This is a genomic window from Paraburkholderia sp. EG286B, from assembly GCF_040965655.1.
Lineage (GTDB): Bacteria > Pseudomonadota > Gammaproteobacteria > Burkholderiales > Burkholderiaceae > Paraburkholderia.
On record NZ_JBFRCF010000016.1, the window covers coordinates 113846 to 170113 of the forward strand.

At 64.9% G+C, this 56268-nt stretch carries 51 protein-coding genes and 2 pseudogenes (2 of these 53 only partly in view); 23 read left to right on the top strand and 30 right to left on the bottom strand.

Going from position 1 to position 56268, the window contains the following annotated elements:
* On the bottom strand, window positions 1–1344 hold the 5' portion of the coding sequence (locus AB4Y42_RS30055) for a TonB-dependent siderophore receptor (RefSeq protein ID WP_368696171.1). 873 nt of this gene lie to the left of the window's left edge; 1344 of the gene's 2217 nt are visible here — the first part of the coding sequence; it begins with the start codon at window positions 1342–1344; its stop codon lies off the left edge, out of view.
* A gap of 889 nt (window positions 1345–2233) precedes the next feature.
* Between AB4Y42_RS30055 and AB4Y42_RS30060 the strand changes: the two genes are divergently transcribed.
* Genes AB4Y42_RS30060 through AB4Y42_RS30070 form a run of 3 tightly spaced genes read left to right on the top strand, consistent with a single transcriptional unit; the run spans window position 2234 to window position 5069 of the window.
* Window positions 2234–3139 carry a M23 family metallopeptidase gene (locus AB4Y42_RS30060; RefSeq protein WP_368696172.1) on the top strand — a complete coding sequence of 302 codons (906 nt, stop codon included), beginning with the start codon at window positions 2234–2236 and terminating at the stop codon, window positions 3137–3139.
* Window positions 3140–3141: 2 nt separating this feature from the next.
* Window positions 3142–4500, top strand: a complete 1359-nt coding sequence (locus AB4Y42_RS30065; RefSeq protein ID WP_368696173.1) for a hypothetical protein — start codon at window positions 3142–3144, stop codon at window positions 4498–4500.
* Complete coding sequence (locus tag AB4Y42_RS30070; protein WP_368696174.1) at window positions 4500–5069, top strand: hypothetical protein; 570 nt, start codon at window positions 4500–4502, stop codon at window positions 5067–5069. Before AB4Y42_RS30065 ends, AB4Y42_RS30070 begins: the two co-directional genes overlap by 1 nt.
* Before the next feature lie 346 nt (window positions 5070–5415).
* Here the strand turns inward: AB4Y42_RS30070 and AB4Y42_RS30075 are convergent, their stop codons facing one another.
* On the bottom strand, window positions 5416–6369 hold the full coding sequence (locus AB4Y42_RS30075) for a LysR family transcriptional regulator (protein WP_368696175.1): 954 nt from the start codon (window positions 6367–6369) through the stop codon (window positions 5416–5418).
* A gap of 101 nt (window positions 6370–6470) precedes the next feature.
* On the opposite strand from AB4Y42_RS30075, the gene AB4Y42_RS30080 reads away from it, so the two are divergent.
* Complete coding sequence (locus AB4Y42_RS30080) at window positions 6471–7892, top strand: aldehyde dehydrogenase family protein (RefSeq protein ID WP_368696176.1); 1422 nt, start codon at window positions 6471–6473, stop codon at window positions 7890–7892.
* An 83-nt stretch (window positions 7893–7975) separates the two neighbouring features.
* Here the strand turns inward: AB4Y42_RS30080 and AB4Y42_RS30085 are convergent, their stop codons facing one another.
* A complete protein-coding gene (locus AB4Y42_RS30085) occupies window positions 7976–9709 on the bottom strand; it encodes a methyl-accepting chemotaxis protein (protein ID WP_368696177.1) in 1734 nt (577 codons plus the stop codon).
* Window positions 9710–9860: 151 nt separating this feature from the next.
* The gene (gene bla, locus AB4Y42_RS30090; protein ID WP_368696178.1) at window positions 9861–10766 is read right to left on the bottom strand and encodes a class A beta-lactamase; all 906 of its coding nucleotides are present in this window, start codon (window positions 10764–10766) and stop codon (window positions 9861–9863) included.
* A 97-nt stretch (window positions 10767–10863) separates the two neighbouring features.
* Between bla and AB4Y42_RS30095 the strand changes: the two genes are divergently transcribed.
* Window positions 10864–11742, top strand: coding sequence for a LysR family transcriptional regulator (locus tag AB4Y42_RS30095; RefSeq protein ID WP_368696179.1), 879 nt, complete (start codon window positions 10864–10866; stop codon window positions 11740–11742).
* A 34-nt stretch (window positions 11743–11776) separates the two neighbouring features.
* Here the strand turns inward: AB4Y42_RS30095 and AB4Y42_RS30100 are convergent, their stop codons facing one another.
* Genes AB4Y42_RS30100 through AB4Y42_RS30115 form a run of 4 tightly spaced genes read right to left on the bottom strand, consistent with a single transcriptional unit; the run spans window position 11777 to window position 15361 of the window.
* Window positions 11777–12274: a DUF523 domain-containing protein gene (locus AB4Y42_RS30100; protein ID WP_368696180.1), complete on the bottom strand. Its 498-nt coding sequence runs from the start codon at window positions 12272–12274 to the stop codon at window positions 11777–11779.
* Window positions 12275–12310: 36 nt separating this feature from the next.
* Window positions 12311–13366 (bottom strand): Zn-dependent oxidoreductase, encoded by a 1056-nt coding sequence (locus AB4Y42_RS30105; RefSeq protein WP_368696181.1) that lies wholly within the window; start codon window positions 13364–13366, stop codon window positions 12311–12313.
* 35 nt (window positions 13367–13401) lie between these two features.
* Window positions 13402–14610, bottom strand: a complete 1209-nt coding sequence (manD, locus tag AB4Y42_RS30110; protein WP_133180697.1) for a D-mannonate dehydratase ManD — start codon at window positions 14608–14610, stop codon at window positions 13402–13404.
* Between the two features lie 19 nt (window positions 14611–14629).
* A complete protein-coding gene (locus AB4Y42_RS30115; protein ID WP_368696182.1) occupies window positions 14630–15361 on the bottom strand; it encodes a GntR family transcriptional regulator in 732 nt (243 codons plus the stop codon).
* Window positions 15362–15496: 135 nt separating this feature from the next.
* On the opposite strand from AB4Y42_RS30115, the gene AB4Y42_RS30120 reads away from it, so the two are divergent.
* Window positions 15497–16972, top strand: coding sequence for a mannitol dehydrogenase family protein (locus AB4Y42_RS30120; protein WP_368696183.1), 1476 nt, complete (start codon window positions 15497–15499; stop codon window positions 16970–16972).
* A 42-nt stretch (window positions 16973–17014) separates the two neighbouring features.
* Window positions 17015–18316: an MFS transporter gene (locus AB4Y42_RS30125; protein WP_368687381.1), complete on the top strand. Its 1302-nt coding sequence runs from the start codon at window positions 17015–17017 to the stop codon at window positions 18314–18316.
* 45 nt (window positions 18317–18361) lie between these two features.
* On the opposite strand, the gene AB4Y42_RS30130 is transcribed toward AB4Y42_RS30125, so the two are convergent.
* Entirely contained in the window at window positions 18362–20383 is a 2022-nt protein-coding gene (locus tag AB4Y42_RS30130) for an FAD-dependent oxidoreductase (RefSeq protein ID WP_368696184.1), read from the bottom strand.
* A 199-nt stretch (window positions 20384–20582) separates the two neighbouring features.
* Here AB4Y42_RS30130 and AB4Y42_RS30135 point away from each other — a divergent pair, with 199 nt between their 5' ends.
* The 3 genes from AB4Y42_RS30135 to AB4Y42_RS30145 all read left to right on the top strand — a co-directional run bounded on the left by AB4Y42_RS30135 (window position 20583) and on the right by AB4Y42_RS30145 (window position 22363).
* Window positions 20583–21077 carry a MarR family winged helix-turn-helix transcriptional regulator gene (locus AB4Y42_RS30135; protein WP_368687379.1) on the top strand — a complete coding sequence of 165 codons (495 nt, stop codon included), beginning with the start codon at window positions 20583–20585 and terminating at the stop codon, window positions 21075–21077.
* Window positions 21078–21323: 246 nt separating this feature from the next.
* A complete protein-coding gene (locus tag AB4Y42_RS30140) occupies window positions 21324–21551 on the top strand; it encodes a hypothetical protein (protein ID WP_042263805.1) in 228 nt (75 codons plus the stop codon).
* Between the two features lie 263 nt (window positions 21552–21814).
* A complete protein-coding gene (locus AB4Y42_RS30145) occupies window positions 21815–22363 on the top strand; it encodes a cysteine hydrolase family protein (RefSeq protein ID WP_368696185.1) in 549 nt (182 codons plus the stop codon).
* A 13-nt stretch (window positions 22364–22376) separates the two neighbouring features.
* Here the strand turns inward: AB4Y42_RS30145 and AB4Y42_RS30150 are convergent, their stop codons facing one another.
* The 3 genes from AB4Y42_RS30150 to AB4Y42_RS30160 all read right to left on the bottom strand — a co-directional run bounded on the left by AB4Y42_RS30150 (window position 22377) and on the right by AB4Y42_RS30160 (window position 24819).
* On the bottom strand, window positions 22377–23390 hold the full coding sequence (locus tag AB4Y42_RS30150; protein WP_368696186.1) for a zinc-binding alcohol dehydrogenase family protein: 1014 nt from the start codon (window positions 23388–23390) through the stop codon (window positions 22377–22379).
* Window positions 23391–23409: 19 nt separating this feature from the next.
* On the bottom strand, window positions 23410–23721 hold the full coding sequence (locus tag AB4Y42_RS30155; RefSeq protein WP_368696187.1) for an antibiotic biosynthesis monooxygenase: 312 nt from the start codon (window positions 23719–23721) through the stop codon (window positions 23410–23412).
* A 198-nt stretch (window positions 23722–23919) separates the two neighbouring features.
* Complete coding sequence (locus tag AB4Y42_RS30160) at window positions 23920–24819, bottom strand: LysR family transcriptional regulator (RefSeq protein WP_368687375.1); 900 nt, start codon at window positions 24817–24819, stop codon at window positions 23920–23922.
* Window positions 24820–25090: 271 nt separating this feature from the next.
* Here AB4Y42_RS30160 and AB4Y42_RS30165 point away from each other — a divergent pair, with 271 nt between their 5' ends.
* Window positions 25091–25945 (top strand): urea carboxylase-associated family protein, encoded by an 855-nt coding sequence (locus tag AB4Y42_RS30165; RefSeq protein WP_368687374.1) that lies wholly within the window; start codon window positions 25091–25093, stop codon window positions 25943–25945.
* Window positions 25946–25963: 18 nt separating this feature from the next.
* Here the strand turns inward: AB4Y42_RS30165 and AB4Y42_RS30170 are convergent, their stop codons facing one another.
* Complete coding sequence (locus AB4Y42_RS30170; protein ID WP_368687373.1) at window positions 25964–26401, bottom strand: PRC-barrel domain-containing protein; 438 nt, start codon at window positions 26399–26401, stop codon at window positions 25964–25966.
* Window positions 26402–26680: 279 nt separating this feature from the next.
* Here AB4Y42_RS30170 and AB4Y42_RS30175 point away from each other — a divergent pair.
* Window positions 26681–26857, top strand: a pseudogene (locus AB4Y42_RS30175) (aldolase/citrate lyase family protein); the annotation flags it as partial.
* A 165-nt stretch (window positions 26858–27022) separates the two neighbouring features.
* A pseudogene (locus AB4Y42_RS30180) lies at window positions 27023–27166 on the top strand (zinc-binding dehydrogenase); the annotation flags it as partial.
* 24 nt (window positions 27167–27190) lie between these two features.
* Here AB4Y42_RS30180 and AB4Y42_RS30185 read toward each other — a convergent pair.
* Window positions 27191–27616 (bottom strand): Fur family transcriptional regulator, encoded by a 426-nt coding sequence (locus AB4Y42_RS30185; RefSeq protein ID WP_028206271.1) that lies wholly within the window; start codon window positions 27614–27616, stop codon window positions 27191–27193.
* Between the two features lie 181 nt (window positions 27617–27797).
* Here AB4Y42_RS30185 and AB4Y42_RS30190 point away from each other — a divergent pair, with 181 nt between their 5' ends.
* Both AB4Y42_RS30190 and AB4Y42_RS30195 read left to right on the top strand, forming a co-directional pair.
* A complete protein-coding gene (locus AB4Y42_RS30190; protein ID WP_368696188.1) occupies window positions 27798–29009 on the top strand; it encodes a polysaccharide pyruvyl transferase family protein in 1212 nt (403 codons plus the stop codon).
* Window positions 29010–29546: 537 nt separating this feature from the next.
* Window positions 29547–30629 (top strand): porin, encoded by a 1083-nt coding sequence (locus AB4Y42_RS30195; protein ID WP_368687371.1) that lies wholly within the window; start codon window positions 29547–29549, stop codon window positions 30627–30629.
* 17 nt (window positions 30630–30646) lie between these two features.
* On the opposite strand, the gene AB4Y42_RS30200 is transcribed toward AB4Y42_RS30195, so the two are convergent.
* Window positions 30647–31522: a LysR family transcriptional regulator gene (locus AB4Y42_RS30200; RefSeq protein WP_368696189.1), complete on the bottom strand. Its 876-nt coding sequence runs from the start codon at window positions 31520–31522 to the stop codon at window positions 30647–30649.
* A gap of 368 nt (window positions 31523–31890) precedes the next feature.
* Complete coding sequence (locus AB4Y42_RS30205; protein WP_368696190.1) at window positions 31891–33336, bottom strand: DEAD/DEAH box helicase; 1446 nt, start codon at window positions 33334–33336, stop codon at window positions 31891–31893.
* Between the two features lie 246 nt (window positions 33337–33582).
* On the opposite strand from AB4Y42_RS30205, the gene AB4Y42_RS30210 reads away from it, so the two are divergent.
* The gene (locus AB4Y42_RS30210; protein ID WP_324161960.1) at window positions 33583–33873 is read left to right on the top strand and encodes a hypothetical protein; all 291 of its coding nucleotides are present in this window, start codon (window positions 33583–33585) and stop codon (window positions 33871–33873) included.
* Between the two features lie 152 nt (window positions 33874–34025).
* Here the strand turns inward: AB4Y42_RS30210 and AB4Y42_RS30215 are convergent, their stop codons facing one another.
* Window positions 34026–34181 (bottom strand): hypothetical protein, encoded by a 156-nt coding sequence (locus AB4Y42_RS30215; protein WP_368696191.1) that lies wholly within the window; start codon window positions 34179–34181, stop codon window positions 34026–34028.
* A gap of 318 nt (window positions 34182–34499) precedes the next feature.
* Window positions 34500–35012, bottom strand: a complete 513-nt coding sequence (locus AB4Y42_RS30220; RefSeq protein ID WP_368696192.1) for a hypothetical protein — start codon at window positions 35010–35012, stop codon at window positions 34500–34502.
* A 116-nt stretch (window positions 35013–35128) separates the two neighbouring features.
* On the opposite strand from AB4Y42_RS30220, the gene AB4Y42_RS30225 reads away from it, so the two are divergent.
* Window positions 35129–35251: a hypothetical protein gene (locus tag AB4Y42_RS30225; RefSeq protein ID WP_368696193.1), complete on the top strand. Its 123-nt coding sequence runs from the start codon at window positions 35129–35131 to the stop codon at window positions 35249–35251.
* The gene (locus AB4Y42_RS30230; RefSeq protein WP_368696194.1) at window positions 35248–35523 is read left to right on the top strand and encodes an OsmC family protein; all 276 of its coding nucleotides are present in this window, start codon (window positions 35248–35250) and stop codon (window positions 35521–35523) included. Before AB4Y42_RS30225 ends, AB4Y42_RS30230 begins: the two co-directional genes overlap by 4 nt.
* 47 nt (window positions 35524–35570) lie before the next feature.
* On the opposite strand, the gene AB4Y42_RS30235 is transcribed toward AB4Y42_RS30230, so the two are convergent.
* Entirely contained in the window at window positions 35571–36452 is an 882-nt protein-coding gene (locus AB4Y42_RS30235) for a LysR substrate-binding domain-containing protein (RefSeq protein ID WP_368696216.1), read from the bottom strand.
* Between the two features lie 91 nt (window positions 36453–36543).
* Here AB4Y42_RS30235 and AB4Y42_RS30240 point away from each other — a divergent pair, with 91 nt between their 5' ends.
* Window positions 36544–37311 carry a sulfite exporter TauE/SafE family protein gene (locus AB4Y42_RS30240; RefSeq protein WP_368687366.1) on the top strand — a complete coding sequence of 256 codons (768 nt, stop codon included), beginning with the start codon at window positions 36544–36546 and terminating at the stop codon, window positions 37309–37311.
* Window positions 37312–37617: 306 nt separating this feature from the next.
* Window positions 37618–37920, top strand: a complete 303-nt coding sequence (locus tag AB4Y42_RS30245; protein WP_368696195.1) for a DUF4148 domain-containing protein — start codon at window positions 37618–37620, stop codon at window positions 37918–37920.
* A gap of 144 nt (window positions 37921–38064) precedes the next feature.
* Here the strand turns inward: AB4Y42_RS30245 and AB4Y42_RS30250 are convergent, their stop codons facing one another.
* Together AB4Y42_RS30250 and AB4Y42_RS30255 are read right to left on the bottom strand one after the other, a co-directional pair.
* The gene (locus AB4Y42_RS30250; RefSeq protein WP_368696196.1) at window positions 38065–38640 is read right to left on the bottom strand and encodes a class I SAM-dependent methyltransferase; all 576 of its coding nucleotides are present in this window, start codon (window positions 38638–38640) and stop codon (window positions 38065–38067) included.
* Between the two features lie 84 nt (window positions 38641–38724).
* Window positions 38725–39567 (bottom strand): intradiol ring-cleavage dioxygenase, encoded by an 843-nt coding sequence (locus AB4Y42_RS30255; protein ID WP_368696197.1) that lies wholly within the window; start codon window positions 39565–39567, stop codon window positions 38725–38727.
* Between the two features lie 397 nt (window positions 39568–39964).
* Here AB4Y42_RS30255 and AB4Y42_RS30260 point away from each other — a divergent pair, with 397 nt between their 5' ends.
* Window positions 39965–41113: a branched-chain amino acid ABC transporter substrate-binding protein gene (locus AB4Y42_RS30260; protein ID WP_368687362.1), complete on the top strand. Its 1149-nt coding sequence runs from the start codon at window positions 39965–39967 to the stop codon at window positions 41111–41113.
* Between the two features lie 80 nt (window positions 41114–41193).
* Here the strand turns inward: AB4Y42_RS30260 and AB4Y42_RS30265 are convergent, their stop codons facing one another.
* From AB4Y42_RS30265 to mdlC, 5 genes are all read right to left on the bottom strand, one after another.
* Window positions 41194–42330 (bottom strand): porin, encoded by a 1137-nt coding sequence (locus AB4Y42_RS30265; RefSeq protein ID WP_368696198.1) that lies wholly within the window; start codon window positions 42328–42330, stop codon window positions 41194–41196.
* A gap of 190 nt (window positions 42331–42520) precedes the next feature.
* Window positions 42521–43918: an MFS transporter gene (locus AB4Y42_RS30270; protein WP_368696199.1), complete on the bottom strand. Its 1398-nt coding sequence runs from the start codon at window positions 43916–43918 to the stop codon at window positions 42521–42523.
* Between the two features lie 74 nt (window positions 43919–43992).
* Entirely contained in the window at window positions 43993–44916 is a 924-nt protein-coding gene (locus AB4Y42_RS30275; protein WP_368696200.1) for a ketopantoate reductase family protein, read from the bottom strand.
* A gap of 9 nt (window positions 44917–44925) precedes the next feature.
* Window positions 44926–46377 carry an aldehyde dehydrogenase gene (locus AB4Y42_RS30280; RefSeq protein ID WP_368696201.1) on the bottom strand — a complete coding sequence of 484 codons (1452 nt, stop codon included), beginning with the start codon at window positions 46375–46377 and terminating at the stop codon, window positions 44926–44928.
* Between the two features lie 49 nt (window positions 46378–46426).
* Complete coding sequence (gene mdlC, locus AB4Y42_RS30285) at window positions 46427–48079, bottom strand: benzoylformate decarboxylase (protein WP_368696202.1); 1653 nt, start codon at window positions 48077–48079, stop codon at window positions 46427–46429.
* A 107-nt stretch (window positions 48080–48186) separates the two neighbouring features.
* Between mdlC and AB4Y42_RS30290 the strand changes: the two genes are divergently transcribed.
* The gene (locus AB4Y42_RS30290) at window positions 48187–49095 is read left to right on the top strand and encodes a LysR family transcriptional regulator (protein WP_368696203.1); all 909 of its coding nucleotides are present in this window, start codon (window positions 48187–48189) and stop codon (window positions 49093–49095) included.
* Between the two features lie 9 nt (window positions 49096–49104).
* Here the strand turns inward: AB4Y42_RS30290 and AB4Y42_RS30295 are convergent, their stop codons facing one another.
* From AB4Y42_RS30295 to AB4Y42_RS30310, 4 genes are read right to left on the bottom strand one after another with little or no spacing between them, the layout of a single operon-like run.
* Window positions 49105–51090 carry a heavy metal translocating P-type ATPase gene (locus tag AB4Y42_RS30295; protein WP_368687356.1) on the bottom strand — a complete coding sequence of 662 codons (1986 nt, stop codon included), beginning with the start codon at window positions 51088–51090 and terminating at the stop codon, window positions 49105–49107.
* Window positions 51087–52121, bottom strand: a complete 1035-nt coding sequence (gene hflK, locus AB4Y42_RS30300) for a protease modulator HflK (protein ID WP_368687355.1) — start codon at window positions 52119–52121, stop codon at window positions 51087–51089. Before hflK ends, AB4Y42_RS30295 begins: the two co-directional genes overlap by 4 nt.
* Window positions 52118–53194 (bottom strand): protease modulator HflC, encoded by a 1077-nt coding sequence (hflC, locus tag AB4Y42_RS30305; protein ID WP_368696204.1) that lies wholly within the window; start codon window positions 53192–53194, stop codon window positions 52118–52120. Before hflC ends, hflK begins: the two co-directional genes overlap by 4 nt.
* 36 nt (window positions 53195–53230) lie before the next feature.
* Complete coding sequence (locus tag AB4Y42_RS30310) at window positions 53231–55117, bottom strand: SPFH domain-containing protein (protein WP_368696205.1); 1887 nt, start codon at window positions 55115–55117, stop codon at window positions 53231–53233.
* Between the two features lie 267 nt (window positions 55118–55384).
* Here AB4Y42_RS30310 and AB4Y42_RS30315 point away from each other — a divergent pair, with 267 nt between their 5' ends.
* On the top strand, window positions 55385–56268 hold the 5' portion of the coding sequence (locus AB4Y42_RS30315) for a GGDEF domain-containing protein (RefSeq protein ID WP_368696206.1). 526 nt of this gene lie beyond the right edge of the window; the window shows 884 of its 1410 coding nt (coding positions 1–884); the start codon lies at window positions 55385–55387; its stop codon lies off the right edge, out of view.

Consider the following 56268-nt stretch of genomic DNA (forward strand, 5'->3'; position numbering starts at 1 on the left):
GCTTTGCTTGAGCGTCGTGATGTTGATGGGATCGTAGAGATTTTGCGCGGCCGTATACGTGTACGTCGTGAAGTCCGGCTGAAACAGCCAGTTCTGCACGACACCGGTCGTGACCGTATGCGTGAACGGTCCGGTCTTGAAGTCGCCGTTCACTTCGAGGCGCACGTTCTTGTTCTCGTACATCTGGCCATATTGCTGGCTGCCTTGCAGCGTGCCCGCGCCGGTCGCGACGTTGTACTTCTGGAACACCCAGGCCCAGCGGTCGCGCCGCGTAATCGACTGGCCAAGCGAGAGCATCGCGCTCCAGTGGTCGTTGAACGCATAGTCGGCGCGCGCGAGCTGCGACGTGGCGCTCGCCGTGGTCGGCCTGTTGTTCGGCACGAGCAGCTTCGAGGGGGCGGGCATGGCGGGCAGCGTGATCTTGCCGTTCACGGCAGTAAGCGGCGCAATACCCGCCTGTTCGACGATGCGCGTTTCGATGTGCTCGAGATCGTATTGCAGCTTGAGCTTGTCGTTCACGCGCCAGTCGAGCGCGGCGCTCACGAACTTGCGGTAGCCGCGATCGCCTTCAATGGGTGTTTCGACGTGCTCGTCCATCGCGTTCACACGGATGCCGAACTGGTCGCTCGGGCCAAAGCGGCGCGCAATGTCGGCGGCCGCGCCGATCGAACCGTTCGAGTCGCCGAGCACCGAAATGCTCGTGAAGGGCTCGCTGCCCGCGCGCTTCATCACCATGTTGACGATGCCCGCCGGCGCACCGAAGCCGTAGTACAGCGCGGACGCCCCCTTGAGCACTTCCACGCGCTCCTTGTTCTCCATCGGCATCCAGATGTTGTTGTCGATGGGAAGCAGGCCGTCGAGGTAGAAGCTCGAGCGATTGTCGAGCGGGATGCCGCGCACCGAGAGGTTGTCGTACGCGAGTCCGTTGAGCTGCTGGCGCGTCACGCCCGCGACGTTGCGCAGCGCGTCGTAGAGGCCGGTGTCGCCCTGGGCGTCCATGACCGAGCGCGTGACGACGTTCACCGTGGCCGGCACATCGAGCGCATCCATGCCGCGGTATTGACCCGTCTCGACGGTTTGCGGCGCGTAGCCCTGAGTCTTGCTGCCCGTGATCTTGAGGGGCGCGAGCTGGGTGGCTTCGTCGGCCGATGCGGTTGGGTTTGCCGCTGCGCTCGCCGCGTCGGCGTCTGCCGCGTGCGCCGCGTGGGCGATGCCGGCGATGCCCGCTGCAAGCGTGGAGTGGATGATCGCGTGGGCGCAGATCCTGCGCCATTGTTGCGTGCGCGTGTGCGACATGCGCGTTTGCGACATGCGTGTGTGCGACGTGCGCTTCCCCGAAGCCATGCTTTCCCTTCTTCTTTGCGTTCAACGAGCGCTGTCCGGGCCGCACTGCCATCCGGCCCCGATCAGCGAAAGAGCGAGATGATAATGCGAATTATTCGTATTTCAAAAGATGGGCTCACTGCCTGTCGGGGAAATGCAACAGCGATGTATGACTGGTGTAAGTAAATCTCGGCTATCGCATGAAGCGGTGTCAGCAATGAACGCGTCCACATGGGCGAGCGCTTGAGGTCCTCGTCCCTTAAAGCATTGGGGAGAAATGCGCAGACGCTACCTTCGTGCGCCTGAACACCCGTCGTTGGACGAGGCAGGTAATCTTGAGCACGACCGAAGCCGCTGAATCAGTGGATGTGCTTGAACATCAACCCGCGATGGGCGCGAATGAGTTGGTGATGGCGGAATCAGCGAAGAACTGAAGTGACCCACTCATGGTGTTCACGAGGTCGTGCGGTGGGCACGGGGTCTAATGTGTGGGTGCCGCCAAGGATAGCGCGCACCGGAAGCAGCGCGGATTTGCGGTTCGTTCAAGTCGTTGATCATCCTGCAGATGAACACCCACCCCGTCACCCTGCCACCCAGCGGCAGCAACCCCGTTTGTGCCCTGAACCCAACAGGCCTGTCACTCGTTGAAACGCGCCGGGAATTGCCTCCAACCGGCTCTTTCGGGTCCATGTAGCACTGGACCGTGCTCGAAATCAATGTTGGTACACGCCTGACAATTGTTTACAGAAATCGAGAGCCTGCCATGTTGCTTCCGCTTCCCTGTTCGCGCTAGCGTCAATTTGGGTAATCCGAACCCACCTAACAGGAACGCGATTTTGCCATGATAATCAGCCCGCCTTTTCTGCCGCAACTGGACCCTTCAAAGTTAGACCTCGCAAAACCAGACCCTATGATGGATGCCGTTGACGAGTTGGAGCTCTTTCACGGTATCTATCCCTTCGCGTTTGACCGACGCCGGCATTGTGGCATCCATCTTGCGCCCGACATGCACGGCGCGGTCTATGCCATCGCCGACGGCGAGGTGGTGGCCTACCGGGTGTGCCAGCGCGCGATTGACCCTGACAACAGCCATGTGGGATTCATCCTGCTCAGGCACAGGGGCGAGACGGGTGACAACCGCGCACTAACGTTCTATTCGCTCTACATGCACTTGCTGCCGCTGGCCGAGTACCACACATTTGGATTCGACGCGAAGGAGCTGCCCGATTTTCTGCACATGCCGACCGGCGACGCTCCAAAGGGCAAAGTTACGCAGGCGGTAAAAGGTAACGGACAAAAAATACGGCGCAAGGACATTCTGGGCTATCCTGGACGCTACGAGGGGCGAACCCATCTGCACTTCGAAATATTCGCGGTGCCGGACGATTTCCATGCTTACTTCGGTCACACGCAGCCAGGCAATCACGCGCCGGATACCCCAACGGGCAGGGATTGCTGGGGGCATGTCTATCACACCATTCCTGCCGGGCAGTCGTTCCATGCACAACCGCCGGGAACTGGGCCAGACAACACTTTACGCGGTATCAAATTCGAGCGTGGCCAAGACGGCGCGAACGATCTGCCGCTGGCTGTCGAGACCTATTTCTGCAACGGGGCCAAATATACCAACGTCTGGAGCGTCGCAGCAAACGGTGCCCGCACACTGCTAACCCCCGCCCGGTGCCAGAGGTCAATTACGAATACGACCTCTACTCGCGGGCCACGGCCCTTTACCCAGCACGTCCGAGTGACGGGTACGAGATGCTGCGTTTCGGGCGTATCCTGTCCTCGACCGCAACCGCGCCGACATGGGTAAGCGTGACCTATGCGAATGGCAAGCGGGGCTATATCGACATTAGCAACGAAGCAATCAAGAAGCTGTCCGACGCGGATTTCCCGTCGTTCATGGGCTGGCAGAAGATTGCCGACGGCAACACGCTTTTTGACTGCAACGGAATGTGCGACATAGACACTCTGAAGAAACTCGTCAAGGACGCTGCGACTGGCAAGGAACTGCCGGTGATAGAGGATGTGACCGAAGCCCAGAAAGCGCAGGCGCTGTCCACCTACATCACACTCGATAACCCGGTACGGCAGGCCCTGCGAGGGTTTATCTGCCACGCGCCCAGCGAATGGGACAGCACGAACAACGAAACGCGCTATGCAAAGCTACTCGATGAGGGTGGGTTTTACCACCGCAGGGAGCAGGGCTACAAGGATTTTCTCAAGTACCTCAAGGCAATCCAATTCTGGGACGTGACAGGCTTGCCCGCCGGGGGAAATCTCTGGTTCTTTCATCCACTAGCGTTCATCCGGCATTTCAGAAAGTGCGGATGGCTCAGTGAAAACGAATTGCTCAGCATGCTACCAATGTCGGCACTGCGCCATGCGAAGGGCGCGGACGGGCATGCGCATTGGATTTCGGAGAACATCCCTGTCAACCGCAATAATCGATCGTCAATTCACGTGAATTACATAGAACTCAACAAAATGATGTGTAAATTCAATATCGCACCTAATCCATTGCGGATCGCTGCATTTCTTGGAAATGCGATGGTGGAAACACAATGGTTTCAAAGACTCCACGAAAACAATGCATCCGCCAAATATTGGCCTTGGGACGGACGAGGATTCTTGCAGCTAACCTGGCCGGATAATTATGTCAAATATTGGAAATTCCTCGGCCGATCCATTCCCGAAACATTGGAAAAAGAGCTAGGTGAATCAGCCAAAAAGGCTAACAAGGAGGGAAACAATACATCGTTCAAAGACAGCAATTACCCTGCACTAACACCGCAAATGGTTCAATGGCGCGAAGATACTGCTGTCAAACCAGTTCATGCCGCAGAAAGCTCAGGGGCGTATTGGGCTTGGACAGGTGCAATGCGTTACGCGGACAAACCCACGGCTATGCAACGACAAGTCCAAAATATCACGAAGCCGGGCTTTCGCCCCGTGGTTTATTACAGCTGCCAAAGTTACGGCCAAATTGCCGCAACCGTGAATTTTGGGAGCACGCCCAAAGATCTCGCAAAAATTGCCCGCGTCAATGGAATTTTGGCGCGATACCAGGCCTACACAAGTGCGTTGATGGTCCTGGCGGACGGAACGTCTTTTCCATGCGATGAAGGTCATGGCTGGGACAATCCCGCTGGTTACGAACGGAGAAATGTCTGATGAGAAATTGGCTTTCGCTGCTTGCGGCCTGCTTATTCAGTAGTTGCACATATAGTCAGCCTAAGATTGAACGCCAAATATCCGTTGATGGATGCAACTTTAATTTAAGTGACTCCTATAGTGGGCGGATCTCCGTTGACAATGAAAGTACGCCCCATTCTGCAAGCTATATCTCAACGATTAACTTGAAGGCACGATATTCTTTTGAAACATGGATTCAGTTTAGCTGCGAGAATTCGCCAGGCACCCAAACGTTATCTGACCTCGGAGGTATCAAAAAGACTGCAAATGGATGGACCTTAGACACCTCCCCGAATGTCATAGGTGCGCCTGGGCAGCATACGACCTTTCACTCTTTGCAGGGCAACCTGTGGAGCGGCGGCGGCATAACACAAGACGATATCGAGGGCGACGAGGAGCAACGTAGTCGGATTTTCGCTTTCTGCATACCGTATCGTCAGATAGCAGTCTGCGGTGTTGCTCGTTCGGTGGGGTATCTGCAACATTTGAATGAGTCAGTATTACCACAGGTCATCGAACTGCTTGATAGCATCAAATTTGCAAACTAATTCGCACCCGCCGCCAGTGTGGAGGGCACGGCTGACGAGCTGCTAAGGCGTTTCGAGGTGCTGGAGGCCCACCCGCAGCTCAATCGATTGACGAGCATCCATTTGAGACAATTAAATTCGACTGCCAAACGGATGTTGATACAAGGCACATCCAGAAAACGGGAAATGGATAATTTGATGCTGGCGGAGATGCTGAAACGGCCCAGACAAAACTATATTTACTTCAGGGAAAAGGATGGGATGGAGCCGGGATTACTCAAGATCAAACATTCGGCGACGAGGATAAGCGAACTCGAGCATTTACTTTTTGCCTGGTTCGCGGTAGTAACGCTCGCTTACGCCCCGATCAGCCCTTGGCGGCCGCCCCGCGCCGGCTCTTTTTCGCGGGAGAAAACGCACGCTCGCGCACGGCGTCGGCATGCTCGCGAATCGTCTCGATCAGCGCGCGCAAACCCGCCGGCGCATGCCGCCGCCCTGGGTAATAGCGGCAGAGCCCGTCGAGCGGCGGCGTCCAGTCCTCCAGCACACGTACGAGCGTGCCCGCCGCCAGGTCCGCGTTCACGTTCCATTCGGTCAGATACGCGAGGCCGAGTCCGTCGCGCGCGGCCGCGAGCATGAGACCGGGCTCGTCGAGCGTCAACGTGCCCTCCACGTCCACGCGCACGGCCTGGCCGCGCCGCTCGAACTCCCATTGGTAGATTTGCCCGCTCGGCATGCGGCTGCGTATGCAACGGTGCGCCTTCAGATCGGCGGGCGTGCGCGGCGGCTTGTGCTTCGCAAAGTACTCCGGACTGCCAATCACTGCAAAACGCTGACGGTCGCCGAAAGGCACGGCGATCATGTCCTGCGGCACCGTTTCGGCGAGGCGAATGCCGGCGTCGTAGCCTTCGACCACGATGTCGATGAGCCGCCCTTCCGTGACGAGATCGAGCTTCATCTCGGGATAGCGCTGCAGATAAGCGATGAAAACGGGCATCACCTGCTTCGCCGCGCCCACCGAAGCATTGATGCGCAGCGTGCCGGAGGGCGTGTCGCGAAAGCTGCCCGCCTGGTCGAGCGCCTCGCGGATCGTGGACAACGCCGGTGCGACGCTGCTCACGAACTGCGCGCCGGCCTCCGTCAAGGCCACGCTGCGCGTGCTGCGGTTGAAGAGCCGCACGCCGATGCGCGCTTCGAGCGCCGCCACCGCGTGGCTGAGCGCCGAGGTCGACACGCTCAGTTCGTCGGCTGCCGCGCGGAAGCTGCGATGGCGCGCCACGGCCAGCACGGCTTCGAGTTCCACCAGGCCCGATGTCTTCATTGTCCCAAATCGCTCAACAGGTCATGTGCCATTGTACGGCTAGTCAACGCAATGCCAGGCGTCTATCTTGCCCTCATCGACTCACGTTTTCTGGAGCAGCCATGCAGGTCATCGACAGGATCTATCTCGACGGCGCGTTCGTCACGCCGCACGGCGAGGAATACTTCGACCTCTTCAACCCCGCGACCGAGGCCGTGATCGGCCGCGTGCGCCTCGCCGACGCGGTGGACGCTGAGACGGCCATCGCCGCCGCGAAGCGCGCGTTCCCGGCGTTTTCGCGCACCCCGAAAGCGCAGCGCATCGAGATGCTGATGGCACTGCACGAGGCCGTCGTTGCGAGCGAGGACACGCTTTTCGATGCGATCGTGCAGGAGTACGGCGCGCCGGTCTCGCGCGGCCGCTGGATGGCGCAGCACGCCTCCAACGTGCTGCGCGACGCCGCGCAGACGCTGGAAGGCTACGCGTTCACGCGGCGCGCAGGCACAGCCGAGGTCACCATGCAGCCGCTCGGCGTGGCGGGGCTGATCACGCCCTGGAACAGCAACGCGGGCATCATCTGCGGCAAGCTCGCAGCCGCGCTCGCGGCGGGCTGCACGGCCGTCATCAAGCCGAGCGAAATGAGCGCGCTGCAGACGCGCATCGTGACCGAAGCGCTGCATTCGGCGGGCTTGCCCGCGGGCCTCTTCAACATCGTCACGGGCCGCGGCGACACTGTGGGCACGCGCATCGCCGGGCATCCCGACGTCGCCAAGATCTCGTTCACAGGCTCGACCGCGGTGGGCAAGTCGATCCTGCGCGCGGCGGCGGAAACGCTCAAGCGCGTGACGCTCGAACTGGGCGGCAAGTCGCCGGTCATCGTGCTCGACGACGCGAATTTCGACGAAGCCGTGCCGCTCGCGCTGCAGGCTGGCTTCATGAACAGCGGACAGGCGTGCATTGCGGGTACGCGCATTCTGGTGCCGCAGTCGCGGCTCGTCGAATTCGAAGCGCGCGTCGTGGAAGCGGTGGCGCAGTTTCAGGCGGGCGATCCCCGCGACACGCGCGCGAGCGTCGGCCCGATGGTGAGCCAGAAGCAATGGGAGCGCGTGCAGCGCTATATCGGCATCGGCATCGACGAAGGCGCACGCCTGATTGCGGGCGGCGCAGGGCGGCCCGAGGGCATCGAGTCGGGCTGGTTCGTGCGCCCCACCGTGTTCAGCGGCGTGACGAACGACATGACCATCGCGCGCGAGGAGATTTTCGGGCCGGTGCTTTCGATCATCGCGTATCGCGACACCGAACACGCGATCGAGATCGCCAACGACACGCCCTATGGCCTGCAAGCCTACGTGCTCTCGCCCGATATCGCGCGCGCACGCCGCGTGGCCGCGCAGATCGAAGCGGGCCGCGTGCTCGTCAACACGCTCGCCCATGAGCCGGCGGCGCCGTTCGGCGGCTTCAAGCAATCGGGGATCGGGCGCGAGTATGGTGCGTTCGGGATCGAAGCGTTTCTGGAACCGAAGTCCACGCTTGGCGTGCTTTGATGCGCGTTTAGCCGCGTCAAAATACAAACGCCCCGGTTGTGCTGCTAACCGGGGCGTTTGAAATGCGTTTTTAGCGCGCTACATCAGAAGGTCTGCCAGTCGTCATCGGACGTGGCCGTCGCCGGTTCGCGGCGATCCGCCTTCGGAGCGGGCGCAGCGGGAGCACGCACGGGCGCGGGCCTCGAAGCCGCGGGACGCTTGACCGTTGCGCTCGCAACGACATTCGCCATCGGCGCGATGCTCGTCGTTGCCGCACGGCCCGCAGAACCGATGTTGAACACCGAGACCAGCTCGCGCAATGCCGCTGCCTGCGAGGACATCGACTGCGCCGCCGCCGACGCTTCCTCGACGAGCGCCGCGTTCTGCTGCGTGACCTCGTCCATCTGCGTGACGGCCTGGTTGACCTGCTCGATGCCGGTGCGCTGCTCGCCCGAAGCCGCGGAGATCTCGTTCATCAGGTCGGCAACGCGCTTGACCGATTGCACGATCTCGCCCATCGTGCGGCCCGCGTCGTCCACGAGCGCCGTGCCGTTGTTGACGCGCTCGACCGATACGCCGATGAGTTCCTTGATTTCGCGCGCTGCCGTCGCGCTGCGCTGCGCGAGCGTGCGCACTTCGCCGGCCACCACCGCGAAGCCGCGGCCCTGTTCGCCCGCACGCGCCGCTTCCACGGCTGCGTTGAGCGCCAGGATGTTGGTCTGGAAGGCAATGCCCTCGATCACCGAGATGATCTGCGCGACCTGCTCGGAGCTGTTTGCGATATCGCGCATCGTATCGACCACACGGCCCACCACTTCGCCGCCGCGCGTGGCCGTTTGCGAAGCCTGACCCGCCAGCGTGTTGCCTTGGGTCGCGTTGTCGGCGTTCTGCTTGACGGTCGCCGTGAGTTCTTCCATGCTCGCCGCCGTTTCTTCGAGCGAAGCGGCCTGCTCTTCGGTGCGCTGGCTCAGGTCGGTGTTGCCCGCCGCGATCTGCGCAGAAGCCGTCGCAATGCCTTCGCTGCCCGTACGCACGCGGCCCACGAGGTCGACGAGCCGCTCGTTCATGTGACGCAGCGCGCCGAGCAACTGGGCCGCCTCGTCGGTGCCGTCCACTTCAATTCGCGCGGTCAGGTCGCCACGCGCCACCGTTTCGGCCACGTCCACGGCCCGGGCGATCGGGCCCGTGATCGAACGCGTGATGAAGAGCGCAATCGTCGCGCCGAAGCCAATCGCAATCACGATCAGCGCGATGGTCCAGGCGACCGCGCTGTGGTACGCCGCCTTCGCCGTGGCGACTTCGGCGGTCGAGCCGTTGTGATTGAGGGTCACGTCCTGGTTGATGAGATCCATGACGGCCGTGAACGACTTCGCCGATGCGGACGAAACCGTAGCGCGGGCATCCGGCGATCCGCCATCGGCGGACATGAACAGGGCCTCGATCTTCTTGTCGTCGTCCAGATATTGCGACCATGCGGTGCTGATCGAATCGGCCACGCGACGCTCTTCAGCCGAGGAGACCAGCTTCGAATAGCTGTCGAGCAGCGTGCCGAACTGGCTGATCATCTGGGTGTGCTGGTCGTGCAGCGAAGCCTTCTCGCTGGCGTCGTTGGCGATCAGCATGCGCAGCGACGTGCGACGCACGTCCTGGGCTTGATTGCGCATATTGCCTAGCGTCTCGACGCTAGGCAGCCAATTCGTGCCGATTTCCTCCGTGCCGTCGAATATCCGCGACGCCTGAAGGAGACCGATCCCGCCCACTGCGCCGAGCAGGAGCAACACAATGGCAAAGCCCGCGCCGAGACGCGGACCGATCTTGATTCTGGTAAGGAATGACATGGGGGACGCCGTAGTGAGAGGTCACCCCTATTGACGACATCGACGTCAGAAAATTAAGTCAATGTTGCAAATATAACAACGCGTAAGGAAAGCGCACGTTCAGCGAACGATCGGTCTCTTTTCATACGCTTAGGATGCCGCATCAATTGCGTCAGAGACTCGCCACCCATACTCCGACCCGCGCGATCGCCGCATCGCGCTGAGCCGAACTCGCGTGCATTGCGCCGGTGAGATACGTCGTGACGAGAATGGGGGCGCGTCCCATGGGCCAGACAATGGCCACATCGTTTGCGGTGCCATGGTCGCCGGTGCCGGTCTTGTCGCCCACGCGCCAGTCCTTCGGCAAGCCCGCGCGCAAACGCGCGTCGCCAGTCTTGTTGGCGACGAGCCATGCAATGAGCTGCTCGCGCGATGCCGCAGAAAGACGCTCGCCCAGCAGCAATTCGCGCAGGTTCGCGACCATCGCGGCAGGCATGGTCGTATCGCGCGGGTCGCCGGGTATTGCTTCGTTGAGCGTGGTCTCGTTGCGGTCAAGGCGCGTGACTGGGTCGCCAAGGCTGCGCGCAAAAGCGGTTATCGCCGCAGGGCCGCCGATGCTCTCCAGCAGCAGGTTGGCCGCCGTGTTGTCGCTGCGCGTGAGCGCGGCTTCGCACAGCTCGGCGACCGTCATGCCCTCACTGCCCGCGCGCGGTCCGCTCACGGGCGAATACGACACGACTTGCGCAGGCGAATACACGATCTTGCGCGCGAGGTCTTCCTTACCGTGATCCTTGCGCGTCAACACGGCCGATGCGAGCAACACCTTGAACGTGCTGCACATCGGAAAGCGCTCGTGCATGCGCCACCCGCGCACGTGTCCGTTCGCCGTGTCGAGCATCGCCACGCCGAGCCGCCCGCCTGCCTGCGCCTCGATGGCGGCGAGCTGCTTTTCCACTGCGTCAACGGGCGCCGCGCCCGCTTCCGGCGCCTGTCCCGCCGTGGCGCCGAATGCCTGAGATGCAACGCCAGCTATCGCACTGCCCAACACCGTCATCGTGAACCTACGTCGCGTGATCATGGCCTCTCCTTGAAGTGCCGCCACTATCGCGTGTTCTCCACGGGGTGACAAACGATGATAAATTGCGCGTTGCCCCAGAAAGACTTATGGCCCACTCATGCGAACGTATCTGCCCCTCAATGCCCTGCGCGCCTTCGAAACGTCGGCGCGGCACCTGAGCTTCACACGCGCGGCGAGCGAGCTGAACGTCACTCAGGCGGCCGTGAGCCAGCAGGTCCGAACGCTCGAGGAGAGGCTTGGTGCGACCCTCTTCAAGCGTCTGCCGCGAGGCCTTGCGATCACCGACGAAGGTCTCGCACTGCGCCCCGTGCTCACGGATGCGTTCGACCGTATCGAAGCCGTGTTGCGGCAATTCGAAGGCGGCCACTTTCACGAGGTGCTGACTGTGGGAGCCGTGGGGACCTTCGCAGTGGGCTGGTTGATGCCGCGCCTGAAGTCGTTCCACGACGCGCATCCGTTCGTCGAGCTGCGCATCATGACGAACAACAATCTCGTCGATCTCGCGGGCGAAGGCCTCGACTTCGCCATTCGGTTCGGCGACGGCACCTGGCCGGGTTCGCGCGCTGCGAAGCTGTTCGACGCGCCGCTCGCCGCGCTTTGCACGCCCGATATCGCGCAGCGTCTGCAGAGCCCTGCCGATCTTGCCAACGAAAAACTGCTGCGCTCGTATCGCGCCGACGACTGGACGCTCTGGTTCGAAGCCGCCGGGCTCGCGCCACGCCCGGTGCGCGGACCCGTATTCGATTCGTCGCGGCTCATGGTGGAAGCGGCGACGCAGGGCGCGGGCATCGCACTCGCGCCAGTTTCGATGTTCGAGCGCGATCTCGCGGCGGGCAGGCTCGTGCGGCCCTTCGATATCGAGGTGCAGGCCGGCAGCTACTGGCTCACGTCGCAAAAGGGGAAAACGGCGACGCCCGCCATGCGCGCGTTCAAACAATGGATCGTGAAGGAAGCCGGTAGCGGCGAGGAAGCGTGATGCGCGTTTACCGTCGCAGTAATCGTGCTACGTGCTACGCGCTTGCCTGCGTGAGCCGCGCATGAAGAGCTTCGATTGCCGATTCGGCAAAAACCTCGATGCCGTGCTTACGCAGCAACGCAGTCGTCACTCCCGCGCCCGCGTGCTTGCGGCCCGCGAAGCTGCCGTCGTAAATGGCCACGCTGCCGCACGAAGGGCTGCCATCGGTCAGCAACGCATAGCGGCAGTCGTGGGCTAACGCCAGTTCGAGCGCGACGCGTGCGCCTTCGACGAAATACGCGGAGACGTCCTCGCCGCGCGCATCGATCACGTGTGCGATCCCTGCCAGTACCGCGGCGCCCGACGCGGCGTTTGCGATCTCCGCAGGCGGCCTCGGCACGCCGAACCCGCCCGAGACTTCCGGGCAAACGGGCACGAGCCGCCCTTCGCGCTGCCACTGCTCGATCAGTGCATGCGCAACGGTTTTCGCCGAGCCGTCGTATCGAACCGGACGGCCAAGCAGGCAAGCGCTAACGAGTATTCGGGGGAGCATGCGCGACGAGGTTCCATTGCACGAATGCCCCGCATTTTACGCGCCGAAATCGAGCAACACCTTGCAGGTTTCGCGCGGATTGTGCTCCGCCAGCTCGAACGCGCTGCTCACCTCGCGAAAATCCACCTTGTGCGTGATGATCGATTCCGGTGTGACGAGCCCGCGCTCCAGCCAGTCGATCACGGTCGGGAACATCGCGCAGTTCAGACGCGAGGCGCACAACGTAAGCTCCTTTTTCGTCAGCTCCTGCTGCGCGATGGCCGAAGGCGTCGACGAAAAGCCGAGCAGCCCGACACGTCCCGCGGGCGCCGCGAGCCTCACCGCTTCTTCGAGAATGGACGGATGGCCCACCGCGTCGAAAATCAGCGTGGGGCCGTCTTCCACGCCGCGCGCGCGCAGCGCGTCGGCCAGCGGCTCGTTGCGCGTGTTGATCGTTTCGTCGGCTTGCGCCCCGCAGCTGCGTGCGAGTTCGAGCCGCTCGTCGAGCTGATCCGTAATGAACGCACGCACGCCGTACACGCGCTTGAGCACCTGCAGGATCGTGAGCCCCACGGTGCCCGCGCCGTAGATCAGCGCCACGTCGCTTTCGAGCACGCCGGTGCGCGCCGTGACGTTCGCCGCCACGGCGAACGGCTCCACGATCGCCGCCACGGCGAACGGCTCCACGATCGCCGCGCAAGATTGCGCAATGCGCTCGGGAATGCGGTACGCGTTGCGCGCCGGCGCGCACACGTACTCGCTGAAACCGCCGTCTCGATGCACGCCCAGCACGACGAGATTACGGCACACGTTCTGCCGCCCGATCTGGCATGCGTGGCAACGCCCGCAGCTGATGACGGGATCGACGGCCACGAGTTCGCCCACGCGCGCGGCGTCGCCCCCCTCGCCCACGGACTCGATGCGGCCCACGAACTCGTGGCCGATGATGCGCGGATACGACACGAACGGATTGTGCCCGCGATAGATGTGCAGGTCCGAGCCGCAGATGCCCGCATAACGCACCCGCACGCGCACTTCTCCCGCGGCGGGCGTAGGCGTGGGCACCTCGCGCACGGCGAGGCTGTTCGGTCGATCGACTACGACGCTCAACATAGTGGACGCTTCCATGAATATTTGATCAGGTATGCCTACCAGTTCCACATCGACCCGTCGCGCAGACGGGCAACCGGCAGGTAGGCGCGTTCATACGGATATTTCGCGGCCAGCGTCTCGTCGATATCCACGCCGAGCCCCGGCGCGTCGTCCATTACGAGGAAGCCGTTCTCGAAGCGGTACTGATGCGGGAACACGGCATTCGTGAGCGCGTTGTGCGGCATCAATTCCTGAATGCCGAAGTTCGGTGCCCACAGGCCGAAGTTCACGGCGGCGGCCATGCAGACCGGCGAAAGATCGGTGGCGCCGTGAAAGCCCGTGCGCACCTGATACATGGCCGCGTAATCGGCAATGCGGCGCATATGCGTGATGCCGCCCGCGTGCACGATGGTCGCGCGGATATAGTCGATGAGCTGCTCGCGTATCAGGTCCTTGCAGTCCCAGATCGAGTTGAACACCTCGCCCACCGCGAGCGGCGTGCTGGTGTGGCTGCGGATCAGGCGGAAACTCTCCTGGTTCTCGGCCGGTGTCGCGTCTTCCAGCCAGAAGAGGCGATACGGCTCGAGGTCGCGGCCCAGGCGCGCGGCCTCGATCGGCGTGAGGCGGTGGTGCGCGTCGTGCAGCAGATGCGGGCCGAAGCCCACGGCCTCGCGCACCTTGCGAAAGAGTTCGGGCGTATGGCGCAGATAGAGCGCCGTGTCCCACGGCTCCTCGGGCGGCAGCCCCTTCTGGGCGGGCTCGTATTCGCCCTTGACCTTGCCCACGCCATACACCTTGTCGAGACCGGGCACGCCCGACTGCACGCGAATCGCCTGGTAGCCCTCCTCCACGTGCTGGCGCACCGCGTCGATGGCTTCTTCGTGGTCGCGCCCGTTTGCGTGGCCATAGACCATCAGCCCTTCGCGGCTCTTGCCGCCCAGCAGCTGATAGACGGGCATGTTCGCGAGCTTGCCCTTGATGTCCCAGAGCGCCATGTCGATCGCGGCGATCGCCGTCATCGTGACCGGGCCGCGCCGCCAGTACGCGCCGCGATAAAGGTATTGCCAGATGTCCTCGATATTGCGGGGATCGCGGCCCACGAGGCACGGAAACACGTGATCTTCGAGGTACGCGCGCACGGCCAGTTCGCGGCCGTTGAGCGTCGCGTCGCCGAGACCGTACACACCCTCGTCGGTCACGATCTTCACGGTCACGAAATTGCGGCCGGGGCAGGTGACGATCGTCTGCAGCCGTTCAATCTTCAATTGCTGTCTCCACTCTCTTTCATTCGACGAAATAGTCGGGCACGCGCGCCTGCACTTCCGGCAGATGCGAGCCCACCCGGTCGATGTGGCTCGCCACCGTCGCGCCCAGTTGCGCGAAGTTACGCGAGGCGATATGCGCAAGGATCAGCTCGTGCTCGCGCAGCGCGCGCTGCGCGTGGTCCGCCACGCGGTCGAGCAGCAGCCAGCGCACGCGGTCGAACTGGCGCTTCATCGGCTGCAGCATTTCCCACACGTGCGCGCGGCCCGCGAATTCGAACAGGCGGCGATGCATCAGCTCGTCGAGATCGAAGAAGCGGTCCACGTCGCCGCGCGCGACGGCGTCGCGCTGTTCGTCGACGATCCGGCCGAACTCCGCGAGCTGGTCGGGCGTGATGGTCTGGGCCAGCTGCACGTGGTTCGCGCATTCGAGCGTGCTGCGCGCGAAGCGTCCCTCTTCGAGCTGCGACACGGAGATCGGCGCGACGATCGTGCCGACCTTGCGGTAGATGTTGACGAGATGCTCGTCGGCGAGCTGCGCCAGCGCTTCGCGCACCGGCGTGCGGCTGACCTGCAGCGCTTCGGCAATCGCGGCTTCGGAAAGGCTTGCGCGCGGCGGCAGCGTGCCGCGCACGATGGCGTCGCGCAGAAAGGCGTGCACCTGGGGGCGATAAGAAGCGTCGGAATTGGCGACGAAACCGCTCAGTGCGGCGAGGACGGTGTCCTCTTGCGGTTCGATGATGGTCTGGCTCATGTCGGTAACGGATGACTGTTTGTACCATGGTAGCAAATGCGCGATACGGTCACCCCATAGCGTTAACCCCGATAAAACGAGATAAAACATCGGACTAAGCTTCGGTCATTCGCATTCGTACCATGGTACATGGCAATGACAACACCTCCTCTGTGTGAGCGCTCACTAACCAAAATCGCGGCGACCGTGCGCCAGCCAGGGTACGACCGCCAGCGCGTGCGCCCGGGCATCGTCCATCTCGGGCTCGGTGCGTTTCATCGCGCGCACCAGGCGCTCTATACGGAAACGCTGCTCGAGCGCGGCGACACGCGCTGGGGCATCGTCGGCGTGAGCCTGCGCGAGCGGCGCGTGCCGCAGGTGCTGGCCGCCCAGGACCACCTCTATTCGGTGACCGAGCGCAGCGGCGAGACGGCGGCGTGCCGCGTGGTCGGCGCGCTGCGCGGCGCGCTTTACGCGCCCGAGGCGATGGACCGGGTGCTCGGCACGATTGCCGATCCCGGCGTCGCCATCGTGAGCCTGACCGTGACCGAGAAGGGCTACAGCCTCGCGCCCGCCGGCGCCGAGCTGGACGCCGGCGACCCGGGCATCCGCCACGACCTCATGACGCCCGATGCGCCGCGCACCACGCTCGGCGTGCTCGCCGCGGGCATCCGCAGCCGCTCCGCCGGCGCGCCGCTCACCGTGGTCTGCTGCGACAACATGCAGGCCAACGGCGACACGCTGCGCAAACTGCTGATCCAGTATGCGGAGCAGTTCGACCCGGCGCTCGCGCGCCACATCGGCGAGACGATCGCGTTTCCCAACACGATGGTCGATCGCATCGTACCGGCCGCCACGCCCGCGTCGCTCGACGCCGCTGCCGCGCAACTCGGCCTGCGCGACGAAGCCGCGATCGTGTGCGAACCGTTCACCCAGTGGGTCATCGAAGACCGCTTCAGCGGCCCGCGCCCCGCGTGGGAAGACGCGGGCGCGCTGCTCACGCGCGATGTGCATCCCTACGAGGCCATGAAACTGCGTCTCCTGAACGGCTCGCATTCGGCGCTTGCGTACGTGGGCCAGTTGCGCGGGCGCGAAACCGTTTCCGATGCGATGGACGATCCCGCCATGGCCGCCTTCGTGCGCGCGCTGATGACCGAGGACCTGCTCGCCACCGTGACGGTCCCGCCCGGCTTCGACGTTCGTGCGTACTGCCAGGACCTGCTGGCGCGCTTTGCCAACCCGACGCTTGCGCACCGTACGAGCCAGATCGCGACGGACGGCACGCAGAAAGTGCCGGTGCGCTGGCTACCCGCGCTGCGCGAGAGCCTCGTGCGCGGGATCGAGCGTCCCCATCTCGAACGCGCGCTCGCCGCCTGGCTGCACTACCTCGCGACCGAACGCAGCGACACGGGCGCGTCGCTCGTGGTGAGCGATCCTGGCGCCCCCGCGCTCGCCGCGAAGCTGCGCGGCGCGAGCACGACGCTCGACACCGTGCAGGCCGCCCTCTCGCACACGAGCGTATTTGGCGCAACGCCGTGGCCGCAGGCGTTCGCCGAGCGGCTCGCCGGACATCTGCAAGCGCTGCGCCGGCACGGCACGAACGCGCTGCTGACCTGCCCCGCGCCGGCCTGACGCCGCACGCGCGCCCATATCTATAAGGACTGGAGACAGAACATGAAACAACGCACGATGGGATGGATAACCGTTTTCCTGTTATTCCTCGTCTACGGCATCAACTACCTCGACCGGGTGGCGCTTTCGATCACTGCACCGCTCGTGCAAAAGGACCTCGGCATCGATGCGGCGCAGATGGGCATCGTGTTCAGCAGCTTCTTCGTGGGCTATGCGCTGTTCAACTTCGTGGGCGGCCTCGCGAGCGACAAGCTCGGGCCGAAGATCGTGTATGTTCTCGCGGTCGGGCTGTGGTCGATCTTCTGCGGGCTCACGGCCGTGGCCGTGGGCTTCGCGAGCCTGCTCGTGCTGCGCGTGCTGTTCGGCATGGCCGAAGGGCCGCTCTGCGCAGGCGCGAACAAGATGGTCAACAACTGGATGCCGCACGACATCGCAGCGACTTCCATGGGACTCCTGAGCGCCGGCTCGCCACTTGGCGGCGCGATTGCCGGTCCGATTATCGGGCTGCTCGCGATCAGCTTCGGCTGGCGCCCGGCGTTCTGGATCATCTGCGCGATCGGCCTCGTATGGTGCGTCGCGTGGATGCTGCTCACGGCCGACCGTCCTTCGGAGAGCCGCTTCGTCAGCACGCTCGACGAAGCCGAGCCCGCGCGGCGTGGACCGGGTGTTGCGCACGCGACCCACACGGTGCCCGACAGTGCCGCCTCGTTGCCGCTCTCGGCATGGCTGCGCCAGCCGCTGGTGATCGCTGCGGCCGTGGCGTTCTTCGCCTATAACTACGTGCTGTTCTTCTTTCTGAGCTGGTTCCCCAGCTACCTCGTGCAGGCGCATCACCTCAACATCCGCGAGATGAGCCTCGCCACCGTGGTGCCCTGGCTCGTGGGCACCGTCGGTCTCGCGGCGGGCGGCGCGATCTCCGATGCGATCTTCCGCTGGACCGGCAAGCTCATGCTCTCACGCAAGCTCGTCCTGTCCACTTGCCTCGCGGCGACGGGCGTGTGCGTGGGCGTTGCCGGCCTCGTGCATACCGCTGTCGCGGCCATCGCGCTGATGTCCGTTGCGCTCTTCCTGCTCTATGCGACGGGTGCGCTCTACTGGGCGATCGTGCAGGACGTCGTGCATTCGGCCAGGGTAGGCAGCGTGAGCGGCTGCATGCACTGCGTGGGTAGTCTTTCGGGCGTGATCGGACCGGCCGTGACGGGCTTCCTGGTGGAGCGCAGCGGCTCGTTCGCCACCGCGTTCGCGCTGGCCGGCGTGGTTGCGCTCACCGGCGCGGCGCTCTCGGCAATTTTCATTCGCGACACCCGCAAGCGCGCGCCGCTCGCGGACGAGGCGTATTCGTAACCAGCGCGTAACCAGCGCGCGAGCTAGCGCGCGCCGGCGGCGTCGTCACATCGTCATCGCGAGCCGCGTGGCCTGATCGATGGCACGCAACGCATCGAGTTCGGCGGCGACATCAGCGCCGCCTATCACCTTCGGTTTCGCTGCGCGGGCGACGAGTTCATCGTAGAGCGTCCGGTTCGAATTCTGCCCCGCGCACAGCACGACATGATCGACGGCAAGCACATGCGGCTTGCCATCGACGCGATAATGCAGACCTTCGTCGTCGATCGCGTCATAGGTCACGCCCGACGTCATCATCACGTTGGCCTTGCGCAAGCGGGCCTTCAGGATCCATCCCGTCGATTTGCCGAGACCCCTGCCGAGCGGTTCCTCCTTGCGCTGGAACATGTGAACGCTACGGCGCGGCGCGCCATGAGCGTCGCTACGCGTGAGACCGCCCGCATCCGCATTCGCGGGATCGACGCCCCACGCGCGGAAAAACACGCCACGGTCCAGCGATTCCTGCGCATCGCCCAGCAGATACTCGGCCACGTCGAAGCCGATGCCGCCCGCGCCGACGATCGCCACGCGCGCGCCCACTTCGACCTTGCCCGCGAGCACGTCGAGATACGACACCGCCTTCGGATGATCGACACCCACGATATCGGGCACGCGCGGCGTGACGCCGGTGGCGATGACGATCTCGTCGAACGCCTCGCTGGCGAGTTCATCGGCCGTTGCGGCTTGCCCGAGCCGCAAGGTCACGCCGAGCCGCTTTAGCCGTACCTCGAAATAGCGCAGCATCTCGTGAAACTCGGCTTTGCCGGGGACGACCTTTGCCAGATTCAGCTGCCCACCCAGCCGCGCATGCGCTTCGAACAGCGTGAGCGTATGGCCACGTTCGGCGGCGTTGATTGCGAACGCCATGCCGGCAGGCCCGCCGCCCACGACCGCGATACGTTTGGGCTGCAAGGCCTTGCCCGGCGCGAACTCGATCTCGCGCCCCGCGCGCGGATTGACGAGGCAAGTCGCAGTGCGTTCCGTGAAGATGCGGTCGAGGCAGGCCTGATTGCAGCCGATGCAGGTGTTGATTTCGTCGGCCACGCCAAGCCGCGTCTTCTTCGCGAAGTCCGGGTCGGCGAGCAGCGGGCGCGCCATCGATACGAGATCGGCCACACCGGAGGCGATCAGTTCCTCCGCGACCTCGGGCGTGTTGATGCGGTTCGACGCCATCACCGGAATCGACACCGCCTCTTTGACGTTGCGAATCGCGTCGCGCCAGGCCGCGCGCGGCACGCATGCTGCGATGGTTGGCACCGCCGATTCGTGCCAGCCCACGCCCGTGTTGATGAGGTCCGCACCGGCCGCTTCGATCTCCTTCGCGAACGCCGCGATCTCGGCGCCGCTCATGCCGCCATCCATGAGGTCGATGGAAGAGATGCGGTAGATCAGCATGGGCTCGCGGCCCATTTGGGCGCGCACGGCGCGCACGATGTCGAGCGCAAAGCGGATGCGGCCTGCGAAGTCGCCGCCGAATTCGTCGTCGCGCGCGTTGGTGACGGCGGCCGTGAACTCGTTGATGAGATAGCCTTCCGAGCCCATGATCTCCACGCCGTCGTAGCCGGCCTGGACCGCCAGCGCCGCCGTGCGGGCGAAGTCGTCGATGGTGGCGCGCACTTCCTGAGTACTGAGCGCGCGCGGCGAGTGCGCATTGATTCTCGCCTTGGCGGCCGTGGGCCCCACACACTCCGGCACCTTCGCATAACGACCCGCGTGCAGGATCTGCAGCACGATCTTGCCGCCCGCCTCGTGAACCGCGCGCGTCACGGCGCGATGCTCGTCGACCTGCTCCGCGCGATTGAAGAGCGGGCCACCCGCCTCCATCACGCCTTCGGCGTTCGGCGAGAACCCGCCGCTCAGAATCAGGCCGATCTCGCCGGCCGCGCGCGCCGCATAGAACGCGGCGAGGCGCTCATGCGGATGGTCGAGCGTTTCGAGCCGCGTGTGCATCGCGCCCATCACCATGCGGTGGGGCAGCAGCGTCGCGCCAACGCGAAGCGGGGTCAAAAGCCGGTCGTAGGTCGCCATGGGGATGTCTCTTGATATTCTCGTGCGTCGTTTCCACACTCTAGGCGAGGCCCCTAATTACGTCAACATCATGATATATATTGAGGGTACGAGGAGGGGTATTGCCCAAATGGACGGCGCGTCCACTTCCCTTCACTATTTTCGTATCAGGTATTTGTCTCATTGCCCGCCGCACTCGCGCGGCGACCGAAAGGCGCCCATGACCCAGAACGACCCTTCGTACGATCAATCCGTCTCGTCGATTCACAACCGCTTGTTCTTCCGGCTGTTCCAGGCGGGCAACACGCTCGACCGGCAGACGACCAAGGCGCTCGGCATCACGACCGTGCAATGGTCGGTGCTCGGCGCGCTGTCGCGCCCGCAGGTTGCGGAGGGCATGTCGTTTTCCGAACTGGCCGACTATCTCGTCGTGAGCCGCCAGAGTCTCGACGGCGTGCTCAAGCGTCTGGAGCGCGACGAGCATGTGCTGCGCGTGGCCGACACCGTGGACCGGCGCGCGAAAAAGGTCGTGCTCACGGACCAGGGCAAGGTGTTCTGGGAGAGCCTGCAGCCGAAGATCTACGAGTTCTATCGCCAGGCGCTCGCGAGCTTTCGCTTCGACGACAAGGTTTCGCTCGTGCACTTCCTCAATCAGTTGAACAAGGGCATGGACGAGATCGATCTCGGCGAACCGGCGCCGCGCGAAGAGGAATGAATTGTGAATGCGCGCTCGCGCTTTCATATCGTGCAATGCGCGCCCGGTGTGTGCAAATTCCGCATTTTCCGACGCCGGCCAGCAATTGCACATGGAAGGAGATCTTCTCTTATCGTGAAAGACATCACGTAAACCATTGAACAGCAAGGAAATTGCGTCGCCGAAAACCCGCGGGGAAGCCGTCGTTCACTGCGATAGACTGAATCCAATGACGCTTCTTATTCGCTTGTTAATCAATGGAGACTGATGATGGACGTCTATATCGAACCGTTACCGAGAGGCCAATGGGGGCCAATCGATGGCTACGCCCTGGAGTTCGCGGACGGCAGCAAATTCGCCGAGAACATCTTTCGCTCCGAGCTTCTCGCGATCAGCGAGATCGTCCTGAGAGGCTATAAGCCGCTGCTGGCGAAGGTCCGTATTACGGACAAGCACGCCAACGCCCACTGGAAGCGCCCCGACACTTCACGCTGATGCGCTCACGCTCGACGGCGTAGCTTGCCGTCGAGCCGTGCAGGCAACGCGCGCAACACGGTTGACGCCTCAGGCCGCCTCCTGCATGATCGTCCTCATGAACGCGCCCATCCTCACCACGACGACTACCACGACCGCTTCCGGCGGGTCGTGAGTTCGGTGCGCGTACGTTAGATTTCGTCTCGATCACAAGGCCCCGCCAGCAATGGACGGGGCCTTGTCGTTTCTCCGTGCGTTGCGGGCGCAACTAGCGGAGAACCATCATGTCCAGCCTCGCTCGCGCCCTGCTCGTCATCGATATGCAGGAAGGCTTGTTCAACGGCCCTAACGCACCGTTTGAAGGTCAGCGCGTACTCGCCAATATCAGGCAGCTGATTGCCGAGGCGCGCAAGGCGCGCGCGCCGGTCTTCGCCGCGCGTCACGTCGGCCCGCCGGGCTCGCCCATCGAGCCGGGCAGTCCGCTCACGCAATTGCTGCCGGCGCTCGCCATCGACCCGGACATCGACGGCGTGTTCGAGAAGCGCCGCCCCAGTTGCTTTACCGGCACCGATCTCGCGGCAAGGCTCGCGTGCGCCAACGTGGGCGAACTCGTCATCGCGGGCATGCAGACCGAGTACTGCGTGGACTCGACCTGCCGCACCGCGGGCGACCTTGGCTTTCGGGCGCTGCTCGTCGCGGACGCCCACACGACCATGGATACGCCCGTGTTGCGCGCCGCGTCGATCATCGAGCACCACAACCGCACCTTGAGCGGCCCGTTCGTCAGGCTCGCGAGCACGGCCGATTGCGCGTTCGACCGCGCGGCTGAGTAACGATCGGCGCGATTTAAAACCCTTCGAGCACGAGCTTGCCGCGCGAGCGGTTGGTTTCCACGAGCTCGTGCGCCCGGCGCAGGTTCGCCGCGTTGATGGTCCCAAAGCTCTCGTTGAGAGTCGTTCGCAGCACGCCCTCGTCGATGAGCGAAGCCATGCGGTCGAGCAGATCATGCTGGCGAATCTGGTCTTTCGTCCCGAACATCGAGCGCGTAAACATGAACTCCCAATGCAGGGCCACGCTCTTCATCTTGAGCTTGCGGAAGTCGAACAGCTCCGGGTCGTCGATCAGCGCGAGATGCCCCTGCGGATTGATCGAGGCGACGATCTCGTCGAAGTGACGGTCGGTCTGATTCAGGCTCGCGATATAGTCCACGCCTTCCATGCCGATACGCTCGAGCTCGTGCGAGAGCGGCTTCGTATGATCGATGACGTGATGCGCGCCCAGCTCGCTCACCCACTTCGACGTTTCGGGCCGCGACGCCGTGCCGATCACCGTGAGGCCCGTGAGCTTGCGCGCCAACTGCACGAGAACCGAGCCCACGCCGCCCGCCGCGCCGATCACGAGCAGCGAGTCGCCGGACGGCGCCGTGCCCTCGGGCACCTTGAGGCGGTCGAACAGCAACTCCCACGCCGTGATGGAGGTGAGCGGCAGCGCCGCCGCCTCGGCGAAGTTCAGGCTTTGCGGCATGCGGCCCACGATGCGCTCGTCCACGACGTGCAATGCGCTGTTGGTGCCCGGGCGCAGCAGCGAACCCGCATACCACACCCGGTCGCCCGGCTTGAAGAGCGTCACGTCCCGGCCCACGGCGCGCACGACGCCGCTCGCATCCCAGCCGATCACTTTCGGCTCGCCGTTTTCGGGCGCCCTGTTCGCGCGCACCTTCACGTCGACCGGGTTGACCGACACCGCGTGCACTTCAACGAGCAGATCGCGCGGGCCCGGCTGCGGCTCGGGGAGTTCGAGATCGATCAGCGATTCGGGGTCGCTGATGGGGAGATTGCGGTAATAACCAATCGCTTTCATCGTGAATACCTCCAGACAGTCAAATTGCGGGAAACCGGCTTGATTGAACGAGCGGCGCGAAGTGATAGAGGTCGGGGTCGGCCGAGAAGTACGGCCACAGCGCGTGCAGGAAGGTCTGGAAATCGCCGTGCATCATGAACGCGCTCTGTGCGTCGAGGGAGTCCCATTCCACTTCCAGCACGTAGCAGCCTTCATCTTCGCACTGCGGACCGAGGCGGTGCCCGCGATAACCCGGCTTGTTCGTGAGCAGCGGGCATACGCGCAGCCAGGCGGCCTCGAAGCGCGAAATCTTGTCGGCGCGCAGGTAAAAGCGGCCTATCGCGACGATCATTCGAGCCTCCGTGCCGTTCGTGTTGGTATGAATAATCGGCCAGTGCGTCCGGCGCGCCTAGCGGCAAACGGCGAATTCAGCTTCAACGCTGCTTTGAAGATCGAGTGCCGATCGAGCGGCGGAGGCGGCGGGAACGACGAATGGTGGCATGCCCGATGGCGGTCGGGCCGGGTGGCGGACCTACTGCGCAATCACACGTCAGGCAAGAAACGCGGCGATGCGATCGCGCAGCCAATCGCGCAGTGCGTTGACGGTCGGCGAGAGCATCGTGCGGTGCGCGCAGACGAGATGCAGCGGCGCGCCTTCGCCCTGAAACGCATCGAGCGCGGTTTCGAGGCGGCCCGCCTGGATATCGGCGAGCACGTCCAGACGCGACTTGTACGCAAGGCCATGCCCCGCCACGGCCCAGCGGCGCACGAGTTCGCCGTCGTCGCTGCTGCGGTTGCCGTGCACGTTCACGACGCTCGCTTCGTCGCCGCGGTAGAAGGTCCAGCGGTCGTGCAGCGTGTCGCTCAGGGCGAAACGCAGGCAGTTGTGGCGCGAGAGATCGGCGGGCGTCGCGGGCTTGCCGTGACGCGCGAAATAGCCGGGCGAGGCGCACAGCACGCGCCGGTTGTCGGGCGCGAGGGGGAGCGCCACGAGGGTGGAATCTTCGGGCACGCCGTAGCGGACCGCTACGGAAACCGGCGATCGGAACATGTCGGTCACGTGGTCGCCAATATGCACCTGGAACGACACGGCAGGATGCTGCGCCTGAAAGTCGTCGAGCCAGGGCGCGAGCACGTTGCGCCCGAGGTCGGAGGGAATCGACAGCGACACCATGCCGCCGATCATCTTGCGCCCATGCGCCACGGCGTTCTGGCCGGCCTCCACCTGCTCCATGACGCCGCGCGCGTATTCGAGGTAGCGCTCGCCGTCCGGCGTGAGGCGCAGGCTGCGCGTGGAGCGTGCGAGCAGGCGCGTGCCGAGTTCGGTTTCGAGGCGCTTGAGGCCCGCGCTCGCCACCGCGGGCGTGAGATCGAGTTGACGTGCGGCGGCCGAGAGGCTCCCGTTGTCCGCCGCACTGATAAAGATGACGAGGTCTTCCAGTCTGATCATGTACCGTCGCGTCTCGTTGGGCTGCGCGCGCCTCGGAAGCAGGCGCCGCGGTCATGGAGTAAGCGAACTGTACACGAAGGCACCGCACGGGCGGGTAGCCCCGAACACGCAAAAGAGTCCGCGAGTCCCCAGCCTTGCGATCGTTGAACAATCTTTGGCTTACCGTTGCGCGATTCCTATACTCCCCAGCAGACATCCCGCTAACGCTGCGCTGAGCGCCATCGGCATCGCGAATGCGGGCACAGGTCGTTTCATACAGGAGTACGAGGCAATGCTGAATTATCCCGCCGCCTACCAGTCGACCAAGGGCTCCGCGCTCGACGTGAACAAGCCCTTTTACCGCCGCATCGCCGAAGAGAAGGATCAGCGCGAGCTAATCGAATCGATCGTCGTGCCGATACGCTCGGGGCAAGCGTGGAGCGTGCCCGCGGGACACGTGTTCCGCATCGTGACGATCGAAGGCCCGCAGGTGGCCGACCTCAATCTGTGGAACCGGCACGATCCGCGCGAACGCATGTGGGCATCGCGCACGCGCCAGCTCCAGCAGGCGCACGTGAGCACCTTCGACCGCCTGTGGTCGACGCTACCCTTCCTGCGCCCGCTCGTCACCATCACCGACGACAGCCTCGCCGACTACGGCGTGGACGAGCACGGCGGACGTGTTCACGACCTGCTCGGCACACGCTGCGACCCCTACGTGAACCGCATGCTGACCGGCGAGGACTTTCATTTTCACTGTCACTCGAACCTCACGCGCGCCATCGCGCCGTACGGGCTCACCGAATACGACGTGCACGACGTGCTCAACGTGTTCCAGTGCACGGGCCTGAATCTCGAGGACAAGTATTTCATGAAGGCCTGCCCGGCGAAGAAGGGCGACTATCTCGAGTTTTTCGCCGAGATCGACCTGTTGTGCGCGCTTTCCACCTGCCCCGGCGGCGATCTTTCGCTGCCGATGTGGGGACCCGATGCACGCGACCCGCTGGAAGTCTGCCGGCCGCTCGGCATCGAGATCTACCGGCTGGCGCCCGCGCTGCTGGCAGGCTGGTCGTCGCCGCCCGTCGCGGAATATCGCGGCCTGCACGGCATGGCGTTGCAGCAGCCGGACTGGAAGTGCGGCTGCTGAATCGCGACGGCTGAAGGCTTACTGCTGCTTCTCGACCTTCTTCGGCTTCGGCGGCGATTCGACCTTCGCGTACTGGAACGCGGGCGTGGCCTTCAGTGCTTCCTTGGTCGCGCCGGGCAGATAGAGATTGCCCTGGCGCACGTCGAGCGACGCGATGGGCACGGCCACGTCGTGCGAGCCGACGCCGAGGAAACCGCCCGCCGAAACGATGGCCGCGGAAACCGAGCCGTCCGGCGCCACGATCAGGTCGCGCACGGTGCCGATCTTCACGTTGTCGTCGTTATAAACGGGCTTGCCGAGTACGCTCTTCTTCACGCTCCAGCCTTCGAGCAGCGCCTGCGACTGCTCGACCGAAACGCTCAAGGGCTGTGCGCCCGCGATCTGGGCATGCGCGCTGGCACTGGCCAGCACGGCGCTGAATGCGGCTACGGCCAACATCGTCTTGCGGAAAAGCATTTTCTTTCGCTCCTGTATTCCGGTTATTTCGCCGCGCGAGTCGTTGCGAGTCAGTGCGAGACTGCAGGCGGGATGTCATGGTAGCCGGTATGGGGCGGCGGTGCGCTCAAGCTGCTTGCGCGAGCACGCACGAAGCAGGCAAGCCCTGGCGTAAATGCGCCACCCGGCCTTCGGAAGGCTTCTGGGAACCATTGCCGGAGAAAACCGGGCAACGCGCGCATGCTCGACTAGTATGGAAAACGTACGAAGTTCGGCACGGATTCGGAACTGCTCAACATCATCACGATCGAGGACGCACAATCCATCGAGCGGCTCGATGAGATTCTTGCGGTGCCAGGCATCGACGTGGCAGCGATCGCCTCGTTCGATCTTTCGATGAGCCTTGGCGTGCCGGGCCAGTTCGATCACCCGACGGTGCAGGCGCTCGTGCACAAGGCCGAGGAGAAGGTGAAGCGCGCGGGCACGCGGAGGAAAGCCAGGGCGAACCGCACACCGTCATGCGCGGCCGCGCCACGCGGCGCGCGACGAGATCGGCGCTGTTCTCCAACGCTCCGGTACGGATCGCGAGGTCGTAGCCGTCGTCGGCCAGATCGACGAAGCGATCGTTCATCGAAACTGCGCGCCAAAGCCTTCATTCTGGACGGATTGAAAGCGGAGGCACTACGGCCCGTCATAGCGAGGACGTTCCCCTTCGAGCAGATCGTCGAGGCGCACCGCTATCTGGAGTCGAACGAGCCGTTCGGAAAGGTGGTCGTCACGCTCTGAATTTTGCGCCGGCCATGCGCCGGTTCACGACGAAGCCGCGGCGCACTGGGCGCAAAGCCCGAAAACGACGAGACTCGAATGCGTATAGCGAAAGCGCTTTGCCGCCGCGATGGCGGCGTGCTGCTCCTGCAGCATCGGCTCGTCGATGTCCACCACGGTCTTGCAGCTCTCGCACACGAGGTGCGCGTGCGGCGCGCCACGCCCAAGCTCGTACACCACGCGTGTTTCGCCAACCCAAGTGCTGTCGAGCAGCGACGATTCCATCAGCTGCGCAAGCGCGCGATAGACGCTCGCCAGGCTGCATTGCTCCACATCTTTTGCGATGCGGCGAAAGACCTGGTCGGCCGTTAGATGCTCGTGCGGCGCGTCATGAAATACCTTCAGCACGGCCACGCGGCTGGATGTAGGGCGCAGTCGCGCGCTCTTCAGTTCGGAGTAGACCGTTCTCATACGCAGGAAAAACACGTCGGCAAGGCCGACAGTTTCCCCGAGAATGCTTAAGGTTTCCTTATGTCAGTATGGGGAGCGGCACGCTGCGGCCTGACTTGCGGCCCCACTTTATGCTGCGGCGCAGTATGAATCGGAAAATGGGACTGGCGGATATTGAACCGAAGTACGACCTGAGGCCCGCATGGCTTCCACGCCCACGGTGATCTTCGGCGCGTTCGACCGGCACAACTTCGGCGACCTGCTGATCGCGCTGGTGGCAACGCGCATGCTGCCACGCCGCGAACTGCTGTTCGCCGGGCTCGCCGCGCGCGATCCGCGTGGCGATGGCGGGCCAGCTACGGTCGCACTCGCGTGCATCGCCGCTTTCGCGCGCGGCCGCCCGGTGAACGTGATCCACGCAGGCGGCGAGTTGCTGACCTGCAATGCGTGGGAGGCCGCCGTGATGCTCGCACCGCCGCAGCGCGTGCGGGCGCTCATCGCCGCCGAGGATACATGGCTGCGCGACGGGCGCGCATGGGCGCTTCGGCATGTCGGCGTAGCATCGCTCGCGCCGTATGTGCTTTCGAAGTCCGCGTTGCCGGGCGTGCGCGTGAGGCATCTCTCGTTCAACGCGGTGGGCGGCGTCGATCTCGATGCGCGCAATGCGCAGTTGGGCGCCGACGTGCTCGCCGCACTGCGATCCGCGGACGCGGTGAGCGTGCGCGACCGTCAAACCCAGGCGCTGCTCGCGCAACGGGGCATCGCAGCCCGCCTGATACCGGACCCCGCCACGATGACGGCGGTCCTGTTCGGCACGGCAATACGCCGGCACGCCGCGGCCCTCGCACTGCGCGATGTGCGGCGGGCGTTCCCGCGCGGTTATGCAGCCGTGCAATTCAGCGCTGACTTCGGCGACGATGCCACGCTCGATACGCTCGCCACCCAGCTCGAACTCGCGGCGCACGGGTACGGCCTGGGGATTGTGCTGTTTCGCGCGGGCGCCGCTCCCTGGCATGACGACCTCGCGGTGTACGAGCGGCTCGCGGCTCGACTGCGCGCGGCTCACGTTCGCGTGTTTGCCTCGCTCAACGTCTGGGACATCTGTGCGCTGATTGCTGGAAGCCGCATCTATTGCGGCAGCAGCCTGCACGGTCGCATCGTTGCGATGGCGTACGCGCTGCCTCGCGTCAATATCAGTCATCCTGATCATTCTCTCGCGGCAAGCAAGCATGCGGCTTATGTGCGGACATGGGAAGCAGCGGGTCTCGCGGGCATTGTGAATCCAGCCAATCTTGCCGATGCGGTTGCCAATGCACTGGCGACCGATCGCGAATCACTGCGCGAAACCGCATCCGCACTTGCACGGCGCTATCGAGTGGAATTCGAAACCGTGGTTGCCGAGCATCGGCTATAGGCCGTGCGAAAAGCCCTGTAAGACGGCGACGACACTGCCCTCGGCCAGACGTTTTTCGCACAACCATTCGCAAATTTTTCTCTTCCGTACACCGTCCGGTGAATTGCAGCGCCTGCGCGCAATTCGACGAACCGATACTGGTTTACCCGGTCCGAATGAAAGTAAAAAAATACCATTCAATCTAAGTTTTATACATGGACCCACCGCCTTGCGCGCAATTAACCTTGCCGAAGGATATTCGATGCGTCTATCGCCGGAATCCACATCGATCACGCAAAGGAACATGCAATCAACGGAGATCAGATTGAACAGCGAAACCACGTATGGCCGTTAGCTTGTCCCGCCATCATCGGCCTTCGATTCGACAGACCGCCACTCGACGGGCCGCATCGAAATCAACCCTCCATCCGTAATACCGTGGCCTATTGGGGCGTATCGGCACGCCCGATCGACCACGGTATGGCCTTACATATTAGCAGTACGTACCAGACAAATATTTATAAAAGCACCGGCATACCGATGCAATGGAGATTCCGCATGAAGAGGTTTATCACTCTCGCATCCGGCGCAGTCCTGACCTGCGCGTGCGCCCCTTACGCGTTCGCGCAGTCGTCGGTCACGCTCTATGGCGTGCTCGACAATGGCTTCGTCTATCAAAGTTCGAGCGGCGGCAATTCGGCGGTCCGCGCCGTACCCGGCGGACTCTTCTCGACACGCTACGGCTTTAAGGGCAGCGAGGATATCGGCAACGGGCTGCACGTCAATTTCCAGTTGGAGCAAGCCTTCTCCGGACAGACGGGTGCAGCGACGGACTCGACCAAGGCCTTCAACCGACTGGCGTACGTCGGCATGTCCGGTGGCTTCGGGGAAGTGCGCTTCGGCCTGCAAAACTCGCCGCAATACGATGTGCTCCAGGCGGCAATGGATCCGAGCTGGGTTAAAAGCATTGCTTCGCCCATGAATAATTTCAACGGCCTGATCATCCGCGCGAACAATGCTATCTCCTACTACACGCCCACGTTTGGCGGGTTGAATGCCAAATTTATGGTGGCCTTGCGCGATCCGGCGACGTCGGGCAACGGCATCGGGTTCTACAACGCGGTCATCCAGTACATCAACGGGCCGTTGAATGTGGCGGCGGGCTATGAACGAGGAGACGAGCCAGCCGTCGGAGCGGGCGGGAGCTATACGCTAGCGGGCGGCGCTGCCGCGGGTCCTGGCGCGGTATTTACCGTGTTCAACGCGGGCGCATCGTACGCGATCGGGTCCAACCGCATCTGGCTGGCGTACCACACGGAGAATCTGACGAATACGCCGAAATACATGCAGCACGAGGTCTACCAGGTATCGGACTCGTACCAGGTCTCGCCATTTGCTTTGGTATCGCTGATGTACGGTTACCTGCACGATCGCACCGGCAAGGGCAACAACGCGCAGCAGTTAGGCCTGCTGTTCGAGTACTCGCTGTCCAAAGCGACCGAACTCTATACCGCGGCCGGCTTTCTCCAGAACCGGAATCAGGCGCAATACACGCTCTCCGGCACCGCGTATTCGGGCTTGACGGTCGCTCCCGGCAGCGACACGCGCGGCATTGGGGTCGGCCTGGTACACAAGTTCTAAGAACGGCGGCGCAGCCATTACGCGCCTTTCATTGCGGCGCGCAAGAATGCAACAAAGCGCGCCGTAACCGGATCTTCGCGCATGGAAGGCCATGTGAGTCCCACGCGCCACTTCGCGTTTTTGCCATGAAGCGGCAGTACCGTAGCATCCCGCAGCAGGTGTCGTGCGCGAGAGGGAATGAACGCAATGCCCACGCCCGCGGCGACCGAAGTCAGGACCGACTGGATGTCTTCGGCCTGCTGCGTCACCTTCGGCACGAAGCGGTGCTCGATGCACCATCGGTCGATCTGTGCAGCGAGCCCCGGCCCGCGTGCACGCACTAGCGAGATGAAGCCGGTTTCATTGAGCGCGTCGAGATTCGCCGGAAGGCGTGTGTACCGAAGGTGCGGCGGCAATGCGAGTGCAAGTCCCTCGTCTACGACTTTGAACGACGAGAGACCATCCGCGGCGGGCAAGCGAAGGAAGCCGGCATCCAGCTTGCCCGCCAGAAGACGGCGCGTTTGCTCGGCGGAAGAGAGGTCGCTGAGGGTGACGGTGACAGCGGGATGCTGCTCTCGAAAATCGGCGATGAGCTTCGGCACAATCGTCAGTACGGACAGGCAGATTCCGAGGCGCAGATGGCCGTGCCGGCCGCTGCTCGCTTCTCGCGCGCGCAACAGGATTTCATCGGCGTCGCGTACGAGCGCCTGTGCATCGGACAGGAACGTCTCGCCGAATGGCGTGAGCTGCGCACCGTGCCGACCGCGTTCGAACAGCCTGCCACCGAGGCTCACCTCCAATGCACCGATCTGCTTGCTGAGTGCCGGCTGACTCATATGCAGCGCATCCGCCGCGCGGCTGAAATGGCGTAGCTCGGTAACCGTCAGAAACGTCCTCAGTAATTTCAGTTCCATTCGGAAAAGTAATCGTACTGGTAAGAACATTCATTTTACTGATCGATTGGCGGGGAGTTCAATACGGACATGTCCTTCTCGAGAATCATCCGCAATGCCAATTCGAACCTTGCCGGCGGACGGCCCCCAGGCGGCCCCCGAATCCGAGGGCACCGGCAACCCGGCGGTCGTCAGCGAATCCAATACACCCCTGGTCAGCAACTCCGATTCGCGCAAAGGGCGCACTCGCCGTTCTTGCTTCGGCGACGTGACGCACGAGGCACCGCTTCGCGCGGCGGCAGGTGCGATCGCCGTAAGCTTCGCTGTCGTCTCTCGCAGGCACTGGCCGCGCTGAGCCCGGTTGTGCCGGCGTTGCTCATCCCAACGGATCAGGGTTGGCGTCTACCGCGGCCACCAGCGGGTTTGCCAGCCGGCTTGCGTGAACCCGCAGCTGGCTTGGTGGCGGGTTTGCTGCGCGGCTTCTGCACGCTGAATGGGCTACCGCTCGTGAAACTTGTGTCCTCACCCGCGGCAACAACGCGCTGCGCCGCAGGCTTGCGCTTGTTTTCCCCGCTCTGCGGGAGCGGTTTTTTGCTGGGCACCTGCATCGCGCCCGGCGCAGCTTGCGGCACTTTGGGCTTCTTGGGCTTTTTGGGTTTCTTGATGAGCTGGCCCGTCGCGCTGGTTTGCGGCACGCGGTGTTCGGCTTCAAAACCCGGCTCTTCTTCACGGGGCAGCGTTTGCCGGATCAGCGCTTCAATCGCGGCCAGTTGCGGCGCTTCGTCGGCACACACGAGCGACACCGCCACGCCGCTGGCGCCCGCGCGGCCGGTACGGCCAATACGGTGCACGTAGTCTTGCGCCACGATCGGCAGATCGACGTTGATCACCAGCGGCAGGTCGTCGATATCGAGCCCGCGCGCAGCCACATCGGTGGCCACCAGCATATTGACTTCGCCCGTCTTGAAGCGCTCCAGCGCACGCAGGCGCGCGGGTTGCGGTTTGTCGCCGTGGATGGTGTCGACCGCATAGCCCGCTTCATCCAGCATGGCCGCCAGATAATCGACGCCACTGCGGGTTTTGACGAACACCAGCGCGTGCTCCCAGTTGTTCTCGGCCACGAGGTGCATGAAGAGGTCAGGCTTGTTCCTTTTATCCACCGGCACCACCCACTGCTTGATCTTGCTGGCCGTGGCATTGGGCGGGCTGACGCTGATATTGACGGGGCTGCGCAGAATGCCCGCCGCCATGGCGCGGATATCGTCGGTAAACGTGGCGGAGAACAGCAGGGTCTGGCGCTGAACCGGCAACGCAGCAAAGACGGCGTTGAGCTCGCGCGCAAAGCCCAGATCCAGCATGCGGTCGGCTTCGTCCAGCACCAGCGTTTGCACCTGATCAAACTGCACGGCGTTCTGGCGATTGAGATCCAGCAAACGGCCCGGCGTGGCAACGAGCACGTCGACGCCTTTGCGCAGCTTCATCATCTGCGGGTTGATACTCACGCCGCCGTAGGCGGCCAGCAATCGCAAGTCGAGGCCTTTGCCGTAAGCGATAAAGCTTTGCAACACTTGCTCAGCCAGTTCACGCGTGGGCACCAGCACCAGAACGCGCGCGCGGTTGCTGGACACCGCCGGGCCGTGTTGCACCAGCCGCTGCAGCAGCGGCAGCGCAAAACCCGCCGTTTTGCCAGTGCCGGTCTGTGCCCCAGCCATGACGTCCTTGCCACTGAGCACGGCAGGAATCGCCTTGGCCTGCACCGGCGTAGGTGTCTGGTAATTGAGGTCTTGCACGTTACGCAGCAAGGGTTCGATCAGGCCAAGCGAGGCAAAGGACATTGGCATATTCCGGGCTAAAACCGCAATTTTAGCGGTTACCGCGCTGATTTCGCCGCGCGGCTTCGATGGTCAAGAAGATCGCTGTGAACACCGCTGAATAACGTAGCGGTGCCGCGCGCCGCGCCGGCATCATCGCTGGACATGAAAGGTTCCGTATTGGTGTGTCATCGTACAGAACCGCTTCATGTGCTACTGTAGGTACCCAGAGCCAGCAGGACGTTTCAGTCGAACACCAGAAGGATCCTCATGGAATTCAACAATGGCGCTGTACTAGAAGCTCTTCGACTTGCTTTGCATCGACAAATACCGTGGCACAAGCGACCGGCAATCTTCACGTTGCTTCGCTCGCACGGTTTGATCCAGATCGTGGACCAGAAACCTCCCCCCAGCACGAAGTATCTCCCCACATTACAGATTGCCGTCCTGACGGATAAAGGACAGAGCGAAATCCGGCGCATCGAAGCGTCGAAGCACGTTTCAGGATGGCTGGACGACGACTACTTCGCGACGTTCCTTGCAGGGGTAGTGCTTGCTTGACCACGCATCATTGCGTGTCTGCGATTGCGATATTCGCGAATCGGGCCAGATCGGCTCGGAAGTGCCTCGCATGATAAAGGGCAGAATCCGACCACTATCCGCCCGTCAGTAGAACGTCGATCCGGCGGCAGCTTTGGGCGTACGAGTGCGTTTTACCCAGTCGATCCACTATCGCGACTGATCGCACTTAAAACACGCGAGGTCGTTTTCGCGGCCAGAACCGGCAGCGCGCCAAAGACGCTGTAGTCGACGTGATGCATGACTTCGGCCAGATAGAAAACGGATAACGCAATGATCGGGTGGTACATCGCACGGCTTATCAGGCGTGTCATCGGTATCTGACGCTATCGTATTGCCCGAAGCGGCGACTCACGGTGCGTGAACCGATTCGTGCATGGGTAACGCGACTAACTTCCAGGCTCCAAGGAAGGGTTGAATGCGAAGTACGCGTGAGGCTGATCAGCGATGTTCCTTCCTGTCATGAACTCTGCCTGCGGCAAGCCATTGCCGTCCTGCCCGGACGTCGATCTTTCTTGACCGATCGTCCACTTCTCGCCGCCGCGTCGCGTGTCCGTTGCCGGACGCCCTCAATGACGCCAGGTCATCCTGATGAAGCAAGCACGCGATCAGTTCGCTGGGAGACACGCGAAGTGCTTCATTAAGCATGGCGAAATCATCAGTAAGGAGACTGTCATCAAATGAATTCGCGGGTATAAGATGTAGCGCTCGGCCATGGCGACGAACGACCGGCGCCAGATTTCTCGCCCGGGAAAGCGCATTTCACGCGAGCTATCCATGGATGCTGTCTCCGATGTACTGCGCGCTGTTCGTCTGAGCGGCGCCGTGTTTCTGAACGGGGCATTCACTGGAAGGAAGAGAGTCAGCACGCGATTCTCGACGAACTCGAATGGAAACGGCACGACGCCACGCTGACGGAAGCGGCGCGCGACGATGCGGTCAATGAATTCATTGACCTGGTGGTTGCGATCGACGGCATTTTGCGCGCGCAGGCGGCAGCGGTTTCGCGCTATTTCGTTGCGAACTGCGGGCGTGCCTTCGGCGAGGCCGAAGCCGCCTCGATCGAAGCGAATTTCCATCACGCATACCGTTGGCAGTACATCCATTCCGGCATGCATCATCCCCATTTCGCGCAGGTGCTCGATCGGCTCGTCTCCGAAGAGCAGGGACTAGCTGGCGAGTCGCGACTGCCTGGCTGGGCCAGACGCGCAGTCGCTCGGCGGTCGAAGGATTTTCAATGGGTGGCCAGCAGGTGCCGCGCCGTTTCACGATCGATATCGACGAGCCTTGCGAACTCGGCGGTTCGAATCGATTCGCAAATCCTCAGGAGCATCTTATTGCGGCGTTGAACGCTGCATGACGGTGGGCTATGTCGCGCAATGCGCCCTTCGCGGGATCACACTGCAATCGCTCGAGATCGAAACCGAGGGCGACATCGATCTGAGGGGATTTCTCGGACTCGACCCGCAGATCGCGAACGGCTACGAGAGTTTGCGCTACACCGTTCGTATCAGGGGAGACGGTACGAAGGAGCAATTCGCGCAAGTGCATGAGGCGGTGATGGCGACGTCGCCGAACGTCTACAACCTCGCGAATGCGGTTGGGTTGAAATCGACGCTCGCGGTCGAGTGATTGGCAACATGGGGCGCCGCGCGGCGAGTCCTCTCGATGCATCGTGTCTACCGCGCGCCCTGCCGCAATTGCTGCGCGAGCAGGCCCGCGTGCGGAGTGAGGGTGGCGAAGTCGCGCGCACAGAGATACAGCCGCCGCGTCGCCCACGCCTCCGCCAGCGGCACCACGACCACGTCGCTGCGCAGTTTTTCGGCGAGCCCATCGGAAAGGATCGAAATACCGATTCCCGCTTCGACGTGCATGGCCACATGTTCGATGTTGCGCAACTGAATGCGGTAGTCGAGCTGGCGTCCCAGGCGCGACGCACGTTCCGCGAGGTGGGTTTCGAGCGCCGTGTCCGCCACGCCCACGATGGGCTCACCGAGGATATCGGCAAAGGCGACGTCCGCTTGCTGGGCAAAACGATGCGACTGGCCGACGACCACGACGAGCTGGTCACGGGCGATCAGATGCGTCTGCAGCGTGCTGAGGTCCGTTATGTCCGCAACGACGCCCAGATCTGCGCGCCTGTCCACAAGGATCTGGACGATCTCCGCACTGGGCCGCTCCTCCAGGTCGATCGACAGGTCGCGATGCGCGGCCAGAAATCGGCAAAGCTGCGGCGGCAGGAACGCCGCCATGGCGGCGGTGTTGGATAGCAGCCTGATGCGGCCTTTCAAGCCCGTTGCGTAGGTTCGCAGTTCGCCGCGCATCATTTCGACCTGGCCCAAAATCGAACGGGCATGGCGAACCAGCGCGTCGCCTGCAGCGGTCGTGCGCACGCCACGGCGGTTGCGCTCCAGTAACGGCGCACCCAATGCCGTCTCCATGCTGGCAATGCGTTCGCTCACCGAGGCGAGCGCCAGATGCATCGTGCGGGCACCTTGTGTCAGGCTCCCGCATTCCACCACGCTCAGGAACAGCCGCATATCCGTCAAGTCGAAGCGCATAGCATCAAGTGTCATCTCTTCGGAATTTCCGAAGTCTAGCACCGGAAATGCCAGATTGTGAGAACCCGGCGCGGCGACTAACATCGCTTCCATGAACTCGATGGCTTTAGTTTTTTCCGCTGGATTGGCAGCTGGCGCGATGAATGCGCTGGCAGGGGGCGGCTCGTTCGTCAGCTTGCCGGCACTGATTGCCGCGGGCGTGCCTCCGGTTCAGGCGAACACTTCGAGCACGGTCGCGCTGTTCCCGGGCGGCCTGGCCAGCGCGTGGGCCTATCGCGACGGACTGCGCCCGGTGGGCAGCGTGTCGCTTCGCGCGCTGCTGGCGACGACGCTCTGCGGCGGCTTTGCCGGCGCGCTGCTGTTGCTGTGGACGTCATCGGCAGCGTTCACGTTCGTGCTGCCATGGCTGCTTCTGGTTGCTTCCATCGCGCTCGCGTTCGGGCGGCGCATTGGCGAGGCGTTGCGCGCACGCTGGCACATTCACGCGAACGCGGTACTGGCTGTGCAGTTCATGCTCGGCGTCTATGGCGGCTACTTTGGTGGCGCGGTCGGAATCATGATGATTGCGATATGGGGACTGCTCGACAACTCCGACATCAAGCATCTCAACGCGCCGCGCACGCTGCTGGTCAGTGCGGCGAATATGGTGGCGGTACTTGCGTTCATCGTGGCCAACGCAGTGCACTGGCCGGAGACGCTGGTCATGCTCGTGGGCGCAATCATCGGGGGATACAGCGGCGCCCGGATCGGGCGCCGGACGCCGCCGCGCGTCATCCGCGCCGTCACGCTGCTTGTCACCTCCTGCATCACGCTGGCGTTCTTCGTGAAAACCTACGCGCCCTTGCTGCTGCATCGCTAAAGAGTGAGGACACCATGCTCTGCGCCTTGTTGGAAACGGTGGGAACGCTGGCCATCCTGGCCAGTCTCGCGGCACAGTTCCGCAGGCCTCGGCAGTAACGCCCTGGGTATCGATTCGCCGCGGCTTTTCGAGAGCCTCCATCAAATGATGGAGGTCAAAACGATCACTCGCGCATACGATCGGAATAGACGACAACGATAACGCTTTAGCGCTGCAAAGACTGGCAAGGGGTCGAACCAGGGTTCGGATGAGCGGGCCGTTTGCAGCACGAGTCAGCCGGTGTCACTAACCCGGAGGCGGGCCATTATGAAGACGCTAGTCCACACAGTTTGCGCGGTCGCCGTCATGGCTGTGCCAGTTGCATCGCTGGCGCAGTCGGATGCGGGGCTGACGCGCGCGCAAGTGCAGGGCGAGATCGCCCAGCTTCAGCAAGCCGGCTTCAATCCGGCCAATGCGAATACCGTCGACTTTCCCTCCGGCATGCCGGCCGCCGACGCTAGCGCCGCCGGCCAGGGTAGCGGCTACGGCCCTGCAATGAACGGCTCGTCGCAGATGGGCCATCCGGCCAGCCCGACTGGGATGAAGCCGGTGTTCTTTGGCGGGTCATGAGCGCTTTTCGTCTGACCAGGTTGGGCGATTGGAGAGCATGCCGTCTCTCCCCGGGGCGGCGTGGAGCGTCGTGCCATGCGCTTCGCGCCGTTCAGGAGCCCGAAAGGAAGCGGCCGACGCCTGCTCCTGGTCCGTTACGTGTGCTCATGGCTTGACAGCGAGCACGCAAAAAGCCTTCTCTGTTTCGACCAGCTTCGCTTCGACGAAGCCAGCGGCGGTTAGTCGTTCGATCAATCCGCCCGGCTGTTGGCCCGAATAAGTGGTGAAACCGAGCGCGACGGCACCCCCGGCTTTCATGGCGCGCCGTATCGCGGCCAGGCCGGTTTCGGCGTCCGGCCAGACCTGCATGGAGTTGATGGCCAGCACCTTGTCGAAGGTGCTGTCTTCGAATGGCAACCGCTCCACTGAGCCGATTCGCAGACCGACCCGGCCGCGGGCGATTGCAACGGCATTCCGGGCTGTGGCTTGCGCCAGCATTTCCTGTGATGGATCGATGCCGTCAACTTGCCCCGAGGGTGCCGCTGCAGCGAGAAGCTGAATACCCGCGCCAGGCCCAAAGCCGATTTCAAGCACGCGGTCGTGTTGCCGAATCTCGAGAAGGCCAATCACCCAGGCCGCGCACGGCTGGTTCAGCCTTGCCATGACTGTGCCGCCGAGCCGGCCGAGGATGCCTTCGGGTCGACCGAATGCTCGCATCAAAACACGCTCGAACGCACCCACGATCGCTTCTCCCGTGTCGCATGTGAGAAGTCTATCAGCGCCTCCTGGGCCAGCTTCGCAGCCACTCTCCCGGTGCGGTCTCGATCAGCGCGCGGGAGGCCCCGGAAGCGGTTCGACCGGCTGAGGCTGCGCATCGGGATCGACCACCGCACTCACGCGTGCACGCAACCCGGTTAAGCGGCCATCAACGGCAATAGGGCGCGCGCTTGCGATCATCGACGAGCCGGACTGATCGACGAATACCGGGTCTTCGCTCTGCGTGGTCCGCTGGATCGCGTGGCTGCGATACGGATCGAGTTGCATCAGCGTCACCATCAACGATTCCGGCAAGAAGACCTGGCCGACGTGCGAAACGTGCGTGCGCTGCGGTTGCGACGCGCTTGCCGTGCGGACCTTGAAATGAATGTGGTTGGTGCGCCCGGGATAGATGCCCGGCACGATGGTCTCGAACGTGACGATGCCCGCGCGATCGGTGTGCTGAATGCCGCGCAGGAAGGTCTGGTGATCGGTGGGCCGCAGCGTGGGCGGCGTCATGGGCGGCGGACCAGGGGGCAGCCCTGCCGACGGGCGGCCGGGCGCCTTCGGATCGAAATCGGGCGGGGGCGGCAGTTCCATCTTCGTGTAGCCCGAATAGACGCCCATCGCATCGCATTGCCATATGTCGACCGCGGCGCCAACGAGCGGCGCACACGTTCTCGCATCGGTGAGCGCGATATCGAGCGTCAACGGCAAGCCCGCCCTGCCCTCCCGGATGTCGCGACGCACGAGGTCTCCGTCGATCCAGTAAGGGCCGACTTCCTGCTCGGGCGTGAGCCGGCAAGGCGCGGCGCTCGCGAAGGCCGCAGGGCTCGTATCGATGGACGCGACGGTCGTGCCGACCGCGATCGTCAGTTTGATGAATTCTCGTCGTGACAGGCGTGATGTCATTGTTGTGCTGCATTGCGCGTGATGGCGGGACTTTACCGGAGCCGGCGCGCATGTCGATTACATTTCTATTACGCCTTATTTCGCGCCGGCAGGGCGTACTTGCCCTGATTGCCCCGATTCGGCTGGCTATGCAGAAATGCGCATGGAAGCCGTCGTGAACGGTCAAGACGAAGCGATATTGGCTTCCTATAGTCGCTCTCAGCGTCTCGCCCCGGCGTCTTGCGTGCGGGGCGGTTCGATCGATTCCACGCCCATTCTGGAGGAGCCCAACCCGCAGTCGACGCGAACAAGAGAGTCGTGAACCGGCCGCCGACCGCGCGAAGCAGACAACGCGGGCGCGCCCGGCCGGTATGCACGCCACAGCAGTGAACCCATGCTTGCCGACAAAGGAAACAACATGCGTTTTGCGAAGACTCTTACCCCTATCGCAGTTGCCGTTGGAGCACTTCTCGCTGTTGCACCGCTCGCCTCGCGCGCGGATACCGTCGTTAAGATCGGTTTTGCCGCGCCGCTCACCGGACCGAACGCCAGTTACGGCAAGGACCTGGAAAACGGCGTCAAGATGGCCCTCGACGACGCCAAGGCGCAAGGCGTCAAAATCAACGGTCAGCCCGTCTCGTTCGAACTCGTCGCCGAAGACGATCAGGCCGACCCGCGCGTGGGCGTGCAGGTCGCGCAGAAGCTCGTGGACGAAGGCGTTTCGGTCGTCGTCGGCCACTTCAACTCGGGCACGACCATTCCCGCTTCCGAGCTGTACGAAAAGGCGGGCCTGCCCGACATCGATCCGGCCGCCACGAACCCGGTCATCAGCGGCCGCGGCTTCAAGAACATCTTCATGGTGATCTCGAGCGACGCGCAAAACGCAGGCACCGCGGGCGCCTACGCGGTCACGACGACGAAGGCCAAACGCATCGCCGTCATCGACGACCGCACGGCCTTTGGCCAGGGCGAAGCCGACGAGTTCGTGAAGGCCGTCAAAGCGCACGGCGGCGAGATCGTCGACCGCGAGTACACGACGAACCAGGCGACGGACTTCAAGACGCAGCTCACGAACATCAAGAGCAAGAACCCCGATCTGATTTTCGTGGGCGCCCTCAACCCGCAGGCGGCCGGCATCATGAAACAGATGGCCCAGCTCGGCATCAAGGCGCAGTACGTGGGCGGCGGCGGCGTGAAGGATGTGGACTTCGTCAAACTCGCGGGCGACGTGTCCGAAGGCGCCATGGCGTGGGAGTACGGCCGGCCGCTCGACAGCACGCCGGTCGGCGCGAAGTTCGCCGATCGCTTCAAGCAGAAGTACGGCGTGGACGTGCTTTCGTACGCACCGTTCGGCTACGACGCGGCGTGGGCCGCCATCAAGGCGATGCAGGCCGCCAATTCGACCAAGCCCGACGACTATCGCACGAAGATGCAAAGCATCGCCTTCGACGGCATTACCGGCCATATCGAGTACAACGCGAATGGCTCGCTCAAGAACGGTTCGTCCACGGTCTATCAGGTGAAGAACGGCCAGTGGGTGACGGTCAAGACGGTAAGCGGTCTCTGATCGCCCACGCGGACCTCGCCTCGTTCAGGCGAGGTCCGCGTACAAAGTGCGGAATGGCACCGCCACCGGTCGCCGCATTCCTAGAAGCTGTGCCGGATCCCCGCCATGATCCCCAGTTGCCCCGCCCCCGCTGCGGGCGTCGTGCCGCCGCCGCCCTGGCTCACTGTATAGGCCGCCTTCGCGCTGTTCCACAAATACGCGCCCTGCAGATAAACGGCTGATCGCTTGGAAAGCTGATACGTGCTGCGCAGCGCCGCAATCGTGCCGCGCGTGTCGTGGTCGCTGTTGACGATGCGGTACACGCCGCCATCGACGATAAAGGCCGCCGTCACCGGATACTGTGCCGTAAGATAGAACTGGTCCGAATGCACGTTGGGCGTTTCAGCCGAAACCGTATCGACGCGCCTGCCCAGCCAGCCGCCGCCGATGCGCAGCGCGCCGATATGGCCGTAGCCGTTGAGCTGGATGCGCACGTCGGTGTCGCCCGGATTCGTGAGCGCGAAGGTCGGCGTGCCGTCGTAGAGGTTTGCCGCCGCGCCAGGGCCGCCGCGTTGTTCGTCATAGGCCGCGGCGACGCCGTATCCATTGCGGTCGTAGCGCAGCATCGCCGACCATTCGCGGCAAGACTGCGAACTGCCCGGCACTGGCCCCGCGCAGGTGCCCTGGCCCGGCGAATTGCCGGTGCCGGCCGAATCGCGTCCGAACGACCACGTCGCGCCGAGTGTGAAGCCGCCGTAGCTGCCCTTGTAGACGACCGTGTTGTCGCTGCGCGAGCTCGGCAGGTACTGGTCGAACGAAGCCGTGCCGCCGTAGATGTCCGGTCCGAGCAGATCGGCGTCGGCGATCGCCCAGAACGTCATGGTGTACTGACGCCCGAACGTCAGCCTGCCGTAGGGACTGCTCATGCCCACCCATGCCTGGCGCCCGAACAGCCGGCCGCCCTGGTTCAAGGTGCCGCCGCGCATGTTGAAGCCGCTCTCCAGCGCGAAAATCGTCGACCACCCTCCGCCCAGCCCCTCGCTGCCGCGCACGCCCCAGCGCGAAGGCATTTCGCCGGTAATGCCGGGCATGCGCACCACGCTGTCACCCGCCGCGTTCGCGTGCGAGACGTATTCGATGCCGGTATCGACGATGCCGTAAAGCGTGACGCTGCTCTGCGCGAACGCCGACGCGCTGAGGCCCGCGCAGGCCAGCCCTGCTGCGATCCGAAGTTTCATGATCTCCGTGTTCTCCTGGTGTTCCGGTCTCGCGGATTCGCCGCCAGCCGGAAGTTGTTTTCGATTCGACGCGTGAAAAGGCGACACGCAGCCTTGTTACGTGTCGTTTTTTTAGGACTCTTGATTGAAAGAACTGGCCGACCGAACGCGATGGCGCGGGTCCGCGCCATCGTCCGGTCTCAGGAATGGGTCAAATCCGCTGCTGTCCCGCGCGCTTCGGGATATGACGGCCCACCACGGCCAGCGCGATCAGCACCAGCGCCATGGCTGCGCCGAGCATCGTCAGATAGCCCGCCGCGCCGCCTGCGGTAATCACCACCGCGCCGGCAAACGCGCTCAGGATCGCGCCCACGCGGCCGAACGCCAGCGCCGAAGCCGTGCCCGTCGCACGTACGCCCGTTGGGTAGACATAGGCACACAGCGCGTACATGGTCGATTGCACCGCATTGACGAACAGCCCGTGCAGGCCGAGACCCGCGATGAGCAAGCCCGTGTGCTGGGTCGCGCCCACGCCGAGCATCACCCAGGCGCTCGCCGCACCGCCCGCGCAGCACAGCAGGAGCGGCCCGCGCGAGCCGAAGCGCGCAATGGCGAGCGCGCACAGCAACGCGCCGATCACGCCGCCCAGGTTGTACGCGCTCAGCCCGTAGCCGGCGAGCGAGACGCTCAGACCTTCGCTCGTCAGCATGGCGGGCAGCCAGCTGAATGCGCTGTACACGGCGAGCAGGCACATGAAGAACGCCCACCAGATCGCCACGGTGTCGCGTGCGCGGCCGTCGCGAAAGAGCGCCGTGAAGCCCACGTGCTTTTCGGCGCTTTGTTCGCGCACGTCGGTGAACACCGCGTCCGGCGCAACCTCGCGCGCCATGCGGCCGAGCAGGCGCACGAGTTCGGGCCAGCGTTTCGGGCGGCGTGCGAGAAAGCGCGGCGACTCGGGCAACGCCACGAGCAGCACGAGCGCGAGCACGAGGGGCAGCACGCCGCCCGCGAAAAAGAGCCCGCGCCAGCCGTACACCGGCAGCACTTGCGCCGCGAAAATGCCCGCCAGCATGCCGCCGAGCGGCACGCACACGATGGTTGCCGTCACGGCGAAGGTGCGAAAGCGCGCGGGCGTGAATTCGGCCGTCATCGTCGTCGAACTCGGCAGCGCGCCGCCAATGCCGAAGCCGGCAATGAAGCGCAGCGCGGCGATGGCCGCCACGTTCGGCGCGAGGCCGATTGCGCAGGTCGCCGTGCCGAACACGAGCACGCTGCCTACCACGGCCCAGCGGCGTCCGAAGCGATCCGCGAACAGGCCGGCGAATGCGCTGCCGAAGCCCATGCCGATCAGCCCCGCCGCCACGACGGGCGCGAACGCATTGCGCGTAATGCCCCACTCCTTGATCAGCACCGGGATCGCGAAGCCGATCAACTGGCTGTCGAAGCCATCGACGACGATCGACAAGGCCGCCAGCACCACGGCGAACTTCTGCAGCGTGGAATACGCGCCTTCGTCGAGCGTGCGGCCGATATCGACCGTGCCGCCGGCGATGGCGGCGCTCTCGTGCGGCGTCGCTCCCGAGGCGGGAGCGGGCGTGGCATACGTCATGAATTGTCTCCTTTGCTGCGCTGTGGACGCGCAGTCATTCGTTTGTCATGGTGTCGCGACGTTGACTACCTGGTTCATACGGAATCCTTTGCATCGACGAGACGAACGAGATGCAGCAGCGCTGCCGTATTCGGCACGGCGATCGCACGCATTCGCGCGGCCTCGACGACCGCGCCGTTGATGGCCTCGATCTCGGTCTTGCGTCCCGCGAGCACGTCCTGAAGCATCGAAGGCCGATGCGCGCGGTGATGCGCGAGCGCGTGCCGCACGTTGTCGGCCACATGCGCCTCGTTCACGGCCACGCCATGCGCCTGCGCGACCGTCGCGACTTCCGCGACGATCTTGAGCGCGAGCGCTTCGCCGTCCGGCACGTTCGTGAGTTCGCCGACGGTGCAGCCCGTCACCGCGCACAGGCTGTTGAGCGCCGCATTGAACGCGACCTTCTCCCAGATCGCGGCCCAGACATCGGCGTCCGCGCTGCAAGCGAGGCCGGCGTCGTTGAGCGCTTCGACCGTGCGGGAAAGCATCGGCGAATCCGCGCCGTCGGCGCTCATCAAGCGGATCACGCCCGCGCCGTGCGAACTCACGTGGCCAGGACCGTTCTTGTCGGCGGGCCAGGTCGTCACGCCTATCATCACGCGAGCCGGGTCCGCGAACTGTGCGAGACGCTCCGCGTTACCGAGGCCGTTCTGCAGCGAGAGCAGCGCGGTTTGCGGCCCGAGCACGGCGCGCGCCGCGCCGAGCGCCGCCTGCGTGTGCAGCGTCTTGGTGAAGACGATCAACAGATCCGCTGGCGTGGTCGCCGCCTCCGGCCGCAACGCTTCGAGATTCGTGACGACGCGCTCGCCCGCATCGGTCGTGAGCCGCAGACCGGTTTCTTTGATCGCTTTCAGGTGCGCTTCATCGACGTCGAGCAGCGTGACGCGATGGCCCGCAACGGCGAGCAGGCCGCCGAACAGCGAGCCCATCGCGCCCGCGCCGAGGATGGCGATATGCATGGCGCGCTCTTAGAACGGATAGTGGCGCGGCGCCGTCTGCAGCGTGATCCAGCGCAGTTCGGTGAATTCGGCAATCCCTGCCTTGCCGCCGAAGCGCCCGAAGCCGCTCTCCTTCACGCCGCCGAACGGCATCTGCGCTTCGTCGTGCACGGTCGGCCCGTTGATGTGGCAGATGCCCGACTCGATGCGCTGCGCGACGCGCCACGCGCGCGCCGTATCGCGGCTGAACACCGCCGACGAAAGCCCGTACGCGTTGTCGTTCGCGCAGGCAATCGCGGCGTCCTCGCCGCGCACGCGCACGATGCCCTTCACGGGGCCGAACGATTCGTCGTGATAGAGGCGCATCTCGGGCGTGACGTGGTCGAGCAGCGTGGCGGGCATCAGCGTGCTGTCGGCCTTGCCGCCGCAAACGAGCGTCGCGCCTTTGGCGAGCGCGTCGTCGATCAGCGCGTTGCAGCGCTCGACGGTGCTCATGTCCACCACCGAGCCGAGCACGACCGGGCCCTTGCGCGGGTCGCCGAGCGGCAGCGCGCGGGCGCGCTCGCCGAGACGCGCGACGAAGGCGTCGCCAATGCTTTCATCGACGATGATGCGCTCCGTCGACATGCAGATCTGCCCGGAGTTGGCGAACGCGCCGAACGCGGCCGCGTGCGCTGCCGCTTCGATATCGGCATCGTCGAGCACGACGAGCGGGGCCTTGCCGCCCAGCTCGAGCACCGATGGCTTTAGATAGCGCGCACAGGTTTCGGCGATGATGCGGCCCACGCGCGTAGAGCCCGTAAAGTTCACGCGGCGCACCTTCGGGTGCGCGATCATGGCTTCGACCACGCGCGCCGCGTCGGCGGGCGCATTCGTCACGAAGTTGACGGTGCCGCGCGGCAGGCCCGCCTCCTGCATCGCCGCGATGATGAGACCGTGCGTGGCCGGACAGATCTCCGAGCCCTTAAGCACGACGGTATTGCCGCACGCGAGTGGCAGCGCGATGGCGCGCACCGCGAGGATCACCGGCGCATTCCACGGCGCGAGGCCGAGCACGACGCCCGCCGGCTGGCGCACGCCCATGGCGACGCTGCCGGGCACGTCGGAGGGAATCAGCTCCCCGCCGATCTGCGTGGTGAGCGCGGCGGCCTCGATCAGGCCCCCCGCCGCGAGATGCACGTTGAAGCCCGCCCAGATGCCCGACGCGCCGGTTTCCGCGGCCATCGCCGCGGCGAACGCTTCGGCTTTGGCTTCGAGCGCGTGCGCAGCCTTCGTGAGCAGCGCGCGGCGTTCGCTCGGGCCCATGGCCGACCATACCGGAAAGGCGGCGGCGGCGGCATCGACGGCGGCCACGGCATCTTCCACTGTGCCTGCGGGCGCGCGGCTCGCCACCGTGCCGTCGAGCGGATTGCGGCGCTCGAACGTCGCCCCGTTGCGTGCCTGCACCGCTTCGCCGTCGATCAGCATCGTTACGGTTTGCATGTCCTTTTTCCTCGCTTTACGTGAATTCGATGGGTTGCGCGCGCACCGTTCAGGCGACGAGCAGCTCGACCAGCTTCGGGCCCTGCCCGGCCAGCGCGCGGCCAAGCGTATCGCGTAACGGCCCGGCCTCGCTCACGCGCACGCCGGGGCAGCCCATGCCCGCGGCCAGTGTGACGAAATCGAGCCCCGGCAGGTCGGTGCCCTGCACCGGGTCGGTCGGCGCGAAACCGAACACCGGCGCGAAGTCCTGCAGCGCGGCGTAGCGCGTGTTGTTCAGGATGACGAAGGTAATCGGCAGCTCGAGCTGCACCGCGCTCCAGATCGCCTGGATCGAGTACATGCTGGAGCCGTCGCCGATCAGCGCGATCACGCGCTCGCCAGGCCTTGCGAGCGCCACGCCCACGGCGGCGGGCATGCCGTAGCCCAGGCCGCCGCTGTCCATCGTGAGGAACGTGCCGGGGCGCTCGTAGGGCAGATACGTCTGCATCACCGGGCGCGAGCTGGGCGCTTCCTCGACGACGGTCGTGCCCGCGTCGCGCACTTCGGCGAGCGTTTGCAGCGCATAGGCGACCGACATGCGCTCGCCCGGCTCAACCGGCGGCACGGCGCGGGGCGGCACGGCGCGCGCCGTGGGCATCGCACGTTCGACGGCCGGCGCGGGCCGCTCCAGCAGATCCAGCACGCCCAGCCTCACATTGCCCACTGCGGCCATGCCCTCGGGCGTCCACGCGGCGGTGTTCGGATCGTCGATCAACTGGCACAGCGCGGCGCCCTGCGGCACGTGCGGCCCGTGGCCCTCCACGTGATAGGTGAAAGCCGGCGCGCCGATCGCGAACACGAGATCGTGCCCGCCGAGCAGCTCGACGATGCGCTCGCGCATGGCCGGCAGAAAGCCCGCGAACAGCGGATGCTTTTCCGGAAAGCTGCAACGGCCCGTCATGGGGGCGACGAACACGCGCGCACGATGGCGCTCCGCGAGCCGCACCACCTCGTCGGCCGCGCCCGCGCGATCCACCGCGCCGCCCACCACGAAGACGGGGCGCGCGCACGCGTCGAGCGCTGCGCCGATGGTCGCCAGCATCGCGGGCTCGGGGCGCGTGGTGTGCGCGAGCGCGCGCTCGGGCACGCGTTCGGCCGGCTGGTCCCAGTCGTCCACGGGAATCGACACGAACACCGGGCCGCGCGGCTCCTGCATGGCGATCGCATAGGCACGCGCAATCGCGAGCGGCACGTCCTGCGCGCGCGCCGGCTCGATGCTCCACTTCACATAGGGCTTCGGCAGCTCGGTGGCCTGGGTGGCCGCGAGAAACGGGTCGAACGGCAGGATCGAACGCGCCTGCTGCCCCGCCGTGACGACGAGCGGCGTGCGGTTGCGAAACGCCGTGAAAATGTTGCCCATGGCGTTGCCCACGCCCGCCGCCGAGTGCAGGTTCACGAGCGCCGCGTTGCCGGTGGCCTGCGCGTAGCCGTCGGCCATGCCGACCACGACCGCTTCCTGGAGGCCGAGCACATAGCGGAAGTCGGCGGGAAAGTCGCGGAACATGGGCAGCTCGGTCGAGCCGGGGTTCGCGAAGACCGAGGTTATGCCCACGCGGCGCGCGAAGTCGATGACCGCGTCGCGCACGGTAAAGGCGCCGCCGGGCGCCGTGGTGTCCTGCTTCTGTTGGTTCCGCTGGTTCTGCTGAGGCGCGCTGCCAGTCATCCAAGGCCTCCTGTCGAAAAAAGCGCGTCGTTCAATGGAGGATCATTATCGCGACGCTGCGGGTAACCGAAAATTGCGGATTTCGCCAAAAGCCATTACCTTTGGGCATGACTTACAACCTCCAGCAACTCCAGGCGTTCGCGACCATCGTGTCCGCGGGCAGTCTCGGGCGCGCGGCGGAAACGCTGCACGTGACCCAGCCCGCGCTCTCGCGCGCGATCCGCCGTCTCGAGGAGCAAGTGGGCGCCCCGCTGTTCGAGCGCCATTCGCGCGGCATGCACCTCACCGCCGTGGGCGAGGCGCTCCTGCCGCACGCCATCCTGCTGCAGCGCGAAGCGGAACAAGCGCGCGAGGAAATCGACGCCATGCGCGGCCTCGCGCGCGGCACGATCCGCGTGGGCGCGGTGGGCAGCATTGCGAGCCTCGTGCTGCCGCTCGCCGTGAGCGGCGTGCTGCGGCGCTGGCCGGGGCTGCGCGTCGAGATTCTCGAAGGCGTGTGGGACCGGCTCGCGGATGCGCTCGTCAAACGCGAGATCGATCTCGCGCTCAGCATGGCCGTGCCCGATACCGACGAAATCGCAGCGATCGGCGATTGCCGCTGGGAGGATTCCAGCTACGTGGTGGCGGCGCACGATCATCCGTTGCGCGCGAAACCCGACCTCACGCTCGCGGACACGCTGAACGAGCAATGGGCGATCCCGCCGCGCGGCACGGCGCCGTTCGAGCACATGGAGCAGGTCTTCGCGGCGCACGGGCTGGGCCTGCCGAACGTGGTGGTGCAAACGCGCTCGATCACGGCACTCAAGAGCCTCGTGGCGCGCTCCGGGTTCCTGAGCTGGATGGCATCGACGATGTACCTCACGGAAAGCAAGGCGGGTGTGTTCGATACCCTGGACATGCCGGGAGTCGAGGGCCGGCGTACGCTCACCGCGTTTCGCCGGCGCCACGGCATTCTGCCGAGCCCGGCGGTGAAGCTGCTGGAGCAGTTGCGCACCTTGACGGCGGTGCCGCACTAACGGCGTTCGTCATTCCTCGCGCAGGAGACGCCCCGCATTCGCGATCACCACGAACGTGCCGACGTTGTGCAGCACCGCGCTCGCCACGGCGCTCAGCACGCCTAGTGCCGCCAGCGTGATGACGGCCACCGTCCACGCGAGCCCGATCGCCGCATTCGCCGTCGCGATGCGCCGGCAGCGCCGCCCGAGGCGCACGCTGTCCGGCACGCGGCGCAGGTCGTCGGCGAGCAGCACGATATCGGCGGCGGCCACGGCGATATCGATGCCGCGTTCGCCCATCGCCACGCTGGTCGCACCGGCCTTGATCGCGAGCACGTCGTTCAGACCGTCGCCGACCACCATCGGGCGATGCCCCGCGCCGATCTCGCCCAGCACATAGTCGAGTTTGTCGTGCGGCAGCGCGTGCGCCACCACGGTGTCGATGCCCACTTCGGCGGCCACGCGGCGCGCCACGCGCTCGCGGTCGCCCGTGAGCAGCGTCGCACGCTCGATGCCGAGCGCACGCATCCCGTCCAGCGCTTCGCGGGCTTCCGGGCGCACCGTGTCGGCGAAACCGAACCATGCGAGCAGGCGGCCGTTGAGTGCGATGCCTGCGCATGGGCCGTCCAGCTGCGCGGGCGTGGGCGGCAGCGCGCTCACGTATTGTTCGAGCAGGTCATGGCGGCCCAGTACGGCCTCGCCTTCCGGCATCGTCGCGAGCACGCCGAGGCCGCGCAGTTCGCGCGCGTGCGGGGGTGGCTCGGTTTGCGGCTCTCCCGGCGCGCCGTAACGCAGCAGCGCGCGACACACGGGATGCGCGCTGACCTGGGCGAGCTGCGCGGCCAGCGCCAGTGTGGTGGCTTCGTCCGCGCCAGGCTGCAGCATTACCGTCGTCACGCGCAATTCGCCGTGGGTGAGCGTGCCCGTCTTGTCGATGACGAGCGTATCGATCTCGGCCAGCGCGTCGATAAAGGCCGCATTCCTGAACAGGATCCCGCGCCGCGCACCCGCCGCAATGCCGGCGATCGCGGTGGAAGGCGCCGCCAGCACGAGCGCGCACGGACACGAGGCGACGATCACCGCGAGCATGGCCGAAGCGTTCGCGCTCACGAACCACACGATCGCCGCGATCAGCAGTACGAGCGCGAGGTAGGCGTCCATATAGCGTTCGAGCGCCTGCGTGATGGGCGGCTTCGCGGCTTCGGCGCGCTGCATCAACTCGACGACCTTGCCCAGCGTCGAGGCCTTGCCGACGTGCGTGATCTCCACGCGCAGCGGGCCGTCCAGATTCATCGCGCCGCCAAAGACGCGTGCGCCCTCGCCCGCGTCCTGAGGCAACGATTCGCCCGTGATCGGCCCGTTGTCGATGGCCGAGCGGCCGTGCCGCACGATGCCGTCCGCGGGCACGCGCGAGCCGGGCAGTACATCGACGACGTCACCGGGGCGCAGCGCGTCGTAGGGCACGGTCTCGATCGCGCCCGCGGCGCTCACGCGCCGCACGTCGCCGGCCGTGAGGCGGCCCAGCGCACGGATCGCTTCCTGCGAGCCGAGCACGCTGCGCTCTTCGAGCGCGTGGCCGAAGGTCATCACGATGGGCAGGAGCGCGGCCGTCGTCATGTCGCCCACGGCCCAGGCACCCAGCATGGCGAGCGCGATGAGGCGGTCGGTCACGCCGTGCAGACTCGGCGTCCGGAGGCTGCGCCACGCGCCCGCGAACACGGGCGGCGCGACCACGAGCGAGGCCGCCGCCGCCAGCATCTGCGCAAGCGTGGCGCTGCCGCGCGCCAGATGCGGCCACGCGAGCGAGAGCAGCAGCAACGCGCCCGCGAACAGCGCGAGCAACGTGTGGCGCGTGATGGCGCGGCGCTCGGCGTCCGACATGACGAGCGTGGCGACGGATGGCCCTCCATGGCCTTCGTGACCTTCGCGCGCGTGGCCGTGTGCGTGCGCGGATTTGGCCTCGTGCGCGGCGCCTGGCGGGCGATGACTCGTCGGCGTTTCGTATGGCGTGGTCATGGCGCGCGCCCCGGCAGCACGAGGCTCGATGCGTCGTTGGGGTCGAGCGTCGTCACGCGCGCGGCGCGCGCGAGCACCGCCTGCACGCGGTCGCGATACGCGCGCGCAAGCAGCCCCGGATCGTGGTTCGCGCCGAGTGCCGCTTCGAGCTGCGCGATCGTCGAGGTTTCCGACTGCGCCGTCGCCACGCGTTCCGCCGCGCTCGCTTGCGCGTCCTGCACGATGCGGTCGGCGCTTTGCTGCGCGTGCTGCCGCGTCTTTTCGGCGAGCGTGCGCGCCTGCGCGACATCGCGCTCGGCGTTCTGCAGCGAAGTCAGCACGGCATTGAACGCATCGACAGCCGAAGCCGGAAACGACGCTTGCAGATCCATGCGCGAGACCTCGATGCCGAGCCCCGCATGGGCGGCAGTCAGCGCGTCGAGCTGACGCTGGACCGCGCGCGCGAGATCGCCGCGCAATTGCTCGCGGCGCGCGGCCATCTGCTGATCGGCGGCCACCATCTCCGGGCGCGCGACGAGGATCGAATCGAGGTCGCGTTGCGCGGCGGTTTGCGCGACCGCGGCCGAGACGATGCGCTCGAGCGCGGCGTCGAGATGCTCGAGCTGCAACGCATACGCGTAAGGGTCGCTCACGCGGTAGAACAGCGTCGCGCTCACCTGCACGACGCCGTTGTCGCCCGTGAGCACGTAGCCGGAACCCGCGAGCGCGTCGCTGGCATCGCTCAGTTGCGCGGGCGCACCCGGATCGCGCGCGAGCGAGACGATGCGCCGCTCGAGCACACGCTCGCTGCCCGGCACGAGCAGCACCGTTTCGAACGGCCGCGGCAACGCGACGAGCAGTCCCGCGCCCTGGCTGCGCACGTAGGCGCCAAACCGCATCACGACGGCGCTGCTGTCGGCGGGAATGCGGCGCACGTTCGACGTGGCCCACGCGAGCGCCGCGAGCACGGCCAGCGCCGCCACGAACCAGAACGACAGACGCACCGCCTGCGCGCCGGGCCCGAGCGCCGGGACGTTGTCGCTCGTGCTCATGGCGTGTGTCCGCGCGCGTGCGCAGTCGTTGCGGGCGCAACGACCGCGCCCCACGGCGCCGTGGCCGCCCCGAGCCCGGGCGGCCCCTGCACCAGTGCGCGGAACGGCGCGGCGTCGGTGCGCAGGATCAGGTTCGTGTTGCTATTGACGACCGTGCCGAGCGTGTCGAGCGAGCGCAGCATCGTATAGAGCTGCGGATCGGCGGCATAGCTCTTGCCGTAGATCGCCGCTGCATCCTTGCGCGATTGCGCCTCGATATCGGCGGCTTTCACGTTGGCGTCGGCGATCAGCACGCGCGCGTCGCGATCGGCGTCCGAGCGGATCTGCGCCGCTTCGCGCAGGCCTTCGGCCGTGCGTTGCGCGGCCACGGTCTCGCGCTCCGCGCGCATGCGATCGACCGTCGCGGCCAGCGTCACAGCGGGCAGCGTGAGACGCTCGAGGCCCACCTGCACGACGTGCACGCCATAGGCCGCATAGACCTGCGCATCGACCTGGCGGCGCAGCGCCTCTTCAAATGCGCCGATGCGGACCTGCGACGGATCGGTATTCACGAGCGAGGCGAGATCGAAGCCGGCCGACGTGGTCTGCAAGGCCGAACCGACCAGCGAGCGAATCTGGCGCGCGGCTTCGTCGGGTTCGTTGCGCACCGCGCGCACGAAGCGGCCAATGTCGTTCGCGTTGGCGGGCACGCGCCAGGCCACATAGGCCTGCACGATGATGCGCAGACCATCGCGCGTGCCGACGTCCTGCAGGCCGCTCGAAGTCGTGTGCAGGCGCAGGTCCACCGGCACCGCGGCCTCGATGGGCGCGGGCAGGCGCCACGCGAGACCGGGCCGCAGCAGCACGCGCACGGGGTCGCCAAAGCGCGTGACGACAGTGGCCTCCCCCTCGCGCACCTGCACGACGCTCGCCACGATGAGCGCGACGATCACGCAGAACAGCGCGAACGCCACGCGCAACGCAAAACGCCGCGGATTCACGGGCGCCGATCCGACTGAACCACCGGAGCCGCGTGCGCCGTGGTCATGATGATGATGGGAATGCGCATCGCCGTGCGTATGCAAAAGACTCACGTTCGAATCACCTTGCTCTGTCTATGGGGTAACGGGTCACCACGCCTTCTTCGTGCCTGCCGCCGTGGCCGGGCTCAACGTGCGCAGGTCGATCGTCGCGCGGCTGCCACTCGCGAGCCGACCGTCGATCACGGTCACGCTCGCGTTTTTTAGCCCTTTTTGCAGGCTGTGCAGGTAATACTCGAAGCCGAATGCCGGGCCGCCGAGCTGCTGCGCGATCACATCGGCGTCGAAGCCGATCTGCTGGGCGCGCGCGGCGGCAAGCGTGTCCGCTGCGTTCGCGCTGCCCAGCGCGACGGTCTCGATCGCCTGCTGCTGCGCTTGCCCGAGCGCCGTCGCCGCAGAGCCATGCGCCTGCACCACACTGGCTTGCGCGCGAATCTGCGCAGCCTGCACGCCGTGATACGCGGCGGCCGCGCCCGCGGGCGGGTGCACGCTCTCGATCACCACGGCCACGACCTCGATGCCGCTCGCGAGCCGGTCCAGCTCGTGCTGCACGGCGCCGCGCAACGCGCCGGCCATGGCCGTTTGCGGCGTGTCGAGCAGCGACGGTAGCGTGCGCGACGCGAGGTAACGCACGACCTCGCGGTTCGCGATCGAGCGCACCGTGTCGTCCATGTCGACCGCTCGATAGAGCGACGCGCGCGCTGCGGCGTCCGTGAGACCGACGCGATAGTCGAGCCGCACGTCCGCGCTCACGATCTGGAACGCCTGCTGCGCGCCGCTCGTGCCGGCGATCACCTGAGTCGTCTCCCAGGGATGCGCCACGTCCCACAGGCGATTCAATTGCGCGGGTGTGTCGCCATCGGCGGAAACGGCAGGCGCGGCGCGGCTGCTGTCGTTCGCGCTGCCCGAGACGATCAGTTGATGGACCGCGCCGTTGTCGATCACGCGCGCGCGGCCGAAGGGCCAGGGCAGGCCCGCATGCAGGCCCGGCTGCCACACGGCGACGGGTGCGCCGAAGCGCTCGTACACAGCGCGCTGATCGGGGCCGAGGATCGTCACGCCGCCGAGTAGCCAGCCCACCACCACCATGGCCACCAGCGCGCCGGGCAGGAGGCGAACGAAGCTCTGGAGCGCCCAGTTCTGCCGCAGGTCGATGCCATAGCACATACGCAATTGGGCGTTGAGTGCGGCGACCGGACGTGCCTGCACGCTCAGCACGCCCGCGAGGCTGCTATGCAGGAGGCGGTCCTCGTCGGGCTTGGCCAACGCTGCGAGCAGCGCACGCAGGCCGAGTTCGACGGCAATCACGCCGGAAAGCAGGGCGACGATACGCACGAGCCACGTAAGCGCCTCGCCCGCATAAGCCAGCGCCGCAACTGAAGCCGCCATACTCAACGCAGCGACGAGCACCAGACGCAACGACCCCGCGAGCGCGGCGGATTCGCGTGACTGCGCTGCGCGCTGCGCATGAAAGAGCTCAGCCACGAGCGCCGCAAAAGCGATGACGAGCGCAGCGGCTCCCGCGACGAGAAAAGGCGCGGATTCACGTTGCGAAACCGTTGGCGCATAGGCGGGGGACGTCCACGCAGAGATGGCGAACGCAAGCGAAACGAGTGCGGCGAGCGGCGCGATCCACCCTTGCCACGGAAGCGACCGCAGCAGGCCGCGCATGTCGGCGGCCTCCGAATTGCGCTGGAACGCGAGGCGCACGAGGTGCAGCGCAGTCTTCGCGACCGGTTCGCCGGCTGGCGCGCGCGCCGCCAACAGCCGCGTGCCGAAGACGACGATGAAGAGATTGAGGCACGCGCTCGACATCACGGCGCATAGGCGCGCATCGAACGGCACAGTGGAAACGAAAGCCAGCGCGCCGAACACGCAAGCCAACCCCAACGCGGACCAGCCGAGCCTCGTCTGGCCCGCACGACCGCCGAGCCAGCCATAGCCTTCGCGGTGGTCGCGCGATACGCGATGCATCATCAGCAATCCTTACATGCAAATTACATGAAACAGGCCCGCGCGTGGCGACCACCGAGCGCGCGATGCTGAAATTCGCGCGCCCAATGTAGCGCGCTCAAAACCGAAACTCAATATAACTGGGCTCGTGCATCCGTGCCCCACTATTTAGCCGATTCGGAGCACAATACCTTCAGTCAATTTAGTCTGCTTTCCGGACGCGAGCGGCCCCTCACGCTGTCACGCCACGATCACAATTCTCGAGCTGCGCATCGACCCAAAAGTCATCATATGGACGGCTTGCTGATCGGTCCGGCAACACGCAGGCAGGCGCTCTTCGCCAGCGTATGCGCGTTTGCGATCCTCCTCACGCTCGCGCTCGCGGCGCCGCGTGCGCGCGACGCCTTGCCCGGCATCGCCCCGTTCATGCCGATGTGCGCGCTCACGGTGTTCACCACGTCGAGCATCGCGGCGTTCCTGCTGGGCGCACGTTTCGCGGCCACGCGCGTGGCCATGCTCGCCGCGCTGGGCGGCGCCTACGCGTTCACGGCCATTACCGTTGCGCTGCAGCTGTTGATGTTTCCTGGCGTGTTCGCGCGCACGGGGCTGCTCGGCGCGCTCCCGTATAGCGCCGCATGGATGTGGGTGTTCTGGCACGCCGGCTTTCCCGCGCTCGTCATCGTGGCCGAACTGGTGAGAAAGCGCCTGCCCGCCCCGCCATTCGCCCGCGAACGGCTCGACGCGCGCGGCTGGCTGCTGATCGCGGGCCCGGCGGCGGTCGCGGCCCTGCTCGGCGTGCTCGTCACGCACGTCGATCTCGCATCGCCGTTTCACGACGTTGCGGACGCTGTGCCGGCGGCGGCTTTCTCGCCGGCGTCGGCCATCGCGAACAATCTCGCGGGCCTAGTGATTTGCGCGCTCAACCTGATCGCCATCGCGCTCGTGCTGCTCAAGGGACGGCTGCGCCTCGTGCTCGATTTGTGGATCGTGGTGGCGCTGCTCGCCTCGCTCGTCGACGCCGCGCTCAATACGATGAGCATCGAGCGCTTCACGGTGGGCTGGTATGTCGCGCGCGTGTTCAGCATGTTCGCGCCAGGCGTGCTCGTGTGCGTGCTGGTGTGGGAAGTGACGGCGCTCTATCGCCAGCTCGCTGAAGAACACGCGACGCTGATCCG

Coding starts and splice junctions, on each gene's coding strand:
- AB4Y42_RS30060 (WP_368696172.1), top strand. CDS start 2,234: ATGATGGATGCCGTTGACGAGTTGGAGCTCTTTCACGGTATCTATCCC.
- AB4Y42_RS30070 (WP_368696174.1), top strand. CDS start 4,500: ATGAGAAATTGGCTTTCGCTGCTTGCGGCCTGCTTATTCAGTAGTTGC.
- AB4Y42_RS30075 (WP_368696175.1), bottom strand. CDS start 6,369: ATGAAGACATCGGGCCTGGTGGAACTCGAAGCCGTGCTGGCCGTGGCG.
- AB4Y42_RS30080 (WP_368696176.1), top strand. CDS start 6,471: ATGCAGGTCATCGACAGGATCTATCTCGACGGCGCGTTCGTCACGCCG.
- AB4Y42_RS30085 (WP_368696177.1), bottom strand. CDS start 9,709: ATGTCATTCCTTACCAGAATCAAGATCGGTCCGCGTCTCGGCGCGGGC.
- bla (WP_368696178.1), bottom strand. CDS start 10,766: ATGATCACGCGACGTAGGTTCACGATGACGGTGTTGGGCAGTGCGATA.
- AB4Y42_RS30095 (WP_368696179.1), top strand. CDS start 10,864: ATGCGAACGTATCTGCCCCTCAATGCCCTGCGCGCCTTCGAAACGTCG.
- AB4Y42_RS30100 (WP_368696180.1), bottom strand. CDS start 12,274: ATGCTCCCCCGAATACTCGTTAGCGCTTGCCTGCTTGGCCGTCCGGTT.
- AB4Y42_RS30105 (WP_368696181.1), bottom strand. CDS start 13,366: ATGTTGAGCGTCGTAGTCGATCGACCGAACAGCCTCGCCGTGCGCGAG.
- AB4Y42_RS30115 (WP_368696182.1), bottom strand. CDS start 15,361: ATGAGCCAGACCATCATCGAACCGCAAGAGGACACCGTCCTCGCCGCA.
- AB4Y42_RS30120 (WP_368696183.1), top strand. CDS start 15,497: ATGACAACACCTCCTCTGTGTGAGCGCTCACTAACCAAAATCGCGGCG.
- AB4Y42_RS30125 (WP_368687381.1), top strand. CDS start 17,015: ATGAAACAACGCACGATGGGATGGATAACCGTTTTCCTGTTATTCCTC.
- AB4Y42_RS30130 (WP_368696184.1), bottom strand. CDS start 20,383: ATGGCGACCTACGACCGGCTTTTGACCCCGCTTCGCGTTGGCGCGACG.
- AB4Y42_RS30135 (WP_368687379.1), top strand. CDS start 20,583: ATGACCCAGAACGACCCTTCGTACGATCAATCCGTCTCGTCGATTCAC.
- AB4Y42_RS30140 (WP_042263805.1), top strand. CDS start 21,324: ATGATGGACGTCTATATCGAACCGTTACCGAGAGGCCAATGGGGGCCA.
- AB4Y42_RS30145 (WP_368696185.1), top strand. CDS start 21,815: ATGTCCAGCCTCGCTCGCGCCCTGCTCGTCATCGATATGCAGGAAGGC.
- AB4Y42_RS30150 (WP_368696186.1), bottom strand. CDS start 23,390: ATGAAAGCGATTGGTTATTACCGCAATCTCCCCATCAGCGACCCCGAA.
- AB4Y42_RS30155 (WP_368696187.1), bottom strand. CDS start 23,721: ATGATCGTCGCGATAGGCCGCTTTTACCTGCGCGCCGACAAGATTTCG.
- AB4Y42_RS30160 (WP_368687375.1), bottom strand. CDS start 24,819: ATGATCAGACTGGAAGACCTCGTCATCTTTATCAGTGCGGCGGACAAC.
- AB4Y42_RS30165 (WP_368687374.1), top strand. CDS start 25,091: ATGCTGAATTATCCCGCCGCCTACCAGTCGACCAAGGGCTCCGCGCTC.
- AB4Y42_RS30170 (WP_368687373.1), bottom strand. CDS start 26,401: ATGCTTTTCCGCAAGACGATGTTGGCCGTAGCCGCATTCAGCGCCGTG.
- AB4Y42_RS30185 (WP_028206271.1), bottom strand. CDS start 27,616: ATGAGAACGGTCTACTCCGAACTGAAGAGCGCGCGACTGCGCCCTACA.
- AB4Y42_RS30190 (WP_368696188.1), top strand. CDS start 27,798: ATGGCTTCCACGCCCACGGTGATCTTCGGCGCGTTCGACCGGCACAAC.
- AB4Y42_RS30195 (WP_368687371.1), top strand. CDS start 29,547: ATGAAGAGGTTTATCACTCTCGCATCCGGCGCAGTCCTGACCTGCGCG.
- AB4Y42_RS30200 (WP_368696189.1), bottom strand. CDS start 31,522: ATGGAACTGAAATTACTGAGGACGTTTCTGACGGTTACCGAGCTACGC.
- AB4Y42_RS30205 (WP_368696190.1), bottom strand. CDS start 33,336: ATGTCCTTTGCCTCGCTTGGCCTGATCGAACCCTTGCTGCGTAACGTG.
- AB4Y42_RS30210 (WP_324161960.1), top strand. CDS start 33,583: ATGGAATTCAACAATGGCGCTGTACTAGAAGCTCTTCGACTTGCTTTG.
- AB4Y42_RS30215 (WP_368696191.1), bottom strand. CDS start 34,181: ATGTACCACCCGATCATTGCGTTATCCGTTTTCTATCTGGCCGAAGTC.
- AB4Y42_RS30220 (WP_368696192.1), bottom strand. CDS start 35,012: ATGATGCATGCCGGAATGGATGTACTGCCAACGGTATGCGTGATGGAA.
- AB4Y42_RS30225 (WP_368696193.1), top strand. CDS start 35,129: ATGGGTGGCCAGCAGGTGCCGCGCCGTTTCACGATCGATATCGACGAG.
- AB4Y42_RS30230 (WP_368696194.1), top strand. CDS start 35,248: ATGACGGTGGGCTATGTCGCGCAATGCGCCCTTCGCGGGATCACACTG.
- AB4Y42_RS30235 (WP_368696216.1), bottom strand. CDS start 36,452: ATGCGCTTCGACTTGACGGATATGCGGCTGTTCCTGAGCGTGGTGGAA.
- AB4Y42_RS30240 (WP_368687366.1), top strand. CDS start 36,544: ATGAACTCGATGGCTTTAGTTTTTTCCGCTGGATTGGCAGCTGGCGCG.
- AB4Y42_RS30245 (WP_368696195.1), top strand. CDS start 37,618: ATGAAGACGCTAGTCCACACAGTTTGCGCGGTCGCCGTCATGGCTGTG.
- AB4Y42_RS30255 (WP_368696197.1), bottom strand. CDS start 39,567: ATGACATCACGCCTGTCACGACGAGAATTCATCAAACTGACGATCGCG.
- AB4Y42_RS30260 (WP_368687362.1), top strand. CDS start 39,965: ATGCGTTTTGCGAAGACTCTTACCCCTATCGCAGTTGCCGTTGGAGCA.
- AB4Y42_RS30265 (WP_368696198.1), bottom strand. CDS start 42,330: ATGAAACTTCGGATCGCAGCAGGGCTGGCCTGCGCGGGCCTCAGCGCG.
- AB4Y42_RS30270 (WP_368696199.1), bottom strand. CDS start 43,918: ATGACGTATGCCACGCCCGCTCCCGCCTCGGGAGCGACGCCGCACGAG.
- AB4Y42_RS30275 (WP_368696200.1), bottom strand. CDS start 44,916: ATGCATATCGCCATCCTCGGCGCGGGCGCGATGGGCTCGCTGTTCGGC.
- AB4Y42_RS30280 (WP_368696201.1), bottom strand. CDS start 46,377: ATGCAAACCGTAACGATGCTGATCGACGGCGAAGCGGTGCAGGCACGC.
- mdlC (WP_368696202.1), bottom strand. CDS start 48,079: ATGACTGGCAGCGCGCCTCAGCAGAACCAGCGGAACCAACAGAAGCAG.
- AB4Y42_RS30290 (WP_368696203.1), top strand. CDS start 48,187: ATGACTTACAACCTCCAGCAACTCCAGGCGTTCGCGACCATCGTGTCC.
- AB4Y42_RS30295 (WP_368687356.1), bottom strand. CDS start 51,090: ATGACCACGCCATACGAAACGCCGACGAGTCATCGCCCGCCAGGCGCC.
- hflK (WP_368687355.1), bottom strand. CDS start 52,121: ATGAGCACGAGCGACAACGTCCCGGCGCTCGGGCCCGGCGCGCAGGCG.
- AB4Y42_RS30310 (WP_368696205.1), bottom strand. CDS start 55,117: ATGATGCATCGCGTATCGCGCGACCACCGCGAAGGCTATGGCTGGCTC.